Annotated in this window: 56 protein-coding genes, 2 tRNA genes and 1 riboswitch (2 of these 59 running past the window's edge); of the genes, 27 read left to right on the top strand and 31 right to left on the bottom strand. The window is 58.5% G+C overall.

Annotated features, from left to right (window positions below):
- On the top strand, positions 1-272 hold the end of the coding sequence (locus KORM41_RS16345; protein ID WP_068150637.1) for a formate--tetrahydrofolate ligase. It extends 1,438 nt beyond the left edge of the window; 272 of the gene's 1,710 nt are visible here — the last part of the coding sequence; the start codon falls outside the window, past its left edge; its stop codon occupies positions 270-272.
- A 26-nt stretch (positions 273-298) separates the two neighbouring features.
- Positions 299-520, top strand: a complete 222-nt coding sequence (locus tag KORM41_RS16340) for a SlyX family protein (RefSeq protein WP_068150634.1) — start codon at positions 299-301, stop codon at positions 518-520.
- Here KORM41_RS16340 and KORM41_RS16335 read toward each other — a convergent pair.
- Both KORM41_RS16335 and KORM41_RS16330 read right to left on the bottom strand, forming a co-directional pair.
- Complete coding sequence (locus KORM41_RS16335) at positions 517-2,226, bottom strand: monovalent cation:proton antiporter-2 (CPA2) family protein (protein WP_068150631.1); 1,710 nt, start codon at positions 2,224-2,226, stop codon at positions 517-519. The genes KORM41_RS16340 and KORM41_RS16335 overlap by 4 nt on opposite strands.
- A 67-nt stretch (positions 2,227-2,293) precedes the next feature.
- Positions 2,294-3,730 carry an oligosaccharide flippase family protein gene (locus tag KORM41_RS16330; protein WP_068150628.1) on the bottom strand — a complete coding sequence of 479 codons (1,437 nt, stop codon included), beginning with the start codon at positions 3,728-3,730 and terminating at the stop codon, positions 2,294-2,296.
- Positions 3,731-3,817: 87 nt separating this feature from the next.
- Here KORM41_RS16330 and KORM41_RS22070 point away from each other — a divergent pair, with 87 nt between their 5' ends.
- The gene (locus KORM41_RS22070) at positions 3,818-4,213 is read left to right on the top strand and encodes a hypothetical protein (RefSeq protein ID WP_197421219.1); all 396 of its coding nucleotides are present in this window, start codon (positions 3,818-3,820) and stop codon (positions 4,211-4,213) included.
- 4 nt (positions 4,214-4,217) lie between these two features.
- On the opposite strand, the gene KORM41_RS16325 is transcribed toward KORM41_RS22070, so the two are convergent.
- The gene (locus KORM41_RS16325; RefSeq protein WP_156432025.1) at positions 4,218-4,997 is read right to left on the bottom strand and encodes a hypothetical protein; all 780 of its coding nucleotides are present in this window, start codon (positions 4,995-4,997) and stop codon (positions 4,218-4,220) included.
- A gap of 164 nt (positions 4,998-5,161) precedes the next feature.
- On the opposite strand from KORM41_RS16325, the gene KORM41_RS16320 reads away from it, so the two are divergent.
- Genes KORM41_RS16320 through KORM41_RS16305 form a run of 4 tightly spaced genes read left to right on the top strand, consistent with a single transcriptional unit; the run spans position 5,162 to position 8,869 of the window.
- Positions 5,162-6,787 carry a hypothetical protein gene (locus tag KORM41_RS16320; RefSeq protein ID WP_197421217.1) on the top strand — a complete coding sequence of 542 codons (1,626 nt, stop codon included), beginning with the start codon at positions 5,162-5,164 and terminating at the stop codon, positions 6,785-6,787.
- Between the two features lie 24 nt (positions 6,788-6,811).
- Positions 6,812-7,258 carry a hypothetical protein gene (locus tag KORM41_RS16315; RefSeq protein ID WP_068150618.1) on the top strand — a complete coding sequence of 149 codons (447 nt, stop codon included), beginning with the start codon at positions 6,812-6,814 and terminating at the stop codon, positions 7,256-7,258.
- Positions 7,255-7,683 carry a hypothetical protein gene (locus KORM41_RS16310; protein WP_068150615.1) on the top strand — a complete coding sequence of 143 codons (429 nt, stop codon included), beginning with the start codon at positions 7,255-7,257 and terminating at the stop codon, positions 7,681-7,683. The genes KORM41_RS16315 and KORM41_RS16310 overlap by 4 nt, the downstream gene beginning before the upstream one ends.
- Positions 7,684-7,699: 16 nt before the next feature.
- On the top strand, positions 7,700-8,869 hold the full coding sequence (locus KORM41_RS16305; protein WP_068150610.1) for a WG repeat-containing protein: 1,170 nt from the start codon (positions 7,700-7,702) through the stop codon (positions 8,867-8,869).
- A gap of 49 nt (positions 8,870-8,918) precedes the next feature.
- On the opposite strand, the gene KORM41_RS16300 is transcribed toward KORM41_RS16305, so the two are convergent.
- From KORM41_RS16300 to KORM41_RS22065, 13 genes are all read right to left on the bottom strand, one after another.
- Positions 8,919-8,994: transfer RNA gene (locus KORM41_RS16300), tRNA-Phe, on the bottom strand.
- Between the two features lie 100 nt (positions 8,995-9,094).
- Entirely contained in the window at positions 9,095-9,289 is a 195-nt protein-coding gene (locus KORM41_RS16295) for a DNA gyrase inhibitor YacG (protein ID WP_068150607.1), read from the bottom strand.
- 15 nt (positions 9,290-9,304) lie between these two features.
- Positions 9,305-10,693, bottom strand: coding sequence for a ribonuclease E/G (locus KORM41_RS16290; RefSeq protein WP_068150603.1), 1,389 nt, complete (start codon positions 10,691-10,693; stop codon positions 9,305-9,307).
- A 1-nt stretch (position 10,694) separates the two neighbouring features.
- Positions 10,695-11,318 (bottom strand): Maf family protein, encoded by a 624-nt coding sequence (locus tag KORM41_RS16285; RefSeq protein ID WP_068150600.1) that lies wholly within the window; start codon positions 11,316-11,318, stop codon positions 10,695-10,697.
- Positions 11,319-11,334: 16 nt separating this feature from the next.
- Positions 11,335-11,553 (bottom strand): translation initiation factor IF-1, encoded by a 219-nt coding sequence (infA, locus tag KORM41_RS16280; protein ID WP_068150598.1) that lies wholly within the window; start codon positions 11,551-11,553, stop codon positions 11,335-11,337.
- A 168-nt stretch (positions 11,554-11,721) separates the two neighbouring features.
- Entirely contained in the window at positions 11,722-12,156 is a 435-nt protein-coding gene (locus KORM41_RS16275) for an arsenate reductase/protein-tyrosine-phosphatase family protein (RefSeq protein ID WP_068150595.1), read from the bottom strand.
- Positions 12,153-12,650 carry a UPF0262 family protein gene (locus KORM41_RS16270; RefSeq protein WP_068150592.1) on the bottom strand — a complete coding sequence of 166 codons (498 nt, stop codon included), beginning with the start codon at positions 12,648-12,650 and terminating at the stop codon, positions 12,153-12,155. The genes KORM41_RS16275 and KORM41_RS16270 overlap by 4 nt, the downstream gene beginning before the upstream one ends.
- A gap of 4 nt (positions 12,651-12,654) precedes the next feature.
- Positions 12,655-13,956: a histidinol dehydrogenase gene (gene hisD / locus KORM41_RS16265; protein WP_068150589.1), complete on the bottom strand. Its 1,302-nt coding sequence runs from the start codon at positions 13,954-13,956 to the stop codon at positions 12,655-12,657.
- Complete coding sequence (hisG, locus tag KORM41_RS16260; RefSeq protein WP_068150586.1) at positions 13,940-14,608, bottom strand: ATP phosphoribosyltransferase; 669 nt, start codon at positions 14,606-14,608, stop codon at positions 13,940-13,942. Before hisG ends, hisD begins: the two co-directional genes overlap by 17 nt.
- 69 nt (positions 14,609-14,677) lie before the next feature.
- Positions 14,678-15,112 (bottom strand): DUF2948 family protein, encoded by a 435-nt coding sequence (locus KORM41_RS16255; RefSeq protein WP_068150582.1) that lies wholly within the window; start codon positions 15,110-15,112, stop codon positions 14,678-14,680.
- A gap of 116 nt (positions 15,113-15,228) precedes the next feature.
- A complete protein-coding gene (gene murA, locus KORM41_RS16250; RefSeq protein ID WP_068150579.1) occupies positions 15,229-16,509 on the bottom strand; it encodes a UDP-N-acetylglucosamine 1-carboxyvinyltransferase in 1,281 nt (426 codons plus the stop codon).
- 307 nt (positions 16,510-16,816) lie between these two features.
- Complete coding sequence (dcd, locus tag KORM41_RS16245; protein WP_068150576.1) at positions 16,817-17,371, bottom strand: dCTP deaminase; 555 nt, start codon at positions 17,369-17,371, stop codon at positions 16,817-16,819.
- Between the two features lie 175 nt (positions 17,372-17,546).
- On the bottom strand, positions 17,547-17,696 hold the full coding sequence (locus tag KORM41_RS22065; protein ID WP_197421213.1) for a hypothetical protein: 150 nt from the start codon (positions 17,694-17,696) through the stop codon (positions 17,547-17,549).
- A gap of 112 nt (positions 17,697-17,808) precedes the next feature.
- Here KORM41_RS22065 and KORM41_RS16240 point away from each other — a divergent pair.
- Positions 17,809-17,883: transfer RNA gene (locus KORM41_RS16240), tRNA-Thr, on the top strand.
- 21 nt (positions 17,884-17,904) lie between these two features.
- Here the strand turns inward: KORM41_RS16240 and KORM41_RS16235 are convergent.
- Positions 17,905-19,128 (bottom strand): AMP-binding protein, encoded by a 1,224-nt coding sequence (locus KORM41_RS16235; RefSeq protein WP_068150573.1) that lies wholly within the window; start codon positions 19,126-19,128, stop codon positions 17,905-17,907.
- Between the two features lie 3 nt (positions 19,129-19,131).
- Positions 19,132-19,509 carry a photoactive yellow protein gene (gene pyp / locus KORM41_RS16230; protein WP_068150567.1) on the bottom strand — a complete coding sequence of 126 codons (378 nt, stop codon included), beginning with the start codon at positions 19,507-19,509 and terminating at the stop codon, positions 19,132-19,134.
- Between the two features lie 130 nt (positions 19,510-19,639).
- A riboswitch (cobalamin riboswitch) is annotated at positions 19,640-19,842 on the top strand.
- 146 nt (positions 19,843-19,988) lie between these two features.
- Between pyp and KORM41_RS16225 the strand changes: the two genes are divergently transcribed.
- The 3 genes from KORM41_RS16225 to KORM41_RS16215 all read left to right on the top strand — a co-directional run bounded on the left by KORM41_RS16225 (position 19,989) and on the right by KORM41_RS16215 (position 24,821).
- Positions 19,989-21,884, top strand: coding sequence for a TonB-dependent receptor plug domain-containing protein (locus KORM41_RS16225; RefSeq protein ID WP_068150564.1), 1,896 nt, complete (start codon positions 19,989-19,991; stop codon positions 21,882-21,884).
- Positions 21,885-22,080: 196 nt separating this feature from the next.
- Positions 22,081-23,838 (top strand): tetratricopeptide repeat protein, encoded by a 1,758-nt coding sequence (locus KORM41_RS16220; protein WP_068150562.1) that lies wholly within the window; start codon positions 22,081-22,083, stop codon positions 23,836-23,838.
- Positions 23,839-23,867: 29 nt separating this feature from the next.
- Positions 23,868-24,821: a sulfotransferase family 2 domain-containing protein gene (locus KORM41_RS16215; RefSeq protein ID WP_068150559.1), complete on the top strand. Its 954-nt coding sequence runs from the start codon at positions 23,868-23,870 to the stop codon at positions 24,819-24,821.
- Positions 24,822-24,842: 21 nt separating this feature from the next.
- On the opposite strand, the gene KORM41_RS16210 is transcribed toward KORM41_RS16215, so the two are convergent.
- Positions 24,843-25,088 (bottom strand): hypothetical protein, encoded by a 246-nt coding sequence (locus KORM41_RS16210; protein ID WP_068150556.1) that lies wholly within the window; start codon positions 25,086-25,088, stop codon positions 24,843-24,845.
- 313 nt (positions 25,089-25,401) lie between these two features.
- Between KORM41_RS16210 and KORM41_RS16205 the strand changes: the two genes are divergently transcribed.
- The 3 genes from KORM41_RS16205 (at position 25,402) to KORM41_RS16195 (ending at position 27,882) form a co-directional block, all read left to right on the top strand.
- A complete protein-coding gene (locus tag KORM41_RS16205) occupies positions 25,402-25,698 on the top strand; it encodes an ArsR/SmtB family transcription factor (RefSeq protein WP_068150554.1) in 297 nt (98 codons plus the stop codon).
- 125 nt (positions 25,699-25,823) lie between these two features.
- Positions 25,824-26,855 (top strand): permease, encoded by a 1,032-nt coding sequence (locus KORM41_RS16200; RefSeq protein ID WP_068150551.1) that lies wholly within the window; start codon positions 25,824-25,826, stop codon positions 26,853-26,855.
- Between the two features lie 10 nt (positions 26,856-26,865).
- Complete coding sequence (locus tag KORM41_RS16195) at positions 26,866-27,882, top strand: ATP-grasp domain-containing protein (RefSeq protein WP_068150548.1); 1,017 nt, start codon at positions 26,866-26,868, stop codon at positions 27,880-27,882.
- Here KORM41_RS16195 and KORM41_RS16190 read toward each other — a convergent pair.
- Positions 27,868-28,143, bottom strand: a complete 276-nt coding sequence (locus tag KORM41_RS16190) for a hypothetical protein (protein WP_068150546.1) — start codon at positions 28,141-28,143, stop codon at positions 27,868-27,870. The genes KORM41_RS16195 and KORM41_RS16190 overlap by 15 nt on opposite strands.
- Before the next feature lie 166 nt (positions 28,144-28,309).
- Between KORM41_RS16190 and KORM41_RS16185 the strand changes: the two genes are divergently transcribed.
- The gene (locus KORM41_RS16185) at positions 28,310-28,795 is read left to right on the top strand and encodes an Lrp/AsnC family transcriptional regulator (protein WP_068150543.1); all 486 of its coding nucleotides are present in this window, start codon (positions 28,310-28,312) and stop codon (positions 28,793-28,795) included.
- Positions 28,796-28,860: 65 nt separating this feature from the next.
- Here the strand turns inward: KORM41_RS16185 and KORM41_RS16180 are convergent, their stop codons facing one another.
- On the bottom strand, positions 28,861-29,958 hold the full coding sequence (locus KORM41_RS16180; RefSeq protein WP_068150540.1) for a LamG domain-containing protein: 1,098 nt from the start codon (positions 29,956-29,958) through the stop codon (positions 28,861-28,863).
- Positions 29,959-30,137: 179 nt separating this feature from the next.
- Here KORM41_RS16180 and KORM41_RS16175 point away from each other — a divergent pair, with 179 nt between their 5' ends.
- A complete protein-coding gene (locus KORM41_RS16175) occupies positions 30,138-31,493 on the top strand; it encodes a winged helix-turn-helix domain-containing protein (RefSeq protein ID WP_156432023.1) in 1,356 nt (451 codons plus the stop codon).
- On the opposite strand, the gene KORM41_RS16170 is transcribed toward KORM41_RS16175, so the two are convergent.
- The 6 genes from KORM41_RS16170 to KORM41_RS16145 form a co-directional block, all read right to left on the bottom strand.
- On the bottom strand, positions 31,490-32,227 hold the full coding sequence (locus KORM41_RS16170; RefSeq protein ID WP_068150534.1) for a PepSY domain-containing protein: 738 nt from the start codon (positions 32,225-32,227) through the stop codon (positions 31,490-31,492). The genes KORM41_RS16175 and KORM41_RS16170 overlap by 4 nt on opposite strands.
- Positions 32,228-32,272: 45 nt before the next feature.
- Positions 32,273-32,710, bottom strand: coding sequence for a YybH family protein (locus KORM41_RS16165; RefSeq protein ID WP_068150527.1), 438 nt, complete (start codon positions 32,708-32,710; stop codon positions 32,273-32,275).
- A complete protein-coding gene (locus tag KORM41_RS16160) occupies positions 32,707-35,826 on the bottom strand; it encodes an efflux RND transporter permease subunit (protein WP_068150524.1) in 3,120 nt (1,039 codons plus the stop codon). Before KORM41_RS16160 ends, KORM41_RS16165 begins: the two co-directional genes overlap by 4 nt.
- Positions 35,823-37,307, bottom strand: coding sequence for an efflux RND transporter periplasmic adaptor subunit (locus tag KORM41_RS16155; protein ID WP_068150522.1), 1,485 nt, complete (start codon positions 37,305-37,307; stop codon positions 35,823-35,825). The genes KORM41_RS16160 and KORM41_RS16155 overlap by 4 nt, the downstream gene beginning before the upstream one ends.
- The gene (locus KORM41_RS16150; protein WP_068150519.1) at positions 37,304-38,548 is read right to left on the bottom strand and encodes a TolC family protein; all 1,245 of its coding nucleotides are present in this window, start codon (positions 38,546-38,548) and stop codon (positions 37,304-37,306) included. Before KORM41_RS16150 ends, KORM41_RS16155 begins: the two co-directional genes overlap by 4 nt.
- 68 nt (positions 38,549-38,616) lie before the next feature.
- The gene (locus KORM41_RS16145; protein WP_068150516.1) at positions 38,617-38,967 is read right to left on the bottom strand and encodes a hypothetical protein; all 351 of its coding nucleotides are present in this window, start codon (positions 38,965-38,967) and stop codon (positions 38,617-38,619) included.
- A 187-nt stretch (positions 38,968-39,154) separates the two neighbouring features.
- Here KORM41_RS16145 and KORM41_RS16140 point away from each other — a divergent pair, with 187 nt between their 5' ends.
- Positions 39,155-40,063 carry a diacylglycerol/lipid kinase family protein gene (locus KORM41_RS16140; RefSeq protein ID WP_068150514.1) on the top strand — a complete coding sequence of 303 codons (909 nt, stop codon included), beginning with the start codon at positions 39,155-39,157 and terminating at the stop codon, positions 40,061-40,063.
- A gap of 89 nt (positions 40,064-40,152) precedes the next feature.
- On the opposite strand, the gene KORM41_RS16135 is transcribed toward KORM41_RS16140, so the two are convergent.
- Positions 40,153-40,608, bottom strand: a complete 456-nt coding sequence (locus KORM41_RS16135; RefSeq protein ID WP_068150512.1) for a glyoxalase superfamily protein — start codon at positions 40,606-40,608, stop codon at positions 40,153-40,155.
- A gap of 273 nt (positions 40,609-40,881) precedes the next feature.
- Here KORM41_RS16135 and KORM41_RS16130 point away from each other — a divergent pair, with 273 nt between their 5' ends.
- The gene (locus tag KORM41_RS16130; RefSeq protein WP_068150508.1) at positions 40,882-42,126 is read left to right on the top strand and encodes an NRAMP family divalent metal transporter; all 1,245 of its coding nucleotides are present in this window, start codon (positions 40,882-40,884) and stop codon (positions 42,124-42,126) included.
- Here the strand turns inward: KORM41_RS16130 and KORM41_RS16125 are convergent.
- A complete protein-coding gene (locus KORM41_RS16125; protein ID WP_068150504.1) occupies positions 42,106-43,245 on the bottom strand; it encodes an ankyrin repeat domain-containing protein in 1,140 nt (379 codons plus the stop codon). The genes KORM41_RS16130 and KORM41_RS16125 overlap by 21 nt on opposite strands.
- A gap of 299 nt (positions 43,246-43,544) precedes the next feature.
- On the opposite strand from KORM41_RS16125, the gene KORM41_RS16120 reads away from it, so the two are divergent.
- Entirely contained in the window at positions 43,545-44,438 is an 894-nt protein-coding gene (locus KORM41_RS16120) for a TolB-like translocation protein (protein WP_197421212.1), read from the top strand.
- Positions 44,439-44,455: 17 nt separating this feature from the next.
- Here KORM41_RS16120 and KORM41_RS16115 read toward each other — a convergent pair whose 3' ends face one another.
- Complete coding sequence (locus KORM41_RS16115; RefSeq protein WP_068150498.1) at positions 44,456-44,824, bottom strand: DUF2794 domain-containing protein; 369 nt, start codon at positions 44,822-44,824, stop codon at positions 44,456-44,458.
- 170 nt (positions 44,825-44,994) lie between these two features.
- On the opposite strand from KORM41_RS16115, the gene KORM41_RS16110 reads away from it, so the two are divergent.
- From KORM41_RS16110 to htpG, 8 genes are all read left to right on the top strand, one after another.
- Positions 44,995-45,696: a head GIN domain-containing protein gene (locus KORM41_RS16110; RefSeq protein WP_068150495.1), complete on the top strand. Its 702-nt coding sequence runs from the start codon at positions 44,995-44,997 to the stop codon at positions 45,694-45,696.
- 17 nt (positions 45,697-45,713) lie between these two features.
- Positions 45,714-46,412: a head GIN domain-containing protein gene (locus KORM41_RS16105; protein ID WP_068150492.1), complete on the top strand. Its 699-nt coding sequence runs from the start codon at positions 45,714-45,716 to the stop codon at positions 46,410-46,412.
- Between the two features lie 376 nt (positions 46,413-46,788).
- Positions 46,789-47,475: a glutathione S-transferase family protein gene (locus tag KORM41_RS16100; protein ID WP_068150489.1), complete on the top strand. Its 687-nt coding sequence runs from the start codon at positions 46,789-46,791 to the stop codon at positions 47,473-47,475.
- A gap of 103 nt (positions 47,476-47,578) precedes the next feature.
- On the top strand, positions 47,579-48,520 hold the full coding sequence (locus KORM41_RS16095) for an ABC transporter ATP-binding protein (protein WP_068150485.1): 942 nt from the start codon (positions 47,579-47,581) through the stop codon (positions 48,518-48,520).
- Between the two features lies 1 nt (position 48,521).
- Complete coding sequence (locus KORM41_RS16090) at positions 48,522-49,259, top strand: ABC transporter permease subunit (protein ID WP_068150482.1); 738 nt, start codon at positions 48,522-48,524, stop codon at positions 49,257-49,259.
- Positions 49,259-51,154, top strand: coding sequence for a Gldg family protein (locus tag KORM41_RS16085; protein ID WP_197421211.1), 1,896 nt, complete (start codon positions 49,259-49,261; stop codon positions 51,152-51,154). Before KORM41_RS16090 ends, KORM41_RS16085 begins: the two co-directional genes overlap by 1 nt.
- 34 nt (positions 51,155-51,188) lie before the next feature.
- Entirely contained in the window at positions 51,189-52,226 is a 1,038-nt protein-coding gene (locus tag KORM41_RS16080) for a DUF4340 domain-containing protein (protein ID WP_068150478.1), read from the top strand.
- Between the two features lie 99 nt (positions 52,227-52,325).
- Positions 52,326-54,218 carry a molecular chaperone HtpG gene (gene htpG / locus KORM41_RS16075; RefSeq protein ID WP_068150475.1) on the top strand — a complete coding sequence of 631 codons (1,893 nt, stop codon included), beginning with the start codon at positions 52,326-52,328 and terminating at the stop codon, positions 54,216-54,218.
- Positions 54,219-54,355: 137 nt separating this feature from the next.
- Here htpG and KORM41_RS16070 read toward each other — a convergent pair whose 3' ends face one another.
- Positions 54,356-55,155, bottom strand: the 3' portion of a protein-coding gene (locus KORM41_RS16070; RefSeq protein ID WP_068150472.1) for an HlyC/CorC family transporter. 499 nt of this gene lie beyond the right edge of the window; 800 of the gene's 1,299 nt are visible here — the last part of the coding sequence; the start codon falls outside the window, past its right edge; its stop codon occupies positions 54,356-54,358.

The following is a 55,155-nucleotide window of genomic DNA, read 5'->3' as shown; positions in this document are numbered from 1 at the left end:
AAGTTCGAGGCCAGATCAGGGACCTGGAGGCCGATTATGGTCATTTCCCGGTCTGTATTGCGAAAACGCAGTATAGCTTTTCCACCGATCCGGACTATAAAGGCGCTCCCACGGGGCACGTGGTGCCAGTCCGCGAAGTACGCCTGAGCGCGGGGGCAGAGTTCCTAGTGGTGATCTGCGGTGACATCATGACCATGCCGGGCCTGCCGCGAGTGCCATCCGCCAACGCCATCCATGTGGACGACAAGGGCCGTGTTGCGGGGCTTTTCTAGGCCCGCCGATTTAGGAGGACTTAAACATGGCTGATGAAGCCAACCTGGGCACCCGCCTTGATGATCTTGAGGTCAAGTTCGCGTTCCAGCAGGAAACGATCGAGACGCTGAACAGCACAGTGACCGACCAGTGGGCGGAGATCGACCGGCTAAAGCGGATGCTGTCGCAGCTGCAGGGCCAGATCGCGGACCTTGAAGATACCCAGGGGCCGGCAGACCCAGGTAATATCAAGCCGCCGCATTACTAGGCCTTGCTTGGGGTTTCCTCTTCTGGCGCGATGGCGCGGTAATCATCTGACCTGAGGGCAGTAACCACTGTCTGGATATCGGCTTCGTCAGCGTTCATGGCCCGGGCCACTTCAGCCCCCAGGCTGAGGCTGGCTTCAAGTGTTTCCGGCACCGCGTGCATAGCGCCCAGCTTCCGCAGTGCCTTGGCCGCTGTGTTGTTATGGGTGCGGACAAATATAGGCAGGGTGGGGCATTCGCGCTTGGCGCATACGATCATGCGCTCCGATGCCTTCGGGTCATCCACCGTAATTACCAGCATGGCAGCTTTACCTGCACCGACAGCGCGCAGAATTTCAGGCCGGGCAGCGTCGCCATAGATGGCTGTATGGCCTGCCTCTCTCGCGCGTTTTACGTGCTCGGGGTTAAGGTCCACGGCTGTGAACGGCAGTTCCAGGTCAGACAGTATGCGGGCGATTGTGTCGCCCACGCGGCCAAACCCGGCGATGACGATATGTTTCTTGTCGTCTTCCTGAGGTGCCACGGATGGAGGCGTGCCGGTATCGCGGGCTACACGCCGCGCCAGTCGTTCACCAAGCAGGAATAGAAGCGGTGTCGCGGCCATCGAAAGCGCAATCACGGCAGATAGCATTTCAACCAGTGGCCCTTCAAGCAGGCCTTCAAGCTGGGCATAGGTAAAGAGCACGAAGCCAAATTCGCCGGACTGCGCCAGAAGGGCCCCCACCTTGATGGCCTCTCCCAGCGGCTGTTTCATGACGCGCACAAGGCCTGTGATGATTACAGCCTTGATGGACAACAGGACCAGAAGTCCGATAAGGATCAGCCCCGTCTGGTCCACCAGCGTGCTGATGTTGATGCCCATGCCCACAGACATGAAAAACAGTCCCAGAAGCAAACCGCGGAAGGGCTGTATGTCAACTTCCACCTGGTGGCGGAACTCCGATTCGGCCATCAACAGCCCTGCGATAAAGGCCCCCATAGCCATCGAAAGGCCAATGCTTTCCATCAGCCAGCCAAAGCCCAGCACCAGAAGCAGGGCAAAGCCTGTAAAGACTTCAGGTGTGCGCCCTGCAGCCACCAAGCGAAACAGCGGGTTGATCGCCAACCGACCGGCCATGATCACACCCGTGAGGATGGCCATTGTTTCAAGAAGGGCGATCCCGAACGACGCCCCGATGGTGGCATCCCCTTTTACCAAAATTGGTACCAGCGCCAGAAGCGGCACGACAGCCAGATCCTGCAAGAGCAGGATGGAAAACCCGGCGCGGCCCCACTGGCTTGAAAGCTGGTTCTTGGATGCCAGAAGCTGGATGCCGAAGGCGGTGCTGGAAAGCGCCAGGCCAAACCCGACCAGTGCGCTTTGTGCGGTGTCCAGCTGCAGGCCATACTGCACCACGCCCCACAGAACCACACCGGTTATCAGAAGCTGCGCGCTGCCAAGGCCGAAAACCTGTCGCCGCATCACCCAGAGGCGTGCCGGCTTGAGCTCAATCCCAATGAGGAACAACAGGAAAACCACACCAAACTCGCCAATGTGGGCGATCTGGGCCGGGTTCGTGATCAGGCCCAGTCCAGAAGGGCCGATCAGCATGCCGCCGACAAGATAGCCAAGGATGGCCCCAAGGCCCAAGCGACTGAAAATGGTGGCCGCGATCACGGCGACTGCCATCAGGCTGAGGATTTCGATGAGCATGGCGTTTTCGTGCATGGTCAGTTTGTCTTGCTCTTGAAGTCGTTAAACACGTTGTATTGTATCTGGTATGTGGCGTTTGTCATCATGCCGCCGGTTTCTGGCCCCGAAGCGTTTCCATTATCTTGACAACCATCATGGGCTGCCAAAGTTTCAGGCTCAGGACATAAGTTGCAACAGAGACGAGGGCAAGCAGGATCAGTGCCTCAAGAGACAGATAATCCGGCCCCGCATAGAGGCGGAAGCCTATTGCCGGCAGCGCGCAAATGATGCTGATCCCAATCGGTCCTGCCAGCGCCCTCGCAAAAGCGTCCGGGGAAATCAGGTTGAGCTTTTTGAGTTGATATCCAGCCGTCAGGATATAAGCCACCGCCGGAACGGCCATCAGTACAGCCACCGTCTTCAGATCGAGGTAAAAGGCGGACATCAGCACAACAACCTTGGTGACATTGTCGGCCAACTGGTTGCGGATAAGCGCTGCCCCATAGCCGAGCGCCACCATGGCGGAACAAGCCAGTGATACAGGGCTTGCAAGCAGGCTGTAGATCACCAGATAGGGCGCGATGGCCGCAGCCTGTGACCATTGGTAACCAAACAGCGTCAGCACGACCTCGGGTGCGACGATCGCGAGCACAAGCCCCGCAGGCCATAGCATCATGGCATAAACATGTATCACTTCCTTCAGTACCGGCTGGCACGCCTTGCCCGCCTTGTTTTGTCGGGCAACTTCCGGCACCAGCACATTGTGGAAGCTCATCTGTGCCACCTGAGAGATCAGCCGTGGCAGGATGTAGCCTCGGTCGAATTGTGCGGCAGGCGCAAGGCCCAGCAATTTGCCCAGGATGAAATTATTGGCGTGGTTTCCGATCATGCCGATCACCGTCGCGGTGGAGAGTGTCAAACCGTAGCGGATGATGGTTTTTGCTCCGTCAAGACGGGGTAAAATGGGTATGTCCCGCCGGAACAGCGCGACCCCCACCATGATGGAGACGACCTTTTCGGCCACGATCGCCATGGCCAGTGCGAGCGCCCCATAGCCATAAAGAACGGCGACAATGGTGGTGATGGCGGAGATGATCATCAGGCCGCTGTCGATCGCAAGGAACCCCCGGAACCGCATGTCCCGCCGCATCAGGCCGCGCATGATGGGAACATGGGTGTTGAGCGCTGTGGCAAGGGCCGTCATCCGGGTGATGTCTGTAATAACGTCGGCACCGAAAAAGGCGCCAAGTGGCGCCGAAATCAGGAAAAGGATCAGCGCCAGCAGCAAATTCAGCAGCATGTTGACCGTAAAGACAGACCGCATCATGGGCTTGTCGAGCCCCTTATAGCTGGCGACGAAATTTTCCACGCCCGCGCTTTCAAAGGCGCGTACGAAGGCGGCGGCGGCCAGCGCCACGCCGAAGCTGCCAAGCTCTGTGGGCGTCAGCATGCGGGCAACGAAAATCGACAATCCGAACTGGATGCCGAGCTTCAGAACCGATGACAGACCGGAAAAATAAAGGGAACGCCCAAGCCCCATGGTGCCTCATCCCCTGTGAGAGCCAAAAAATTCATGTAATCAACAGGTTATCTGGGTGCAGCTTGAGCGTCCAGCATAATTGCGTCTGTGGCCCTAGAGCTGCCAGAGAAGGCGTGTGGCGAGGAAGTGATACACTGGTTCCACCACCGAGCCGTAACGCCAATGAATGAAGCGCACCTGCCTGTAATGCATGACGAAATTCTGCTTCAGCAGCTTCCTGAACAGCATGAGGCTCCAGAGCACGTCCTTCTGCCGCAACAGAAAGAAGGTCGCGGGCAGGAACGGGAAAATTCGGTAGAGCGCCGACCGGTGATTTTTGCCATATGTGATGCCTGCTTCCGACGGTCAGCCACAACTTTAGGCACCTTCTGGGATACTTCAATCCTTTTTCCGGGCCCAATTCCGGGGTCATTTTCCGGCCCACTTCATGATCGCATGGATGGTGTTGGATGGAAAATGCCCCGGATGATCCGGGGGAACTAGTGGGTCAATTGTCTGCAGGCTGGTGCGGGTTGGTCTGCAGGCTGTTTAGGGCGGCGGCGGGAAACTCTTTGTTCGCCGCCAGATAGGACGTCATGTCCCCCACCTTCATCAGCTTGATCAGGCGGCTGCCGTCTATGCCATTTTGGGTGGTCAGCCTCTCGTAAACAACAGGGTCAAACACGGAATATAAATTGCGTTGCCTGATGATGAGGTTCCGCCGCTCAGGGATCGACGCACCTTCAATCCGCAGAATATTGGCGTCCGGCAGGCCGTTCTTCAGCAGTAGTTCGCACTGGATTGAGTTGCGGGTGCAGCTGACCTTGTCGCCAGCGCGCACGATGTCTTCAAGGCTGGTATCAGGCTTTGCGCGTCCCCGCAGGCCATAGAGATAATAATGGGTGGTTTCAAGCGGCAGTATCCAGTGAAACTTGTCCTCACGGACGGCCGTGCGGTCGAGCGGGAAAATCAGGGCATGGGGGTTGGTTTCCGCGCGGCGGTAGGCGGCCGACCACGGCAGCATCGACGCCCGAAAGCGGATGTCGCGTTCTTCCAGAAACTCATAAACCACAGGCACCAGCGTGCCCTTTATCCGGCCGCCTGGGGCGGGTGCTGTGTAGGGCGGTATGCTGGCCGTATAGAGATCAAAATAGGCCGGTGCCTGGTCAAAGCCCGGGTCGTGGGCATGGGCTTCCTGGCCCATGGCTGAGACAAACAGGCCGATGAGCAGCGCGGCGCAGAAGGGCACCGTAGTGGCTAATATATTACCGGCTTGCCTGAATGTCATCGGTGCCTCGTCCGCCATAACTCGCTTTGATGAAGCTAATACATAGGCGGAAAATATGTAGGTCAAATGAAAAGTCAGGCGAAAGGGGCATATTTGCAATTTTACGGATGCTTGCCTAAAATCCCCAACTGGGGTCGGATGTCGGAGGGTTTATGAGGCAGCGGTTGAGCAAGCTGCGTTCCGAGTTTTGCAAAAAAAGTCAGAAGGCCGTCAGGCTGAAGATCGGGATCGCCGCTGTGGGCATAGCCAGCGGGTTGATCTCCATGCCTGCGGCTGCCCAGGTTGTCTGTGAAAATGCCTACAAGTATTTTGATGATCATAGCCACTGGAAGCGCGGTGTCGATGATGTTGTCGAGCCTGTGGTGATCCGGGAAAAGCGTCGGCAACTGAACGCCTGCGTTGCTGTTACGTCGAATGATGTGAACAAAGGCAAGGCTCTCTCCAGGCTGGGGCACCTCAGCTTGGCCGAAGACAATTTCCAGGAAGCCATCCAGCTTTATCGTCGAGCTGTTTCGGCCGCCAACTGGACAGTCGATAGCGAAATTAAGTTTCGCGATGATCTGGTCGGTGCAATTTGGGAATCGAAAGACCATCGGAGCTACATCCGCGAAGCCTCCTATATGCTGTCTCATTTCGGCAGCAGGTTGGGGTATCTGCAGGAACTGTTGTATGCGCGCCGGGCGATGGCGCATGAAAGGCTGGGCAACAAAAAGGCCGCGCTTGCAGACTTCCAACAAAGCGCGCTTCTGGACGAGAGCTTGCGCAAGGGAACCGCTGCGGAGCAGGCGCTGCGCATCATGCGCGAACAGTCCTGGCGCCCCAGTTGCGCTGTGCTCGATGCCTATGAGTTCAATGCCGGTGACGAGTTGACGAAAATTGACGACTGTCTGTCATCAACCAACCTGCCGTCGATCGACAAGGCGCGAGCCTACCGCTTACAGTCCTTGCTGTATGAGCGCGACAAAGACCCGGACGCATCATACCAAAGCCTGCTGAAGCTGATGCGGCTGCCCGTCGACCTTCCCACCTACACGGATCTGGACCGTGGGGACCTCTGGTTTCAAGGTGTGCAAAACGATAGCAGCATGATGCACCGGTTTCTGTTTCATATTATCCGGCAGGGCGACTTCAGCGACCTGTCTGCGCATATCCAGGATGTTGAAAGCAGCTACCGGTCCTTCCTTGAAAAGGCTCTGGCCAAAGGATCACCGTTGGAGCCCAGTTATTCCTTTTTCCTTAGTGTGGGAAGGAACACGAATGAAGAAATCGCCACGCGCTTCCTGTTGTCCTCTGTTGGATGGCTTGTCCAGAGTGGCGAAGCGGCTATTGATGCGGCCAAAAGTCTGCTGGACAGCCGCGTGTACAGGGTGAAAGGCCCCGGTACAAAGGCGCGCCTTCTCATGGCGCGAGCGGATATCCACCTCAGGAAGCAGAATTTGCGCGAGGCTGATAAGGATTTTGCCGCCGTGCTGCCACTCGCGAAAGAGGAGGGGCGTACTGGAATCAGGCGGTCTTCCCAACGGATGCGGGCATTGATTGCGGCAAATCAGGCCAGATTTTCCGACGCCTACGACTTGATGAACAAATATTTCGAAGGTCTGCCGGATACATGGCCAAGCATGGCGACCCCTGACCTGCTTGAGGCGGAGGTCTTACGCACTGACTTCGCCGCCCGCGCGGGTTTTGTTGATGAGGCGCGCAAGCATATTGAAATCCTGAAGGGCATTTATGAGCAGTATGGCCAACCGTGTGAACCCTGTGCCCAGATCGAGCAGAATATGGCCAACTGACGCGAGCGGAAAAGGGAGGAACAGGTGAAGCCCCTGATGATGACTGTTGCGTGTGTATTGTTGCTGGTGGTGTCAGGTATTTCGGCAATGGCTGCCGACAAGCCGCTGACACGGGATCAGGCGTGGGACTGTATCTCCTTTGGTGATGATATTTTGCGTGCCCAGAAACGCATGGATGACTATGCCCGCATGCAGCGCCATGCAAAGAAGCGCTATAATGAGACCACAAACCGGAACTACCAGCGGGAACTGGCGCGCGAGCATGACCGGTACCAGTCCCGCTATAATTCGAATGTAGAAGATTATAATGAAAACCTGCTACCGCGATATAACAAGCGATGCGTGGGCCAAACGCTGCTGGTGAGTGACTATGAAGCCGTCTGCAACACCCGTGCGCGAATGGACAACCCCTTCTGCAAGAGCTTTGGTGATTTACGGCGTGAGGTGATGCGCAAGAAGGGCTGGAAATGACGGTTCTGAAACTCAGTGCAGAGGATGTCGTGGCAAGGGATATTGTCGGGCGGGCATTCCTGCACGAACAGGGACAGTTCGTCTGCCGGGGCTATGTGGCGGACTTCACGGTTGAGGGCGACTATTGGACGCTCAAGGTCCGGGATGTTGAGTTTCTGGACAAGATGGCCATGGCATGGCGCCATGACACAGACATGGATCAATATGGTGGCAGCCTTTCCACGCACTGTTCCTTCGAGGAAGATACGATAGACGGCATCATCAGCCTCTCGGGCTATGGCATGGTGGTTCATGTGGCGCCGGCGTGTGACAACCCCTGGGGCGAGGTCGATTGGCCCGAACTGGATGGTTACGAGGGCGGCCCGATGGAAGGTGGGCCGCTGAGCAAGCGGGAAAAAAAGAAGCGGCGGAAGCAGCGGCGCTGAAGGTCAGGGTGAGACTATGAAAAATGCATCAACCATAGACTGGTGGAGCTGGAGTGGCTTTTTCTACACGTTTTTTGGCGGGATTTTTTGGTGGCTGCATTGGCAACCGGTTCGTTTTCTGGTGACGCTGGCCTATCCGCTGATATTGGGGTTTCTTGAGTATGCGCTCGCGCCCGATCTTGCTGATGGAGGAGCAGAGCGGGATGCCCCCTCCTGGGCCATTTACGCCATGGCAGCCTGGCCGCTGGTTATGGGGTTTGTGCAAAGTGATGCCGTCTATGGCGTCTATATTGAACGGCGGTCCAAACTTGCCGGAACCGCGTGCCTTCTTTTGTTTGCATTCGCCTTCCTCCTTAGCAAACCGGGGTATGATCTCCGTCACCAGCTGGCTGCAGAAATTTCTTCGCCAGCCATAGCCGCCATGGTGCGGCCGCCCGTTGACTGGCGGGAGCTCAAGAAGGAGTTTGATGAAGAGAAGAAGCGCTTCGGCTTTGTCGACCAGCATGGTGTCTGGGTTATCCCGCCCAAATATATTCACCAGATGGGGCAACTGACAGACAGGCGGTTCAGGGACAACCGCGCCCTTGTGGTGATGAGCAAAAAAGACCTCGGCGGCAGTAAGAATAACCTCACTTACATCGATTCGACCGGCACCGCCATCACACCCTATTTCAATGAGCTGTACGGCCGGTTGCCAGAGGGCGATCTGGCCTGCGTCAGTTTGGCACCGGAAGGGAAGGGGCTGGATCAAGAGGGTGTCATCAATATCGAGACCGGCGAGTGGGTCCATGGTCCTGGCCAGCCTATATTCCTGCATGAAACGAATTTTCGTGGCAGGCTGTGCCGCTATTTTGAAGAAGCGAATGTGATGGCTGTTGAACTGTCTGCTGAAGAGGTCAGTAAAAACATTGCACGCCACCAGGCGGTCTTTTATGGCCGCGGCGACAAGCTATTGTTTGAGAAAAGTATCGAGGTTCTCCTCAGCAGTGGCGACAAGTTCATCGTGGATGACAAGACTTTGCGGACCTTTCCAACATGCGTTGATGGAAGAATAGGTCCATATCGTGTGGAAAATCGTGAATATCTGCTTGGCATATATGATGGAAACGGCCGCAAGGTATCAGAAACCCGTTTCACACGCTTCAAGCCTTCCAAGGTGCCCTTGTCCCGGTGCCCGGCGCGTTGAGGTGCGAGGCCAACAAAAAAGCCGCCCATGACGGAGCGGCTTTTTTAAGTGGTGCCCGGGGGCGGATTCGAACCACCGACACGCGGATTTTCAATCCGCTGCTCTACCAACTGAGCTACCCGGGCATGCCATATCCGCAGCAATGAATACCGCGTCAGCGAAGGCGCTTATAGGCAATAACTTTGGGCCTGTCCAGCGCTGAATCGAATTTTTTTGACGTCTTTGTTACGAAGGCTCTGCCTCGCCAATATCGTCCGGTATTTCCGTGTCGCCGGGCAGAGTATATTCCTCGTTGAACCATTTCCCAAGGTCCACATCCGCGCAGCGCTTGGAGCAGAAGGGGCGGAATTGCTGAACGCCCGGCTTGCCGCATTCGGGGCACTTGCTGCCGGTTTTTGCTTTTGCTTTCTTGTCAGACATGCGTCTCCCTTTCTCTTATGCCCTGAGCCACACTGCTGGTTCGGCTGCCCCTTCGATCACCACGTCGCGCCCGGTCGCTTCACGGAGCGAATCGGTCACATCCGTGCGCGCCTCCAGCCACCGTTTCGTGCCTTCAGGTGCGGCAATGACAAGCGCGCCTGGCTCTGCCCGGTTTGCCGCGCGCACGCCGTCGCGCAGCAGCTGCAGGGCCTGTGCCTGTGCCCGGGCGCTTGGGGCGGCACGCACTATCATGCGGTCGCGAAGGCTCAGGCCCGACCGCTTGCGGTTGATTTCCATCAGGCCGAACTGCGACAGGCCCGTGTGCTGCACCGGCACAGTGTCATTCTTGAAGGCGGCATCCACGGTGTTCATCAGTTCCCTGGCGTGGCCCTTGGATGACATATCGATGAAATCCACCACCACAAGGCCGCCGATATCCTGGAACCTGAGGTGCCATGCCACAGCCATGGCCGCTTCCATATTGGTGATCAGTTTGGCTTCACCGGCATTGCGGCCCTTCAGCGCACCACCCATGTTCACATCCACAGCCGTCAGCGCCGGTGTGGGGGTGATGGAGATCCAGCCGCCAGACGGCAGATCAATCCGGTCCGAGAGCGCTTCTTCAACGGCTTCGTTGACGCCATATTCCTCGAACGCGGCGGTTTTGCCCTTGTATGGCTTCAGCCGGTCGGCCACGTCAGGCCAGTAGCGGGCAGCCATGGCCTTGGCATCTGCAAGCGCACTGCCACCTTCAATCAGGATTTCGCCATCGTCGTGGGGTGCGGCCAGCAGCGCTTGCGCCATGGGGCTGTGGGCGAACAACATGCCCGGCTTGTCTGCCATGCCCCAAAGCGCATTCATCAGCATCCCGGCTTCTGCCGCAACAGCTGCAGGCGGAACGCTGCCGGCGTGGCTGCGCACGATCAGGGCGGCGTTTGACGCCATATCCGTGAGAAGCGGGGCAAGTGCCTTTTGGGCCTTTGGCCCCAGGTCTTTTGAGAAGTTCAGTCGCGCGCCACCGGCTTCCACCACCACATAGCGGCCAAGGAGCCGTGGGCGCGGCGTTACTGGCAGTGCCTTGCCTTCAAGCGCGGAAGGTTCCGCCAGCACCTGCACGGTCAGCATGTCGCCCTCACGCACACAGTCGCTGATGCTGTCTGCGCGGCCTTTCACCAGCAGTTTCGCGCGCCTGAGGTTCATGGCACCCGCGAGCCCGTCGCCCAGGTCAAGGAAGGCCATGTCCAGCGTGCCGTCCACGCGGGTGACCCGGGCGCGGAAAATGGCGTCCAAGGGGCTCAGGTCCGCGTCGGTATGAAACTGGATGGTCTCTGCGAAGCCGTCTTCGTCCACGGTGGCGCTGCGCCACTCCAGTAAGCCGGGCTCGATGATGGTGAAGCCTGTCATGTCAGTTCTGCTTTAGGTGCGCGTTCAGCCAGCCACCCACTTCAAAGAGCGGTAGCCCGACGACGTTTGAGTATGACCCGGAAAGGAAGCGTACATATGTGGCGGCAAGCCCCTGGATGGCGTAGCCACCGGCTTTGCCGTCCCACTCGCCGCTCTCGATATAGTGGTCAATATCCATGTCTGAGAGGCGCTTGAAGGCGACAACCGTGGTGACCGATTTGGTCAAGTGTTTGCCGCTCGGTAGCACGATGGATATGCCGGAAATCACCTTGTGCCTGCGGCCGGAAAGCATCTTCAGGCACATGCGTGCTGTGGCTTCGTCTTCCGCTTTCGGTAGGATGCGTTTGCCCACGGCCACGACTGTGTCGGCCGCCAGAACGAGCGCGCCAACATGGTCAGGCGCGATAGCTGCTGCCTTCTCCCGCGCCAGGCGTTCGGCGTGGGGCTTTGGCAGTTCATCCCTGAAAGGTGTCTCGTCAATATGGGCCGGCGCGATGGCGTCCGGCGTTATGCCGATCTGCGCCAACAGATCCCGTCGCCGCGGGGATGCCGAGGCGAGGACGAGTGTTTGAGCTGTTTGGGTAGCTTGCGCGCCCTTCTGGGCGTCATGTGGGCGCACGGCCATCAGGTCCCGACCGATCTTATTTGAAACGGTAGGTGATGCGGCCTTTGGTCAGGTCGTATGGCGTCAGTTCAACCAGAACTTCGTCGCCCGCCAGCACACGGATGCGGTTCTTGCGCATCTTGCCTGCGGTATGACCCAGAATCTCGTGGCCGTTTTCAAGTTCTACACGGAACATGGCGTTTGGCAGCAGTTCGGTCACTTTGCCGCGCATCTCCAAAACTTCTTCTTTAGCCATTTTATCTCCTTGTTATGGCTTTCAATTCGCGCACATACATGAAGCGTGTGCAGCCGAAATGCAACATTTTTGGCGTTTCGGGGGCTAAAAAGTCAGCGGTTTGTGGTGATTTTGCCATGAATGACCCAAATTTAGTGCCACTTTTACCGCACATAAGCCGATTATGGCCTAATAGGGGAAGCGGTCGGCGATGCGGCACTCCAGATGATCGCGCACAAGCCGGTAGCTGTCCATGATCTGATTCCGGTTGCCTTCTGCGTCGGATGGATCGGGCGTGGGCCAGAACTCAAGCGCAACATTTGCGGCAGAGGCATCCTTTTCAATGCGGTCCTTGGCCTCCTGGGTCAGCGCTACAATCAGGTCGAACGCGTCCAGTTTCACGTCAGCGAGCGTCAGTGCTTTGTGGTTTGAAATGTCGATGCCTTCTTCCTTGAGGGCGGCGACTGAGAAAGGATCAAGCGCGCCCGCGATCAGCCCGGCCGATTCGACAAACAAGCGGCGCTTCGAATGTTTGCTCGCCAGCGCTTCGGCCATCGGGCTCCTGACGGCGTTTTGGTTGCAGACAAACAGAACGCTTTTCACGGGTTTTTGCGCGTCTGTCATCGTGGTCCCCGGTTTTCCTTGAGGTGCAACACGCACACCAGGGTGAAAAGGCGCCGCGCAGTTTGCGTGTCCACCTTGATCTTGCCTTCAAGACGTTCCTGCAGCAGTTCACTGCCCTGGTTATGAAGCCCGCGGCGGCCCATGTCGATCGCTTCGATCTGGCTGGGGCTGGCGGTCTTGATCGCCTCATAATAGCTGTCGCAGATGGCGAAATATTCGCGGATGATGCGCCGGAACGGTGTCATGGCCAGTCGGAAGGTCATCAAGAGGTCATCGTTTGTGGACTTCACGTCGAAGTTCAGCCGTCCTTCAATGGTCGCAAGCGTCAGCTTGTATGGGCCTTCGTATGACTCGTCGGCGGATTTTTCCAGCTGGAAGCTGTTTTCCTCGAGAAGGTCGAAGATGGCAATGCGGCGCTCGTGCTCGACGTCCGCGCTCCAGCGCACGACCGTGCTTTCATCCAGTGTCACATCTACGAGCTTATGAGTAGCCATGGCTCTATTGTTTAGGGTCTTTCAGCCGAATGGCAACCGAAAGTGCATGTGCGCCCAAACCTTCTTCTTCCGCGAGCCTTACAGCTGATGGCCCAATGGCCTGAAGGCTGGCTTTCGTGCAGCCCACAAATGTGGTGCGTTTCATGAAATCATAGACACTGAGGCCGGATGAAAAGCGCGCCGCGCGCGCGGTCGGCAGCACGTGGTTTGGCCCGGCGACATAATCGCCGATAGCTTCGGGCGTGTAGCGGCCAAGAAAGATGGCGCCCGCGTTCCTGACCCGGCCTGCGAAGGCGTCAGCGTCATCCATCGCCAGTTCAAGGTGCTCCGGTGCCAGCCGGTTCACCAGTGGCACAGCCTCCATCAGGCTGTCCACGATGACGACAGCGCCATAGTCGGTCCAGCTTGCGAGCGCGATACTGCGCCGGTCAAGCGACGCCAGATGGTCTTCAACCGCGGCCATAACCTGGCGCGCGTAGGCTTCATCATCGGTGATCAGGATGGATTGTGCCGCCGTGTCATGCTCAGCCTGCGAGAGTAAGTCTGCCGCGATCCAGCGCGGGTCGTTCTTATTGTCAGCGACCACCAGGATTTCCGACGGGCCTGCGATGGTGTCGATGCCCACCTTGCCGAACACCTGCCGCTTGGCTTCGGCCACAAAGGCGTTGCCGGGGCCGACGATTTTATCGACTGGTGCAATTGATTCGGTGCCATAGGCAAGGGCGGCCACAGCCTGCGCGCCGCCGATGCGGTATATTTCGGTCACGCCTGCGAGCTTGGCGGCCGCCAGCACGAGGGGGTTCAGCACATCATCGGGTGTGGGCACAACCATCACCACCCGGTCGACGCCCGCGACAGACGCCGGAATGGCGTTCATCAGAACACTTGATGGGTAGCTTGCGGTACCGCCCGGCACATAAAGGCCAGCGGCCTCCACGGCCTGCCAGGTCTGGCCAAGGCGCACGCCCACCTCGTCTGTATAGTCCAGGTCGTCCGGGATCTGCTTGGCGTGGAAGGCGCGGATGCGGTTTGCGGCTACTTCGAGCGCGGCCATGGTCTCCGCGTCCACTTGTGCGCAGGCAGCCTCAACCTCGGCGTCGGATATGGCGAGGCCGCGACCGCGCGCGTCGAACCGGTCGAACCTGAACGTCAGGTCATAAAGCGCGTCATCGCCCCGGTCCTGAATGTCCCGCAGGATGTCGGTGACCACATCGCGCACATCCGTCGTGGTTTCGCGTTTGGCCGACAGGAGTGCCTTGAAGGCGGCTTCGAAGTCGGGTGCGCGGCTTTTAAGAATTTGCGCCATCTTGCACAGCCTCCCTGAAACGGTCGATCCAGTAGCTGATCTCGCGCGGGCGAGTTTTGAAGGCCGGGCGATGCACCACAAGGCGCGAGGTGATGTGTGTCAGCACCTCCACTTCCTTCAGCTTGTTGGCCTTGAGAGTGCCGCCGGTGGACACAAGGTCAACAATGCGGCGGCTGAGCCCCAGCTGCGGCGCCAGTTCCATGGCGCCATTCAGCTTGATGCATTCGGCCTGAACCCCGCGTTCGGCATAATAGCGCCGCGTCAGGTTCGGGTATTTGGTGGCCACGCGAATGTGCGACCATTCGCGCGGGTCTTCCGTGGCTTCATCTTCCGGCATCGCGAGCGACAGGCGGCAGTGGCCGATGTCCAGATCAAGCGGCGAATAGAGGTCAGAATATCCAAATTCCTGCAGCACATCGTTGCCGACAACCGCCATGTGGGCGGCACCGAAGGCAACGAAGGTTGCGGCATCGAACGCGCGCACACGGATGATGGACAAGTTCGGGATGTTGGTGTCGAACTGCAGGGCGCGGGATTTCGGGTCATCGAACGCGGCTTCCGGATGGATACCGGCAGCTTTCACGAGTGGCATGACTTCCTCGAGAATGCGGCCCTTCGGCAGGGCGAGTACCAGTTTATCTGTGAGTTCCATCGGTCGGTTCCGGTTCGCTTTTATAAAGTACAAAAGAAATGGTGGCGGCATGGTGCTGCCAGGGTGGACTTAGTCCGCATGATGGGGGCGTTCAAGCGCTTCCCATTCATCGCCCATGTCTGAAAGCGTGGCATCAATGCATTCGGCCGTCAGCCGGATGCTGGCCCCGCCGGCGAAATTCAGCATGATGAAATAATCGACACCGTTTTCATGAACCTCGATATCCAGAAGCTCAAGCACAGTATCCTCATCCTTGATGTCAATGCCGTGAAGCTTTGCCGCCAGGATGCCGTTCATGTGAAAACCGGTGCGCACGCGCTCGCCCTTGGGGCGGAAAAACTTGCGCTTCTTTTCCCAGCGGAAGCGGTTGCCGACAAAAGCGAAGCGGTGCTCTTTCGGCAGCCACGCAATGTCGCCCACGCGCACGGTGGTATCCTGCAAAAGGCCTGACATGATGGTCAGGTCCTCTTCGGTGTGGCTGATCAGTTTCAAAGGGTCGCTCATAAAGCACGGTTTCCAATAGTCAGAATCGACTGCAATGTAGGCGGCATGCCCCCATGCTTCAAGTGGTTTCCCATTAAGGAAGAGCGCAGAAAATCTATTGGAAGCGTTTGGTCCGGCTAGTCTGGCATGCGTTCCACATTCGCGCCCACGGCCTTGAGCTTCTCTTCAAGCCGTTCATAGCCGCGGTCCAGGTGATAAAGCCGCCTCAGTTCCGTCTTGCCTTCCGCCACCAGGGCGGCGAGCGCGAGGCCCATGCTTGCGCGCAGGTCTGTGGCCATCACGGGCGCGCCTTTCAGCCTGTCAACAACGCGCACGGTGGCGCTGGAGCCAGTAACCGTGATGTCCGCGCCCAGACGGCACAGTTCCGGCACGTGCATGAAGCGGTTCTCGAAAATGGCCTCGGTGATCACGCTGGCGCCGTTGGCCACGCAGGCGAGCGCCATGAACTGGGCCTGCATGTCGGTGGCGAAACCAGGGAAGGGCTGGGTGACGATATTGAAGCCGTGGATATGGCCGTTGGATTTGACGCGGATGCCGCCGTCCTCAACCGTCACGATACCGCCCGCTTCTTCCAATTTATCAAGCGTGGCCTGCATGTCATGGGCCCGCGCGCCTTCAAGCAGGAGGTTGCCGCGCGTCATCAGCGCCGCGACAGCGTAGGAGCCCGCCTCGATCCGGTCAGGCATCACTTCATGTTCGGCGCCGTGCAGGCGGTCCACGCCCTCAACCGTGATGGTCTCATGCCCCGCGCCTTCAATTCGCGCACCCATGGCGTTCAGGCAGGCTGCCAGATCGGCGATCTCAGGCTCGCGCGCGGCATTCTCGATCACCGTCGTGCCCTTCGCGAGCGTGGCGGCCATCAGCGCATTTTCGGTGGCACCGACTGAGACAAACGGGAAGCGGATGTTGCCGCCCGTGAGGCCCTTTGGTGCGCTTGCCCTCACATAGCCCTCGGCCACGTCGATCTCTGCGCCCAGCGCTTTCAGGGCCTTCAGGTGCAGGTCAATCGGGCGGGTGCCGATGGCGCAGCCGCCGGGTAAACTCACGATCGCTTCGCCCGCGCGGGCCACAAGGGGCCCCAGCACCAGAATGGATGCGCGCATCTTGCGCACGAAATCGTATGGAGCGACCGTGTCGTTGATCTGCCCGGCATCGAACGTGAGGCTGCGGCCCGCAATGCGACCGCCCTGTCCGCCCGCCATGGTGACAGTGACGCCCATGTGATTGAGGAGATCCGCAAGCGTCGTGATGTCCGCAAGGCGCGGCATGTTATGAAGCGTGAGAGGTTCGGCAGAAAGAAGGGACGCACACATGAGCTTGAGCGCGGAGTTTTTCGCGCCCGAAATAGGAACCACGCCTTCAAGCCTGTTCCCGCCCTCAATAACCAGTTTGTCCATCAGTCTTTGTGCCCTTATTCAATTTCGTGTCTGTGAAAGCCTAACTTGGCCCCCAATAAAGGCAGCTTGGCGGCGATGATGTGCGAACAAATTGTCCATCAGTTAGTTGAACAGGCTTGTAAAAAATCCGACGATAAAAAGAAAGCCTGTAGTTTGCAGTGCCGTTTCGGGGTTTCCTGAAAAAAGATACCCACTAATGCCGCCTATTCCTCCTACGAGAGACCCCACAAGAATGTGCGTCCAAATGGTGTCTTTAGTTTCGGGGGTATCTGGCATTTTGAAAACCCTGCACGCTTTGGCAAACGCCTTAAAGCTTCGGCAGGGTAACGCCGGTCTGGCCCTGATATTTGCCGCTGCGGTCGCTGTAGGCGGTCTCGCACGGCTCGTTCCCTTGCAGGAACAGGAACTGGCAGGCACCTTCGTTGGCGTAGATTTTTGCGGGCAGTGGGGTGGTGTTGGAGAACTCCAGCGTCACATGGCCTTCCCAGCCGGGCTCGAGCGGTGTCACATTCACGATGATGCCGCAGCGGGCATAGGTTGATTTGCCAAGGCAGATCACCAGCACGTCTTTTGGAATGCGGAAATACTCGACCGTCCGCGCCAGGGCGAAGCTGTTCGGCGGGATAATGCACACATCTGTGTCGCGGTCGACAAAGCTTTTCGGGGAAAAGTCTTTTGGGTCGACGATGGCGCTGTCCACATTGGTGAAAATCTTGAACTCAGGCGCCACGCGGGCGTCATAACCATAGGATGACAGCCCGTAGGAGATGTTATCCTTCCTGACCTGCCCGTCCACAAACGGTTCGATCATGCCGTGTTGTTGTGACATTTCGCGAATCCATTTATCGGACATGATGGCCATTGGCGTCTCCCCTGAGTGGCTTTTGTTTGGCTTTTGCCCCAACCCACAGGGGCACAGTTATTTCCCGCATTAGTAAGCCAATCGCTTGTGCGCGACAAGCGTTAAACCTACCAGATGTAGCTTTTAAAAGGCGGGGTGAGGTGTGAGCGGAAAAAAGCCGTGAAGGCGCGGCCATTTAGTCTTCGGTCTTGCGCGTCCGCTGCTGTTCCTTGCGGCGGCGCAGGTTGGCGCGCAGGGCTTCTGCCAGCCGGGCCTGTTTTTCGGCATCCTTCAGCTTGCCTGAATCCTGCTTGATTGGCTTGTCGGTTTTTGTCTTTTCGCTCATGCGACCACATTTGCGCCAAAGCGCGGCGATTTTCAAGATTGAATGTGCGCGGAAATTACTTATTGACTCGCGCCGGGGGCGCTTATAGAAGATCGCTCGCAAGACGTGGCCTGCTGCTGTAGCTCAGGGGTAGAGCACTCCCTTGGTAAGGGAGAGGTCGGAAGTTCAAATCTTCTCAGCAGCACCACGCTTTCTCTTTCCCGACAATTTAGTGATCTGAAGCAGGTTGAAACCGGATCTCTGGTTCACAGCAATTTTCCACGTGCGGCGCCAGCGCTTCCTGCACAGATGCGTGGACTGAATGGGGTATGTCCGGGTCTGCTACTTCAATATCAGCGATAAGGCGCTGTCCCGTTTCCCGTTGTTCGACCCTGATTGACGCGCTGCCGACGCCCTCTATCATGCTCACAGCCTGCTCCATCGACGAAATGCACAGGTTTTTGCTGCCAATTTGCACCATTCCATCAAGCCGCCCCGAGATACTGAACTGGGTGTCATCATGCCAGACAAGCTTATCCTGAATGGGGGCAATGAACTTTTCCGCCGCATGACGAATGCCGCTGCCTTCCCTTTTCCATAGTGGAAGCAGGGCAAAACTGGTTGCGGGCAAGTCTCGCCAACCGATCCCCAGCGTTTCGGTTGATCCATACACCTCGATCAGATTTTCCATCCCCTGTTCGACAAGTTGACTGCCGCTTGACGGAGGCATCGGTGCGGTGGATGTCACGCCGGAAAGACCCTGGGGTAGTGCCAGACCCTGCCTGGATACTGTATCGAGCATTCGCTGCCAGAAGTCGGGTTGCCCGATGATCAGGTCACCTTCCCTGAGCGCGGCGATAGTGGCCCCAGGCATGGAATAGCGCACGTCCAGAACTTCTACGTCCAGTTTTCTGGGCAGCAGGCAGGTGAACAGAAAGCCATAGATGTGATGACCGGGCACCGCGCTGACGATGCGCCTGCGGCCCGTGAACATGTCCGCCCAAACATCTACTTCTTCCAGAAGGCGGTTCATGGAATGTTTGACAAGTTTGGGGCTTCCGGTCGTGCCTGACGTCCGGAAGCCGATGCCTTCATCAGGGGTATCCCCTGCCAGCAGAATGCTTTGGGCCTGCAGCGCAATTTCGGCCCAGTCGCCAAGAGTGCGCCTGGCCAGCAGTAAATCATCCAGCCCCGCCTTGCCTATATGGAACATGTCAGACACCGATGTAGCGACATCCATCAGATTAAGGGATTTTAATGCAAGACCCGGATGCCCTTCATGTCCGCTGTCCAGACGTGTGTCCGGGGTCAGGGCTTCCGTGAAGGATTGGCCGCGCAGTTTTCCCACTTCCTGGCGAACAAGGTCTGCTACTGCCCGGAAGAAAGTCATTTGATCGTCTTCAAGGCAGGTGCGCGAGGGCTTTATTGTGGCAGTTGGGGGCTGGATGGTCATCAGCTACATCCGCTTGACGAAGATCCAGATATTATCCCCGACAATCGCCTTTTTCATGTGCACGTTCACTTTGGTAGGCGACATTTGGTAGTCAAAAGTATAGTGGAAGATGACGCTTTCTTCCTTGCCGTCTCGAATGTTCTCAAACCGACCGAAGAACTCCTCTGTTTTTGTGCAAGGTGCTACGCTTTCGAAGAAATTTTCCCCGATAACCGCGTCTTTGTCGCGACCTGTAATGGCGCCTTCTGTAGCGTTGTAGCGCAGGATTTTGCCGGTGGAGTCGAGCTCGATCGCGCCAAAAGCAAGGCTGTCGATCTCTTTGTCGGACATTTTCGCAAGTGTGTTTTCAATATTGTCCTGGTCGAATTGAACTATAGACATTCTGAGTATCCCTTTTAGTTAGACTGCATTGTGAATACGGGCTGGACGGCGTGACAGATCACACCACCTGTCAAAGCCTGGGGCACCTGAATGAGATGATCTTTCTGTTGTATTCAGCCCCATCAGCCTTTAAGCATGGCGCACGCGATGGTTCTGTTGCCCGTATGGGCAAGAGCGAAGAGGGAATGCGGTAAGCCCAGAGGGTAAATCCGCAGCTGTGCCCGCAACTGTATGTGTGGAGTGTCCCCCAGTGGGCCCACTGGCGATAGCCGGGAAGGGCGGGGAACACGGTGAAACACAAGCCAGGAGACCTGCCATCCGGTCGCCCATTTCCTCGGTCGGGTCAACCATGGGAAGCGGATTTCCGTACCGGCGACAAGGTCGTTGCTGTGTACGGAGCTTGTCCCTCTCATTTCCGACAATCTCCTTTTTACAGCTTTTTTTGTATGGGCCCCTGTGGCCGAATATGGAGCTTGTCCATGTCCAGACTGTTTCCCCTGAAGGCGCTCGTGCTCGCCAGTACCGCGCTTTCTTTTGCGCCTGCCGCGTCCGCGCAGGACGAAGATATCGAAGAATTCGTTGTGACCGCCGGGCGGCGCGTCCAACCTGTGAGTGAGGTCGCCAAAAGCATTTCGGTGATGAGCGCGGCAGAGCTTGAGCGCCGCCAGTACCAATATGTGGTCGATGCGCTTCAAAGCTTGCCGGGTGTTGCCATCAACCAGAATGGTACCTTTGGCGGTGTGGCCACTGTAACCATCCGTGGCGGGTCATCGGACCAGACGGTGATCCTGATCGATGGTGTTCAGGTGAACGATCCGTCAGCGCCGGGCGGTGGGTTCGATTTCTCAACCCTTGATCCAAACGGCATCGAGCGGATTGAGGTGCTGCGCGGTCCGCAGGCGGTGCTTTACGGCTCTGACGCCATCGGCGGCGTGATCAACATCATCACCAAATCTGGCGAAGAGGGATTCGCTGGCGAGGTCTTTGGCGAATATGGCGCTTATGACAGCAAGCGCATCGGCGGTTCCGCGCGTGGTGGCTCAGGCCGGGTCAATTTCAACCTCAGCGCATCCTATTTCGATACCGACGGCATCTCTGCTTCTGATGGCGGCAAGGAAGCGGACGGGTATGAAAGCCTGACCGTGCGCGGCAAGGTGCGCACCAAGCTGTCAGACAACGTGCGCTTTAATGTTACCGCCAGCTATACCGACACTGAAAGTGAGTATGACGCTTTCGCCCTGATGGATGACTTCAGTTATGCCCTGACCGACACGGATGACATGAGCAAGTCTGAGGAATTTTCCATCGCTGGGCGTGCCTATATCGATCTGATGGACGGGCGGCTGTCGAACACGCTGTCCGTGGAATATTCGTCCATCACGCGCGACAATTTCAGCAAGGGTGCCTTCGCGTTTGGCGCGGAAGGCGAGCGCCTGAATTTTGACTATCTGGGCATTCTTGAAGTCGCGGATGGCTGGACACTCACGGCCGGCGCGCAGCATGAAGTGACAGAAGCCAAATTGCAGGACCCTGAGCCCATCTCTACAGACAGCCTGTTCGGCATCCTTTCGTATGACGGCATCGACGGGCTGACGATCTCTGGCGGTGTGCGGCTGGATGACCATGAAACCTTCGGCTCTACAACGAATGGCGAGTTGAACGCATCCTATGTGGTTGAAGGTACCGGCACTCAACTGACAGCTGCCTGGAGCGAGGGCTTCAAGGCGCCGAGCATTTTCCACCTGACCTTCTCCTGCTGCGGGTTCGATTCCAACATCGCCCAGGCAGACGCAGTCAAGGAAGCAGCGCTTCGGCCTGAGCGGTCCAATAGCTGGGAGGTCGGTTTCAAACAGCCTTTCCTGGATGGCCGGGCAACTTTCAGCGCAACCTATTTCAACCAGGACACCAAAGACCTGATCACCTTCACCTTCACAGACGGTTACCGCAACATCGAGGAAACCAGCGCCAAGGGCGTGGAGCTGGAGCTGACGGCTGACCTGACGGACAACGTGAACCTCAGCGCCAACTATACCCATAACGCGGCGCGCGACCTGACGGCGGACCAGCAGCTGGCGCGTAAGCCGAAGAATGAGGCCTTCGCCGCGCTCAGCTGGCAGGTGTGTGACCGGCTGACCACCAATGTCAGCATCACGCTGAATGGCAAGGAATATGACACCAGCGTCGATTTTGTGACCGGCGAGCGCGAAGTGGTGGATGTCTGGACCCGCGTGGACCTGAGCGCTGCCTATAAGCTCACCGACACGGTGGAACTGTTTGGCCGGATCGATAACCTGTTCGATGAAGACTATCAGCAGGTGTTGGGTTATGGCACGCCGGGCATTTCCGCCTACGCAGGCGTTCGTGCCCGCTTCTAGGCGGCAGGCAAATAGTCGGGGTGGCCATCGGGCTGCCCCGGTCCATTCGACAGCGGCTGAGGCCAGCACCTAAGGCCCGGCAGGCGGAACTTCACTAAACCTATCGCGTAGGGACCGTGAGTTGACACCCGTTGCCTGCCATGTAATAGCACCCTCAACGCACGAATTCGTGGTGACTTAAACAGGTGGGGGCCTCATGTCACGCAATCAGGAGCAAGACCGGTTTGCACGCGTTTTTCGCGACTACCTCTTGCAGGACATTCCGGATGTCAAAGACGGTGGGCATGTTCCCAAGCGACTAATCCAGTTCTGGGACAAGGAGCCACCCGAGGATGTCGGGCGTATGCTGGCGCTCAGCAAGGCTTGGGCGGACAAGCATCAGATTGACTATATTCTCTATGATGAAGAAGGGGCGCGGCGCTATCTGGCTGACCGCGATATTGATGGAAAACCCCTTCTGGACCTGTTTGATCGCTGCTTCCACCCGGCCATGAAGGCGGATCTTTTTCGCTTGGTCTATCTGCAGGAATTCGGTGGCTACTATCTGGATGCGGACAATGGCGCGACCGATGGTGCTTTGCCTCTTTTTGACCTTGATCGGGATATCTTCTTTCTCGATTACGGGCAGCGACGGGTGCAGAATAATTTCATGGCTGTTGCGCCCGGTTCAAAGCTGATCGGGAATGTGTTGTCGGCTGCAGCCATTAATATCCTTGAGCACGCAAGCGAAGATGTAGGTATCGGCACGCTGACCGGCCCCTATGTCTTCACGACAGAGCTGGCAAAACTGCTGCAGCAGGGCAGCTATAGCTGCTATCTGGTGGATTATCTCAGGAACCTGAAGATTGCACCGGGCCCTGAGGCGGTGTTGGGCCAGAACCTGAGCTATAAAAAGTCGGATCAGAACTGGCAGCGTGCACAGGCCGGGCCCATCGCTGCCCGGCTCAGGAAAAACCTGACCACGGGCGAGCCGACGATCGCCGATTATCGTGAACTGTGCCGGGTTTCGCTCAAGTTCGGGATTGAACTCAATGCGGTTGAAGAAATCGCTGCCATGCATTGGGAGAAGTGGCGTCGGCATTCCGCTTGTATTGAATTGCGCAGCCGGGTGCTGATCAGGCTGGGGCGCCTTGTTGAAGCGAGTGACCTTTTGACAGAGGCTTATGATCGGTATATGCGGTCGCCCTGGCTTTTGAAGGCGCTTTCTGGGCTCAACATGAAGCCGGGACGACTTGAATTCGCAGAGACGCTCGCGCGTCAGGCGGTGGAGAAGGCGCCTGAGGACCCGGACGTGCATGCCCAGCTAGCGGCAGTTCTGAAGGCGCGCCAGCATCTGGCGGAAGCAAAGGCTGTCACAAACCTGGCGCGGCAGCAGTTTCCGGATAGCGCTCGCCTCAAGAAACTTTCAGCTGACCTGGAAACGGCAGGCAGCCTGGAAGCGGAAATCGCCGACATGATGGAACATCTGGCCGCGCCCCAGACAACCGGTAGGGACCGCTTTCTGTCGCTGTCGCAGACCTGCCTGCAGTATGGCTTGCAACTGGAGGCAGTCGAAAGACTGGCCGCAGCCTGGTGGCATGACTGGCAGGCATTGCCCCGGTGTGTCTGGATGCGTGCACGCGTGCTTGAAGCGTTGAGCCGGGAAAGAGAGGCCCGGGATGTTCTGGAGGCTGCGTATAACGACAATTGCCGGGCGCCGAATGTTCTGATCATGCTGGCTCGGCTTATGCTTGAAGCGGGTGAACCGTCGCTGGCCCACGGCGTGGTGTCTCAGGCTGTGGCAAAGGTGCCGGGTCGGGTGGACGCAAAGATATTGGAAATGCAGGTTCTTGATGCCCTTGACGATAACGCTGGGGCCCAGGCCGTCTGGCAGCATCTGCAGTCCCAGCACAGCCAGCATCCACTTGTTGCAGCGCTGGGCAGTCGTGATAATACAGACCTGAGGCAGCCATGACGGCTGGCACGGACATTGGCGGATAGCGCATGATCGACCATATTACACTCAGGGACACCGCGCGGGATTCTGTGCTGTCGAAACAGCTGGGTTACGGCTATGTGCCCATCAGCAAGGCGGCCAACACCAATGTGAAGCGATTCCTGTGGCAGGTAGAGCATGAGCTGGGGCATTGCCGGCCTGTGGGCAAGCAGTATTTTTCCGTCCATAACTATGGCTGGCGGTTTGCGAATCCTGACGCGCGCACGCCGTGGCTTGGCTTCAGGAAGTCGGGCATTGAGGCTTTTTACGAGGCGCTTCGGGGCCGTCGCATGCTTACCATTGTGCGCAACCCCTATATCCGTCTGTTGTCGGGCTATCTGGAAAAGATCGTTGCCAAAGTGGATGTTGAGCCGAATATTCCTGCGAAGTTCCAGCTGCCGCGCAGGCCAGAGAGTTTCGCCGATTTTGTCTATATGGTCTGTGATCGGCCAAATGCGCGCACCGATATCCACTTCAGAAGCCAGACCTACGCCAGTCTTTTCGATTTTATCGCTTATGACTCGGTGGGTCATGTGGAGACGCTGTCATCGGACCTAGCAGGCTTTTCCGCAGATGCCTTCGGGCAGGATTTTAGCCACCTGCTGTCTGAAAAGGCGGATCACGCCATGAAGGCGCGGCAGAAGCTGAAGGATCATTACACGCCGGATATCGAACGGGCGATCTATGCCCGGTTTCGGGATGATTTCCTGAATTTCGGGTATGATTATGACCTGGAGGCGGTCTTGCCGGTACGGCCGGTGGCACGCCCGGGTGCATTGAATGCCTGTCTTGAAGAAGCCGCACACCTGTGTGCGCCCACCCTACGGCAAGAAGAGCCAGCCCCAAGCGATCGTGCGCTTGAGGCGTCAAAGAAGCTTCTGGCCCGCCTTGAAGCCGGCCAGGCGCTCAGCGGGTTCGACAATAGCCTCGCGCCCTATGCGCGCAACCTGTTGCAGAAATAAGCGTCAGAGAAGACTTGATCGTCAGGAGCGGAAAAGCCCTGCTGCCCGGTCTGCCATGTTGGCGACGGCAAGAAGGCCTGCGAGAACGGTGCCGCACGCCAGCAGCATCACAGTTGCGCCTAGCTCACCATTCTGGTGGCAGGACTTGATGCGATTGATGAATGTCCACTTCACCAGCGGGCTTTGTTTCTTCGCGCAAGCGAAAACGTCCGTGTCGGTGGTGTGGTCAAAATCGGTGGGGCTCTGAGCTCTTAAGAAAAGCTCCATTGGAAAAATCTCCTGTATGGATTGCTGAAACACGCGTTCAGGCGTCTCGCTGGCGCGAGAAAGTTTCAAATCTAATTATTTGAAAAGGAAGGTGTGAACGTATACACGCCTTTTTGTTGCCATAAACCACTTTGTTCCGTGCGTTGATGGTTATGATATAGGGGTATTATATTTAGAATTCAAATGATTTGTGCAGAAAGTTTCCGTGACGGTCCGGAAACGCCAGCGGGTTTGTTGCAAGGATATCACAGTCGAGACCTTGACAAATTGCACCAAACCACATAACTAGAAATGTAGTTTTAAGGAGTGCCCCATGAAGGATGAAACCGCCGCCACTGTCTTTGCCTCGCTGGGTAATCCGGCCCGGCTTGCTGTGCTTCGGCTTCTGGTTCGCGCGGGCTGCGACGGCATGAATGTGGGCCAGTTGCAAAAGCATCTGGATATTCCGGCTTCGACGCTTGCGCATCATATCAGCCACCTGGTGCGCGCCGGTACGATCAAGCAGGAACGCCAGGGCCGCGAGGTGATCAATGTGGCCGACTTCAAAACCCTCGGCGAGGTCGCGACTTTCCTGACCGCTGACTGCTGCGCCGGCGTGCCACTCAAGTAGAGCGTGCCGTGCCGCTCAAGTAAAGCGCGGTCCGGATAGAGAGCGGCCCTGGCCGGGTTGTGACAGCGAGAAAAGCTTCGGCTTTTTTTTTGAGACAATATAACTATAAAACTAGGTTTATAATCATGAATGATATCGCCAGAAAAGATCAAACCATCCTGCAATTGCCGAAGCCGGACAAGCTTCTGATATTGTTGTTTGCACTGTTCGTGGGGCTCGCCCTGTGGGATGAGCCGCAGGCCATGGCCTCCCTCTGGTTTGTGTGGGATGCGGTGTTGGGTGTGTTTCCCTTCCTTATGCTGTCGGTCCTGATTGCCGCTCATGCCAGGGCCTCATCACTGGACCGAATGATCGCAAAAGCATTCACCGGCCATCTGGCGGTGATGATCATCAGCGCCGCCGTGGTGGGCGCTTTCTCACCCTTCTGTTCGTGTGGTGTGATCCCGCTGGTAGCCGCGCTTTTGGCCATGGGCGTCCCCTTAAGCGCCGTGATGGCCTTCTGGCTGGCCTCCCCCATCATGGACCCGACGATGTTTGTCATGACTATGGGCACGCTCGGGTTTGAATTTGCCGCCTTTAAGGCTGTGGCTGCTGTAGGCATGGGGCTGGTGGGTGGCTTCAGCGTGGCCGCCCTGCAGCGGTTCGGGGCATTCCGCGACCCGCTCCGCCAGTCCGCCGCCGGGTGTGGCTGCGGCGCGCCCGATGTATCGGGCAAACAGCCGATCATATGGCGCTTCTGGGGTGATGCTGCACGCAGACTGATGTTCCGTGAGGCGACGCTGTCGAACGCATTCTTCCTGGGGAAATGGCTCGTATTCGCCTTCACGCTTGAAAGCCTGATGGTCGCCTACATGCCGGAGGGCCTTGTGATGTCCGCATTGGGCGGGGAGGGCGCAGGCCCTATTTTCCTGGCGACGGTCATCGGCGTGCCAGCCTATCTGAACGGTTATGCGGCATTGCCGCTTGTCAGCGGCTTGATCGGTGAAGGCATGGAGCCGGCGGCGGGTATGGCCTTCCTGCTGGCGGGTGGGGTGACATCCATCCCGGCGTCGATTGCTGTGTTTGCGCTCGCCCGTCTGCCAGTGTTTGTGGCCTATCTTGTGCTCGCGCTTTTAGGCACGCTTATCTTCAGCTTCGGCTTCCAGCTTGTGATGTAAGGAGCGCCCCATGACCGAGACCGAACCATTCCTCTTTATCATGGATCCGGCAGAAACGCTGAACCTAGAAACCGAAACCTCGCTTCTGTTGATGGCTGAGCTGATCACCCGCGGTGTGCCGGTTTACTGGGCCGAAGCGGGTGATTTGATCCTTCGGCAGAACACGCTTCAGGTTCGGGCACGGCGGGTCAGGGGCGCAATGCCGCTTGAGCGGGACGAGGCTTTGGAAATGTGGACGGGCGACTTTGGCGCCGTTCTTTTGCGCACCGATCCGCCGGTGGATGAAGCCTATCTGCAGCTGACGTACCTGCTGGATTTTCTGCCGGGCCATGTGCATCAGTTTAACCGCATCTCTGCGCTCAGGGACCTGAATGAAAAACTGCTGCCGCTGTACTGGCCGGACCTGGTGCCACCCACCCTGACCACCATGAATGCGGCGGCGCTTGAGGCATTTGTTGAAGAGCATGGCACCGCTGTGCTGAAGCCGCTTGGGGATTGTTCCGGTCGCGGGATCACACGTGTCAGTACATCCGATCGAGGTTGGCGTGAAAGCGTGCAGTCTTTCATTGGCGCAGGCGGTGGTAGGCGCATGGTTCAAGTGCAGGCCTTCCTGCCGGAAGTTACGGCAGGCGACAAGCGGGTATTCCTGCTGAACGGTAATCCCATTGGCGCGGTTAACCGTGTGCCGCGTGACGGTGCCTATCTGGCCAATATTCACCAGGGCGCGCGGGTTGAAAACACACGGCTGACGGGCCGCGAGCGGGAGGCGGTGGCGCGCATAGCACCGCTCCTGAAAGCGCGGGGCCTCATGCTGGTGGGCGCTGATTTCATTGGTGGCCAGTTGACGGAACTGAATATCACCAGCCCGTCCGCCGTGCGCCAGATCAACGCGGTGATGGGCGCGCAGCTTGAAGTGCAGATTGTGGAAGCGATGCTGGCTGCCGTGTCTGGCGATAGGTCGGACAACATGCCGGGCACTGGCCCCATGGCCGCGCCCGACACAGGCTCCGCCTTATGCTGCGCGTAAGGCGTCAGACGTGAGGCGCTCGAACCCGAAATGCTGAACGCTCGGGCGTCCTTCGAACTGGGCGGCGATAGCATGGCTGTGCCAGTCCTTGCTGCCGCTGCTGCTAATCACAACGCGTGCCCGTTCGCCGGTTTTCTCGGTCTCGATCACAGACGGTAGAATGCCATGTTCGCGCATATAGGTAAGTACCGCGGTAAGGTCGCTTGCGCATTCCTCGGTAACAAACGTGTAGCGAACGAACTGGTTCTGGCCCTGTGCCATGACATTTTCCTCTGTTTGAATAATCCAAAAAAAAATCGGCCGCAGAAACCCTGCGGCCAGGACAGACTATAGTCCAGAGTGCCAGCGGCATCTTCCCTAATGATTGAAATATGGTGTCTTATATGGGACAAAATCCCATATTTTTAAATTTATAGGGACGTTGAAAATGGAGCTGGATAATATTGATCTCAGGTTGCTGGCTGAGCTGCAGCGCGATTGCACGCCTTCTCTCGCTGAACTCGCTGAAAAGGTCGGCTCGTCAAAATCAGTATGCGGACGGCGTATCCAGCAGTTGGTGGACGCTGGTGTGATCAAAAGCCGGGCGGCGATTATCGACCAGGAAAAGGTGGGGCTTGGCATTACTGTTTTTGCCCATGTGAAAATGAAAAAGCACGATAACCAATCGCTGGAGAACTTCGCCGACTTCATGTTCCGTTACCCGCAGGTACTGGAGTGCCACACCATGATGGGTGACTTTGATTTCCTGCTGAAGATCATCGTGCCGTCGGTTGCGGACTATAAAGATTTCTTCTGGGAGAGCCTGTCGAAAGCGCAGGGCGTTCAGGAAGTGAACTCCAGCATCTGCCTGGTGTCCAGCTGCGTGACAACCGAGCTGCCGCTCTCCTATCTTTCTGGCCTATCTGACGTTTGAGAAGGGCGGGCAGCCCCTAGGGGCCTGAAAACAGGGTAGGGCTGCCCGGCCGGCATGAGGGGAGCTTAACGGACCTCGATGCCGGTTTGGTCTTCTATCGCGGCCATCAGCGCCCAACCGCCAAAAGCTTCGGTAACGGCGAACACCACTTCATTGTTCCCTGCTTCAAGCGGCAGGAACACGCTGTCAAAAAGCCCGATGGTGCCCAGGTAGCGGTAGTCGCGTGTCTGGTAGGTGTCATTGCCGTGCGCGAGTGCGTGGCCGTTCAGGAATACGGTGACCCGGTCGCTGAATCCGTATTTGATCAGGACCGCTTTGGCTTCATCGGCATTGATGGTCATCTTGACCAGCAGCGTGTTGACGTCCCGCGTCCTGGCGCTGATCCGGCCCAGGTTCAGGGCGCCGGTTTCGCCAACGTCAAGCATTTGCCACGTCTGGCCTTCCAGCAAGGCTTTGTCGAGCCAGGCCTTGGCTTCCACCTTGTCGGCCGCCACAGTGGTGGTGCCCACACGGAAGCTCTTGATCAAACCGGCTGCCAGCTCAGGCAACGGGGCGGGGGTGCCGGTCAGGGTGACGCTGTCGTCATTGGTGACGCGCATGTTGCTATAGTAAAAATCGGCCAGAACGCCGTTGAGGTTGATACCGCCGGCCCCTTCGCCCAGCATCAGATTGTCCACATGCAGGACCGGCGTGTCGCTGTCGATAAAGACATCCATCTTGGTGCCCTTGACCACCAGCTTCACTTTGGTCCAGCGGTCAGTGGCATAAGGCGTCGGCGCGCTATAGCGGGGACCGTGGAAAATCTGCCACGCAGAATTGCCGTTGAAAACCGGCTGATACTGGTTGGCGTCCGGCATGCCTGAAAGGTGCCCGCGCATGTAAAAGTTTTCACCCATGCCGCCGTCGCGCGTGCGGAAAGTAACACCGGCGAATCCGCGGATGCCGGGCATGGCAATATCGAATTCGATGGTGCCGTTCTCGAATGTCACGTCGTTCAGTGTCAGGAGGCCGCGGTTCACCTTCACGGCTTGTCGGCCCATGTGGTTGACGATGCTGGCGCCCTGGTCCGAGAGGCTCCAGGTCTGGCCGTTCACGGTATAGTCCTCGGCTGCCGCGGCCCCTGAAAGGAGGCATGCGGCGAACAGTGTTTTCAGGAATTTCATTTATTTGTCCTCATTTGTTTTGTTCCTCGCTGGATGTCTGGGTGAAAGGCTAGGCCTATGCGGTCGCTTAAGGCACTTTAAGAAAACCTTAAATCTGGCCTCTGCGCTGTGTTTTGTGCGCTTTCTGCTGGCCGCAAGGGGGCGCCAGTCGCTAAACTGGCCAAAACACAAGAAACGAGGTGACAGCCCAGATGGACGAACAGCAGTCAAACCCCTTTGCCTTTGGCTCGGTCCGGTTTGAAGTGGACATCAAGACGCTCAAGGGCCCTGCGGGTGAAGTGAAGCTTGAAGACAAGATCGCCGAACTGCTGCAGCTACTGTGCATGCGGGCGGGCGATGTCGTTTCGCGCGAAGACATACTGGCCACCATCTGGGCGGGGCGCAGCCTCAGCGAACAGACAGTGCCTGTGGCCATCAGCAAGCTCCGGAAAGCGCTTCGTGATGCAGGCGCGGAAGACACGCTGTTGCAGACCGTGCCCAAGCGTGGTTACCGCCTGGTGCTAGGGGGTGGGGAAAGCCCGGCTGACGTCGCCCATCCACCAGTCGCGGGGCTCAGGCGTTTCTGGCCGCTGGCCGCTGCCCTGGTTCTGTTTGCCGCCGTTGCCGTCTTTTGGCCGCGCGCGACGCCCTTGGTGCCGTCTGCCGGTGCTGCCAAGCCCGGCATCATTCTGACAGTGCAGGACATCCGCACGGAATCAGAAGCCGAGGAAGACCGTTCGCGGGTGATCGCGCTATCGGAGCTGGCATCCTATTTCCTGTCGCAGACGCCTGAGGTGCTGGTGATCCGTCACTGGTGGAATGTGGACGCCCCCGACCCGACGGGCGGCATCTTTACGCGCTACGGCGCGGACACGCCTGTGTATCTGCTGAAGGGCACGCTGATCAATGATGGCGCAAGCCGTGTGGTGACGCTGTTTCTCTCTGACCCCAAGACCGACGAAGTGCACTGGTCCGGTGTCTATGATGTGGCGAATGGCAGCGGTGCCCTGTTTGCCCGGCTTGGGGAGATGTTTGGCAGCGTTGGCGTATCGGCGATGGCTGAGGCCTCACCCGTGGGGCTGGAGGACGATCGTTACTGGGTCGGCCGCTATCTGGCACACCTCTCAACCCCGGGGGCTGCGAAAGGTGCGGCCAAACAGTGGCGGGAGGTGCTGGAAACTGACCCGGGCAACGCGGATGCACAGCGGGCGCTGGCTGCCCTGGCTGCCCGCTGGACCTCTGTCGAGGCACCGGTTGGGCCTATCCCAGAGGCGGCGGACGCGGGCTCAGACTATCAGGCGCTGGTGGACCGCGCGGTGCTGGCACTTTATCGCGATGGCGATCCGGCGGCGGCATCGGGCTTTCTGGACGATGTTCTTGCCCGCGCGCCGGGGGATCATTATGCACTTTCGCTGAAGGCTGAGGCACTGGTGGCCCAGGGCGACACCGAAGCCGCCCTGGCCCTATACCGCAAGGCCCTTCGTCTGGCGCCGTTCGCCAAGGCCTATGCGGGCCGGATCACAGCCCTTGAAGGTGATGCCGCTGGTGTGGACTAGGCCTTTTTCCGTTTGCCCAGGATGAAATTGAAATCCCGGCGGTAGAAGCGGAAGAATAACAGGCAGATACCCGAGACAGAGAACAACAGCGCCGACAGCGCCGTGATCATCAGAAGCGGGTTGTTGAAATCCTCGCGCTCGTCATAGTCCATGATGTGCAGCATCCAGAAAAAGTCAAAGAGCCGCCAGCGGTCTGTCCGGCGCCCGACCACGCGTGCTTCCGTGGGCGAGACATAGATGTTGGTGTTCTCCGCATCCGCGAAGGTGATCTGCCACACCGGCAGCGGCCCGCGATAATCGATCACATGCTTGTCCAGCAGCGTTACCGATGCCATGTCGGCCTCGGGCGCGAAATCAGCATCGGCGATGCGGCGTGCCCAGTCTTTGGAAAGCGGTGACATCAGCGCACCTGTTGCGGCGTTCCTCAGTTCCAGGCTGCCGTCCAGCAGCGTCATCAGGGCGACCGGCGTTCCCAGCAGGTCGCGGTAGGTCAGCTGCGTGGCTGGCTGGCCCGCCGCATTTGCCAGCGCCTGCGCAGGCATCAGCGCAGCCGCGTCGGCCGGTAACGCCAAGGGCGTTTGCTCCGCCGCATTGTGTCGCCCGCGAATTTCATTCAGCGGAATCCAGGACATTACCACGCCGCCAGCGGTCCAGGCGATCAGCTGCAGCCCAAGGATCAGCGCGACCCACTTGTGGGTCTGCGCGATATATTTATGCCATTTCTGTTTTGTCATTGTCGTTCCCTGAGCCCGGCGGCTTCTTGTTATTTATTGCCCAGTTTATTTGTCGGTCCAGTGCACCAGCGTGATCTGCCAGGTGCCATCGGTCTTTTTCATCACCAGTAGTTCGCGCGAGGAAAAGTCATAATCCTTGCCCTTAAAGCTGCCTTTCATGGTCGAGAAAGTCACCACCCACGCCAGGTCGCCATCTGCGCTTACCTGACGGTCCAGCACCGTTCGGGTCATGTGCGGGATGAAAGCCATGTCGGATTTCATGTGGCCAGCCATATAGTCCGCGCGGCTCTTTTGCGCGTGTCCGCCTTCAAGGATCATCACGTCAGGCGCCAGCAGGCGCTCAACCGCGGCTTCATCCGCTGATTCGATAGCCTTGTTGAAAGCATCGGCTACCTCTTCGGGGCTGGATTGTGCCGCTGCGGGCAGGGCCATCATCAGGACAAGGCCAAGCATGGCAACAAGTGTGTGTTTCATCGATTTCATTTGGTTTCCTCCCCATTTCCCAGCCTATGCCGTTCTAGCAGATAGAAGGCTGCCGGGATAACGATTAGTGTCAGAACAAGCGCGGTGACCATGCCGCCCACCATGGGCGCCGCGATGCGCCGCATCACTTCAGACCCGGTGCCGGTGCCATACATGATGGGCACCAGCCCGATGATCACCGTCAGGGTGGTCATCATGATCGGCCTCAGCCGCCTCAATGCCCCCTCGGTGATCACGCTGGCGAGGTTTGTATCAGGCTTTGGATGGGCCTCGTTTTCCTCAACTGCCTTATGCAGGAACACCAGCATCACGACGGCCGTTTCCACGGCCACACCGGCCAGCGCAATCAGCCCGACGGCAACAGCGATAGACAGGTCATAGCCCAGCATGTGCATGAACCAGAAGCTGCCGGTGAGCGCGAGCGGCAGGCTCACCAGCACCAGCGCCACGTCCGTCAGACGCTTGAACAACAGGAACAGAATGATGACGATCAGCGCCAGCGTCACCGGCACAATCAAGGTCAGGCGTTCCTTCGCGCGTTCCATATATTCGAACTGGCCTGACCAGCCGAGCGTATAGCCCGCGGGCAGCTTGCCAGCGCGTTCAAGGGCGGCCTGCGCGCGCGGCACATAGGTGCCCACGTCCACGCCTTCGATGTCCACGAACACCCAACCACCGGGGCGGGCGTTTTCACTGCGGATCATGCCTGGCCCGTCAGTAACGTGAATGTCAGCCAGAACCTTCAGCGGTACTTGTGCGCCTGTGGGGGTCACGACCGGCAGCGCCCGCAAGGCTTCAGGGCTGTCGCGCACGTCGCGCGGGAAGCGCAGGTTGATGGGGTAGCGCTCCAGCCCCTCGACCGTCTGGCCCACGTTGGCGCCGCCGATGGCTGAGCGCACAACATCCTGCACTGCCGCCACGGTCATGCCGTATCGCGCGGCATCATTGCGGCGCACGTCCACTTCAACATAGCGGCCACCCACCACCCGTTCGGCATAAACGGATGCTGTGCCCGGCACGTCCTTCAGGAGGCGTTCGATATCGGTGCCGATGGTGGCGATGGTCTCAAGGTCAGGCCCCTGGATCTTGATGCCGATGGGCGTCTTGATGCCGGTGGCCAGCATGTCGATCCGGCCCTTGATAGGCATCACCCAGGCGTTTGTCAGCCCCGGAATCTGCACCACCGCGTTCAGTTCCGCCTTGATCTTCTCAATGGTCATGCCCTCGCGCCATTCATTCATTGGCTTAAGCTGCACGGTGGTCTCGATCATCGTGAGAGGCGCGGGATCTGTGGCGGTCAGCGCGCGGCCGGCCTTGCCGTAGGCGGTCTTCACCTCAGGCACCGTCATGATCATCTTGTTGGTCTGCTGAACAAGTTCCCGCGCCTTGCCGACCGACACGCCAGGGAAGGCGGACGGCATATAAAGGAAGTCGCCCTCGTTGAGGTCCGGCATGAATTCGCTGCCGAGTTTCGAGAGCGGCAGAATGCCCGAAAGGGTGATGGCCAGCGCGGCCAGGATCGCAACCTTCGGGAACTTCAGCACGGTCTTCAATAGCGGCCGGTAGGCCGCGGCCAAAGCGCGATTGAGTGGGTTCTTGTGCTCAGGCGTGATTTTGCCGCGGATCAGGTATCCCATTAGCACCGGCACAAGCGTGACCGACAGGATCGCCGCTGCCGCCATCGAATAGGTCTTGGTGAAGGCCAGCGGGCCAAACAGCCGCCCTTCCTGGGCTTCCAGCGCGAACACCGGCACGAAGCTGACGGTGATGATCAGCAGCGAGAAAAAAAGCGCCGGACCCATTTCTACACAGACTTCCGCAACAATCCGCCAGCGGTTTTCATCTGTGAGCTTCTCGTCCTCTAGCCGCCTGTGAAGCCCTTCGATCATCACGATGGCGGCGTCCACCATGGCGCCGATAGCAATGGCGATGCCGCCAAGCGACATGATGTTGGCATTGATGCCCTGCGCCTTCATGACAACGAAAGCCATCAGGATACCAAGCGGCAATGAGAGCAGGATCACGAGCGACGAGCGGAAGTGCAGAAGGAACAGGGCGCAGGTCAGGATGACCACGATCATCTCTTCTGTCAGCTTGCCCTTGAGGTTGTCGACGGCGCGTTCAATCAGGCCAGACCGGTCATAGGTGGTGACGACCTCAACCCCTTCCGGCAGGCCGCTTTTGAGCTCTGCCAGCTTTTCCTTCACCGCCTGAATAGTGTCATAGGCGTTTTCGCCTGAGCGGATGATTACCACGCCGCCCACGGCTTCGCCTTCACCGTTCAGTTCGCCAACTGCGCGGCGCATCTGGGGCCCGATCGATATGGTCGCAACGTCCGCGAGCATCACAGGCGTACCTTCCTCAAGCCGCCCAACGGGGATGGCTTTCAGGTCATCGACGGACGATACATAGCCCTTGGCGCGGATCATATATTCGGCTTCGGCAAGCTCGATCACCGAGCCACCCACTTCGCCGTTCCCCATCTGGATGGCGTTTCTGACTTCCGCGAGCGTGAGGCCGAAGGTCCTGAGCTTCAGCGGGTCCAGCACCACCTGATATTGGCGAACCATGCCGCCGATTGTGGCCACTTCCGCGACACCCGACACGCTCTGAAGCTCAAACTTGAGGAACCAGTTCTGCAGGCTTGTGAGGTCTGCAAGGTCGTGTTTGCCGCTGCGGTCGATCAGCGCATACTGGTAAATCCAGCCTACGCCTGTGGCGTCGGGGCCAAGTTCGGGGCGCACGCCTTCGGGCAGCTGGCCCGCCACCTGGTTGAGATATTCCAGCACGCGGGAGCGCGCCCAATAAAGGTCTGTGCCGTCCTCAAACAGTACATAGACATAGCTGTCCCCGAAGAAGGAGAAGCCGCGTACATTGGTGGCTTTCGGCACCGCCATCAGCGCGGTTGTCAGCGGGTAGGTGATTTGGTCTTCCACCACCTTCGGGGCCTGGCCCGGGAAGCGGGTTTTGACAATCACCTGCACATCGGAAAGGTCAGGGATGGCGTCAAGCGGCGTCTGCCTGAGGGTGACAATACCCCAGGCAAGCGCGATAAGCGCCAGAAGCACCACCAGCACCCTGTGCTGTACGGATGCGCGGATCAGGGCGGCGATCATTCATGGCCTCCCATTACGTGGATGGTTGTCACCAGATAGCGGCCCTCCGGCGTCTTGGTGACTTCGAAATGAATCTCCTGTCCGGCTTCAAGAGTGCTCATGTCCACGTCGTCCGACACCGGGAAGATCATGGTCATGCCCATCATATCGAAAGCATCGATTGGGCCATGGCTGATGTTCAGCGTCCGCTCGTCCAGCATCACTTCGTTGATGGTGCCGGATGTGAAACCAGACTGGGGCTCAGGCTCTTCCATGGCCATATCTTCCATGGCCTGCTCTGGTGCGCTCATGCGCATGCTGGCGCCCTGGAAGCTGCTTTCCGCGTCCAGCATGAACTGCCCGGCGGTAACCACGCGCTCGCCAGCCCTGAGGCCACCAAGGATTTGCACGCGGCTTCCCACGGTTTCACCCACTGTTACCTCAGCAGGGCGGAACTTGCCGTCGCCTTCCGCCAGCATGACATGATTGCTGCTGCCCAGCCGGATCAGGGCGGTGGCGGGCACCACAAGCGTGTCTTCGATCATCGGACGGCTGATGCGGATGCGCATATACATGCCCGGGCGCAAGCGGCCGTCCGGGTTATCCAGCAGGATACGTACCGGGTTGGTGCGGGTCATTTTATTGAGGTCCGGATAGATATGATCTACCGTGCTTTCAAACACCGTCTCGCCTGTGGCGTCGGATGTGGCGGTGGCCTTGGCGCCGATACGCACCTCTGTCATGTCCGCCTCGAACACGTCAGCGATCAGCCACACCTTGTCCAGGTTGGTGATCTGCATGGCTGGCTTGCCTGCGGTGATGCGGGCCGCGTCGCTGACATTCAGCATGGTGACCGTGCCGTCCAGCGGTGCGCGCACAGTGATGGTCTGCCACGGTTTGCTGCGGCCATCGAGCGCGCCGATCTGCGCGTCGGTCAGGCCAAGGCCCACCAGGCGTTCGCGGGCCGATGCCACCAGCGCACTGCGGCCTGCCGTGCGGGCCTGCAGATATTCGCTTTGGGCTGTGACCAGTTCAGGCGAATAAACATCAAACAGCGCGTCGCCCTTCTTGACCCGCTCGCCTTCGGCGCGGACATGCAGTTTTTCCACCCAGCCGTCTGCCCGCACGTGTACGTGTGCAGTGGCCTTTTCGTCATAGGTGATCTTGCCGACCGTATCGATTACCGGCATCAGCATGGCGCGTTCAACAGGCGTGGTCTTGACCCCGATATTGTTGACAATGCGCGGGTCTACGGTTGCGCCGGCATAGCCCTTTGTGCCGCCCGCGCCTTCCTCATAGACCGGTACAAGGTCCATCCCCATGGGGGATTTGCCGGGGCCGTCACGGCGGTAAGATGAGTCCATCGGGGCAACCCAATAAAGCGGTTTCTTCTCCGCGGCTGCGTCGCTGCCGCTGGGGGTCATGGTGCTGCCTGCCAGCATGTATCCGCCGGCGAGGCCAAGGGCTGCGGCGGTGGCCGCAATCAGGATGGTCTTGTTCATTGGTCGTCTCCGGTCAGGAAAGTGAGGCCCGCGTGGGCGATGCCCAAATCGCGATAGAGCATGGCAAGGCGAAGGCGGCTGTCCACCAGCGCAATTTCGGCGCGGATCAGTTCTGAAAAGTCCACGTCGCCTGCGCCATAGGCGTTCCGCGTGGCGGTAACCACGCTGTTGGCCTGTGGCAAAATGGTGCCTTCGAACCGGTCGATGCGGCCCTCAAGATGGCGGATGTCTGCAAGCAGGCTTCGGGCTTCGCGCTCCAGATTGAGCCGCAGGGCTTCTTTTGACAGCGACTGGCTCTGCGCTTCTGCCTTCGCGGCCCTCAGCGCGGGGTCTTGCCTGCTGCCGGTCCAGAAGGGCAGGTCAAAGGTCACCATGGCAGACGCGAAATCGGACCGTCCGCCATAGCGCGCGCCATAGCCAACCTCCAGCCCCCAGGCGGGCTTGTAGGCCTCGCGCGCCAGCGCCACCTTGGAGCCAGCGGCTTTTTCGCGGGCGGCAGCGGCTGCAAGAAGCGGGTGCCGGTCAAGCGCACTATCAAGCCGGGCGGCCGCGGCGTCAGCGCGGGCCAGCAATGGCGTTTCAGCAGGTGCCCGCATGGCCTCTGCCCGGCCGATATAGCGGGCCAGCATTTCAACTGCCTGGTCGCGTGCCTGCGTGGTTGAGGCAACGCGGTCTTCCACAAGCGCGGCTTCAAGTTCAGTGCGGTAGATTTTCTGGATTGCGGCCTTGCCGGCGGCGGCAAAATTGCCTTCCTGAGCGGCGCGAAGTTCTCCAAGAAGGTCGGCAAGTCCCTTGAGTTCCAAATGCGCCACATGGCTATAGCGTGCCTTATGCCAGGCGATGGTGACGTCACGGACGATAGCGCGGGTGCGCTCAAGGGCAAAGGCGCTGTTTTCATCGGCCATGTGCATGCGCTGTTCGCTCTTGAGACTGCGGGTGTCGCCCCGCGGGAACATCTGCCTGACCCCCAGGTGCAACTGGGTCATGGCTTCGCGGTTCAGGTCAAAATCGTCCACCGGCAGGTTGCGCACGCTAAAGCTGGCTGATGGGTCCGGCAAGGCGCCTGCTGCTGTGGCGGCTTCGGTGTTTGCTCTTTCGCGCGCCCTATAGGCCTCGACCGATGGGTCCGTCGCGGCGGTCGCGAGCTTGATGGCTTCCTCAAGGCTGAGGGGGCTTTGGTTTGCGTGGGCCACCGCGCTGAACGCAGTAAGGCCGATGAAAAGGATAAGGATTTTGAACATTTTGGGTCACCTGACATTCGGGCGCATGAGGGCGCACCGCTGCAAAAAGATACACGTGTGGCGTGGTGTCAGGCGATTGGGGGTTCGGCAAACAGCCGGGTAGGGGCGCTTTCCGGTTCATGGAAAGTAGCCACTTCAACACGGATTTGGCCCACAAGCCGACTTGCGCTGGTAAGCGAATGCGGCATCAGCACCGGGGCGCTGTTGACGGCAAGCAGGCAGCAGGCATCGCCGGAAGGGCACTGCGTGTCTGTCTGGCAGTCGCCGCCTTCATGGTCTTGCATCTGTTGCATTTGCTGCATCATTTCGTCATCGCAACAATCCATGGCGGGGCCATCCACCCGGGTTGCCCCAGCGGATTGTCCCAGCATGGTCGCCAACAGGAAGGCGATTGCGATGATATGTGCGAACCGTGTCATGGCGTGGAGTTTAACCCCGGAGCAGGCTCCAAGGTCAAGCAGCTTTCTTTCACCTTTTGGTGACGACGGGTGTGCCAGGCTGTGATATTTGGGCGCAGACGGTTGCAATTTGTGCTTATGTAGCCATTGTTTAACCTGACTCAGCCTAGAGTGGGCTGACTTTAACCAATTGGAACAGCTGGGCAGTATGAGCGAACGTGTCGCCATTATCCGAAACCGGTTCGCCGGACAGGGCAAAAGCAGCCTTGTTGACAGGATCGCCGAAAAACTTCGGCGCGGCGGCCAGCACGTGCGCATGCTGGATACTGAATTTGCCGGCCATGCCACGGAACTTGCCACCAAGATCGCCGCGACGGGCGAGGCGGATGTGATTGTCGCCGCAGGCGGTGACGGCACGATCCGCGAGGTGGCCGAAGGCGCATTTGGGCACAAGGTGCCGGTGGGCATCATTCCGGCTGGGTCTGCCAATGTGCTCGCGCGTGAGCTGGGCTATATGAAGGGCGGACACATCAGTGCGCGGCATGTGGCTAACGCGCTTCTCTCCCGTGATATCGTTGACCTTTACCCTTTTGAGGTGACGCGGGCTGGCCGGGTGCAGCTTGGCTTGTGCTGGATCGGCGCCGGGTTTGACGCGGAGGTGCTCAGGTACGTCTCTCCCAGCCTCAAGGAAAAGATCGGGCGGGCATCCTTTGTGCCCGCGATCCTGCAGGCGCTGATGGGCGACAGCGAACTGCCTGACATTCCGTGGCATATGCATAAGAACAAGGCGGGCACATGCGCCTGGGCGCTTCTGGCCAACATCCGGCGCTATGCCGGGCCTTTTACGGTCACGAAAATGACGGACTATAACATCCACGGTCTCGCCTGCCTGATGAGCCAGGGCCACGGCGCCTGGCCGCGCATTCTGGATCAGCTCAGCATCGGCTTCAGGCGCTTTGACAAGCGGTGTGATGCCTGGATGCTGGAGGGTGCGACCCTTCATCTGGGCGACGACCAGACGCCCATACAGGTGGACGGCGATTTCCTTGGGTTTGGTGCGGTTGAGGTGACGCCGAAGAAACATCCGCTGCCATTCCGCGCGTTTGTGCGCCGGTAAGAGCACCAGTAAGAGCACCAGTAAGAGCACCGGTAAGAACAGCAGATGAGGGAGAGAGGGGCGGCGCACCACCCCTCGGTGCCCATCTTTTAGGGCAGGTCTATCTGCATGAAACCGTCGGGCACGCCCTTCAGGTTCACGGACTTACCTTCCCGGTTGATCATGGCGCGCACGCGCTGGCGCGTATGATTAAGCTGCGTGTTTGTGCCAATAGCAACGGGGGCATCAAAATGGATTTTGATGCGCCATACCGGGCACAGCTGTTTTGAGCTGCCATCGGTGCGCTCAAGCGTCAGTACAGTGCCTTCAAACGCACTGCCCCGGTAGATGCCTGTTGTGCGGTCGCCAACATGGATGGGTGGGCGGTTAGCCTGCGTGCTCTCTTGCTGTCGTAACTGGGCCGAGAGGGTGTTCCAGTCCCGGCACCCTTCTTCTTTTGATATGGCCTCCAGAGATTGCGCATGGCTAAGCGTGTGCCCAAGGTCGGACAAGTAGCTTCGGAGCCGCTTCGCGCGCCCCTTCATTTGGGTAATAAGATCAGTCATCGGTTCGCCTTTCGCGAACGGCAGTTCATTTGGAAACGGGGCCCGCTTTGCCGTCCTGAGCCGTTCGTGATGACGGTTTGGACGAATGATCTTCCAGGAAGATCGGTATTTACCCGGGGATCTTCACCATGCCCCTATGGGGCGCGGGCGGCAGGCGATCCCTCAATGCCTTGGCCGCCTTGTCTCACAAAAGGCTCCCTTGGTCAATCTTGATGGCTTCCATGACGTTCGTACCGGTGATACCGTCAGCCGCGGTAAGGGGAGGAAACACCGATGGCATCACCAAAATATCTGACGGCGCTTGGGCCGGGGCTTCTGTTCGCGGGCGCGGCTGTGGGCACGTCGCACCTTGTGCAGTCAACGCGTGCGGGGGCCGTGTTCGGTCTCGGGCTTCTGGCGGTGGTGGTGCTGGCGAATATCATCAAATATCCGGCCTTCCGTTTCGGTGCCCACTATGCCGCTGCCACGGGTCGCAGCCTGGTGGCCGGATACCGCGACCTGGGCTGGTTCCCGCCGCTCTTTCTGGGCGCGGTCCTGATTACGGCGGACGGTTTCGCTGTGGCGGCGCTCTCGCTGGTGACAGCGGGCATCGTCAAGGTTGTGTTCGGGCTTGCCATGCCCATCCTGTCCACCGTCGCGCTGGTGATGGTGGCGGCAGGGGCCTTCCTGACCATCGGCGGCTATCACTGGCTGGACCGGCTGAACAAGCTGTTCATGGCGGTGCTGACCATCAGCACCCTCATCGCCACGGTGCTGGTGCTGCCCAAGGTGGATTGGTCTTTCTATCCTGCGTCCGCCCCGCCAATTGATATCAAAGCCATGCTGTTCGTGGCCGCTCTTGCGGGCTGGATGCCCACGGCGATGGAAAGCTCCATTTTCGCGTCCCTCTGGACTGTGGCGAAGGCGAAGGACATGGGCCAAAAGCCCAGCCTCGCGGGTGCGATAGCAGACTTCAACATCGGCTATTGGGGCACAGCGATACTGGCGATCTGTTTCCTGCTGTTGGGCGCAGGCATCATGCATTCGGGCGCGGTTGAGCCCGCTGATACGGCGCCTGCCTTCGCTGCCCAGATCATGGGGCTTTACCGCGAAACACTTGGTGCCTGGGCTGTGCCGTTGATCGGCATCGCGGCCCTCAGCGTCATGTTCACCACCTGCCTGACGGCTTTTGACGGGCTTGTGCGGTCTTTCGTGGCGGTCATGGCGTCGCTCGGCGCCCCGATCGTGGAGGATGAGCCAAAGTCACAGAAGAAAGCCTATGCCTTCACGCTTCTGGGCTTTCTGCTGGCGGCTTATCTGCTGCTTACCTTCTTCCTGGGCGGCTTCAAGGGTTTTGTGGATTTCGTGACCTCACTTGCGTTCCTGACAGCGCCTGTTCTGGCCTTCTTCAATCACCGGGTGATAACCAGCGTGCAGGGTGTGGACCGCCCGGCACCGTATCTTTTGAACTGGAGCCGGGTGGGCATTGCCTTGATGGCGCTGTTTGCCGCCGGGTATCTATTCCTGGTTTTCGGCTAGCTTCATCTTTTTGAGCAGCGCTTCGTTCTTCATGTTTCTGGCGATGTCGGCGGGTGTGTAGCCATAGTTGCTTTTGATGGTGGGGTCAGCGCCCAGGTCCAGAAGCGCCATGGCGGCCTCTATCTTGCCTTCGCCCAGCGCCCAGGAAAGCGGTGTGGCATTCTCGCGCCCCAACGGGTCAACCGCCGCGCCCGCTTCCGCCAGCATCTGCACCATCTCAGCCTTGCCGCTCAGCCCCGCCATATGCATGGGCGTAAGGTGAAGCGCTGAGGCTTCTGACCTGTGGTTCGGGTCCGCGCCTGCTTCAAGAAGCAGTTGGGCGGTCTCAAGCTGGCCGTCACGCGCGGCCTCCATCAGTGGTGTGAAGCCGATGGCATCCACTTGATCCACTGGTGCACCCGCGGCCAGAAGCCGCTCTGCAATGGTCACACGGCCAAGCCGGGCGGCCAGCGCGAGCACAGGGCGGTCTGTGAAATCCAGCGTGTCTGCGGGCACACCCAGCATCAGGGCCTCCGCAACACCGGCATCATCGCCAGCCTCAATGGCTTCCACCATGAAGGCAGCATCCGGCGAGGGCATGTCGTGGGATGTGTTCAGCATCTTCACCAGGTCCTGGTGGCCGCGCCGCATGGCTATCTCCAGCGCGTTGCCGTGGCCGGTAAGACTGGTGTCTGCGTCATGCACAAGGAACAGCTCGACAAAGTCGCCGTAGCCATAATAGGCCGCCCAGTTGATGGCGGGGTCACCGTTTGTGTCAGCCACATTCACATCCGCATCATATTCAAGCAGTGTCTGGGCAAGGCCCAGGTCCTTGACCTGCACGGCCATCATCAAGGGCGTGGCGCCGATATAATCGGCCCACTGCACGTTAGGGTTGGCCCCTTTTTCGAGAAGCTCCACGACGACAGGCTCCAGCTTGTTCTGCACCGCGCGGAAAAGCGCGCTTGCGCCTTTGTCATCCAAAGCGTTTGCACCGGCGCCTGCATCGATGGCACTGAGGGCAGTTTCCGCGTCGCCTGCCATGATGGCATCCATCATGGCTTTGTCGGCCGCCGGGTTTGCTGACGCTGTGACACTGAAAAAGGCGATTAGAAGGAAAGACAGGCCCAGGCGTTTCATGATGCTACCCCAAATTGGTTTTAATTGCTTGTTTCCGGCGCGGCCACTGTGCGCCAGCGCGCCCACTTTCAGCAAGTACCTTTTGGTTTAACACGCAGGCGCTTGGCTATGATGTCTTTTGGTAACGCAAGAGGCCCATACATAAACAAAATACGGCTATGCGCTTTGTTATAATATTTCATTTTGGCGCATCAATGAAACGATTCATCGCAGCCGTTTTGTATAGCTTCCGATATATGGCTTAATGCGGCAATACCGCGATCAAGATAATGAAGCGCTGCCGAATTGAAGGGGGAATCATGAGAAGAATTGCCGTTTTGCCTGGCTTGATGGTCCTTGCCGTGACGGCTGTGACCGGTGGTGCCAGCGCGGGTGATGCAACAGCCGTCGCACATGGACCTTACCTCGGGCAAACGCCGCCGGGTATGATCGCCCAACCCTTCGCTCCGGGCATTGTGAATACGGAAGAATGGGGGGACGCGGGCGGTTTTTCCCAGGATATGACAAAATTCTATGTCAGCCGGTGGCGGCATTCGCGCGAGTCCGAGCAGCCAGAATCTGTAATATTCAAGCGAGTGGGGAATGAATGGCATAAGGTGCCAATGCCTGATGAAGAGCGTAAACTGTTCGAGTCACCGGACGGTAAGACCCTGCATTTCAAGGCTCAATATAAGGAGCGCACCCCAGACGGCTGGTCGGAGATGAAAAGCCTGGGCCCCGCGTTTGAACAAATTCAGATCATGACCTTGAAGGCCTCCGCCAAAGGCACGCTTGTGCTGGATGAAAGGGGCACCCGGGAGGGTATCAGTATCCTTCGTTATTCACGGTTCACTGACGGCAAATGGGAAGACCCGAAACCTCTGCCCGACGAGATCAATACCGGCATTTGGAATGCCCACCCGTTTATCGCGCCGGACGAGAGCTACATCATGTGGGACGGCGAGCGCGAGAGCGGCTATGGCGAATCTGATCTTTACATCAGTTTTCGGCAGGAAGACGGTTCCTGGGGCGAAGCGATCAACATGGGCGACAAGGTAAATACCGCAGCTGAGGAAGGTGGGCCAAGGGTCACGCCTGACGGCAACTATCTGTTCTTCAACAGAATGGTGCCGAAAGCCGGTGGCGACGGCAAGCGTCAGTCCGACTTGTTCTGGATTGATGCGCGGATCATCGAGGAGCTCAGGCCAAATTGAACCGGCTGCTTTGGGCCTTAGTCGACAGCCTTGACCAATTGGCGGTCGAAGTACCTGAGGAGCTGATCGAGCTTCTTGCCGCGCTTCAGGACCTGGCCGTCCATGCCCATGATGCGCCAGGCGCCCTGCTGGGTGCTGAGTGCCGGTTCCTTGATGATGCGGTATAGCGGCATCTCTGACGCGCGCCGGAATATGGAGAAGACAGCCTGTTCCTTTAGGTGGTCGATGGCATAATCGCGCCATTCGCCGGCGGCGACCATACGGCCATAGACATTCAGGATCTGGTTAAGCTCGGGGCGCATGAAATAGACGATGGTGTCTCGGCCCGCCTTCGAGGCGTTGCCGGGCAGTTGCCCCAGAGTATGGATGGATGATGCTTCGTTCATGCACTCCTCTTACCTGTCCAGTTTGCGGAAAAATGCGATGAATAGCAAGCGTGGCGCGACAAGCCCCCTTGAATCGGCTTGACCCCTTCCTACATGAATGAGATAACAAAGATGCCGATTTCATAAGAATAATTGGAACGGCACACGACAACAAAGCGAGGAATTATCCCATGAAACACGCGAATACTATTCGCCGGAGTGTGTTCGGACTTGCGCTTGCAGGTCTGGCCGGTGCTACCATTTTGACCCCAGCCGCAACCGCCCTGATGGCCATGCATCCTGAGCATGTCGAAGTCGTAAAGGACCGGGACGTCAAGGACTTCACCAAAATTCGCATCAAGGGTGCGATGGAGCTGAAGCTTGAGGCTGGCGAAAGCTTCTCCCTCAAGGTTGAAGGCGATGATGATGATGTCGCGCGCCTTGAAAGTTATGTCCGGAACGGCACGCTGACCCTTGATAACGCCAATGACGACGATGATGACGGCAACATTCATTTCAATTCCGATGACATCAAGGTGACGATCACCATGCCAACGCTTGAGGAATTCGAAGTGATGGGCGCTGTGGACGCGGAAATAAAAGGCCTGAAAAGCGAAAACCTTTTGATCGACCTCAAGGGCGCAGGCGCGATTGAACTTGAAGGCACGTGCGGTTCGCTCGACCTTGAACTGAAGGGCGCCGGTGAAGTGGATGCCGAGGACCTTGAATGCGCCGATGTGGAAGTGTCCGTTCAGGGCGTGGGCGAAGCCAAGGTGTTTGCAAGCGAAAGCGTTGACGCAGACGTGAGCGGCATTGGCTCTATCACCGTCTATGGTGAGCCCAAGAAAGTGCATCAGAGCGATAGCTTGTTTGGCAAGATCCGCATCAAATAATTCCGGGGGAGAGTAAAATGAAACACATATTGAAAACAACTGCTGCAGTAGCGGCTCTGGCTGTGGGGACTCTTGCAGCCCAAGCGGACGATATTGCCAAAGAAACCCGCGATGTGGGCGCGTTTGATGAGGTATACCTCAAAGGCTCCATGGATGTGGAAATCAAGGTGGGCAGCGAACAGTCGGTCCGCGTTGAGGCCGACGCCAACATCATCGAACATATCGAGACTATCGTGAAAGGCGATGAGCTGCACATCCAGCTGGAACGCGGCAACTATCGCAGCATCAAGCGCATGAAGATTTATATCACTGTGCCTTCGCTTGACGCTGCTGGCGTACACGGCTCTGGTGACATGCTGGTGGAAGGCGCCGAGGCAGAAGATTTTGATCTCCAGGTGCATGGTTCTGGCGATGCCATCGTCAAGAATGGCAAGTTCGGCGATCTGGATATGAGTGTGCATGGCTCCGGCGACATCAAGATCAGCGGCACATGCGATGAAGTTGAAGCCGACCTGCATGGGTCAGGCGACATTGATGCCGACGGCATGATCTGCCAGTCCGCGGAAGTGACGGTGCAGGGCTCCGGTGATGTGTCCGTGCATGCCAACGAGGCTGCCGATATCACGATCCAGGGTTCCGGTGACGTTGTCGTTTATGGCAAGCCGGACAAGCTGCGCACCAGCGTGCATGGCTCTGGCGATGTTGAGATGCGCTGATACATTTTCAGCCCTAAACCGAATTAAGCGAAACCCCGGCTCCGTGCCGGGGTTTTTCTTTGGCGGCTTCAAAGGTCGGCGCGGGAGGCTAAACCAAGGTTCAGGGAGTGCCCCGAAATGGTCACAAATGGGCCGCGCGCCAGCCGTATTGCAGGCCGAGATTTTAGCTGTTGGCCTCGACTGGCCCGACCGGTATGCGGGGCGCTGAACCCCTAGCCCCTTATCTCCGCATTGTCCCACGGTCGGGCCAGCACTATTTTCATACAATCATCAAAGTGTCTTATGATCACATAATGGTTTTCTTGCTCGACAAGTTCCCTTGTGCCGGGCACCCTAGCCACCCTGTCAGGCACCGTGCGATACCAGGGAGAGAGATATGAGACAGCTGTTTGAACTTTGCGGCCGTGATGAAGATGTGCGTTTCAGTCCCTATGTCTGGCGCATCCGTATGGCGCTCATGCACAAGGGCCTTGATTTTGAAGGCGTGCCGATCCGGTTCCTGAACAAGCAGCCGCTTGAAAATGCCCAGTCGAAAACTGTGCCGGTGCTGAACGATGACGGCACCTGGGTGAAAGACAGTTTTGAGATCGCGCTTTACCTGGAGAAAACCTATCCGGATGCGCCGCTTTTCGGCGGGCCGATTGCAGAAGGCCAGGCGCGGCTTCTGAATGCCTTTATCGATAACACGGTTGTGCGTGGCATCTTCCCGATGATTGTGGCGGACATTCATGCCCGGCTGGATGAAAAGAACGGGTCTTATTTCCGTGAAGCCCGCGAAAAATTCCTGGGCTGCAGCCTGGAAGAGGCACAAGCTGGTCGCGATGCAGCGTTGCCGAAGTTTCGCGCGTCGCTCACGCCCATCCGAAACACACTTGGTTTTCAAAAGTTCCTGTCTGGCGATGCGCCGGCCTGGGCAGACTATTGCCTGTTCGGCACCCTGATGTGGGCCCGCATCGCCAGCGACTTCGAGCTTCTTGATGCGGATGACCCGATTCATGCGTGGCGCGAGAGCATGTTGGACCTGTTTGACGGCTATGCCAGATCAGCCAAGCTAGCTTATTAGACTCGCGGGTCTTGCCTTGACCCGCCTGAGACTTTATCTAGCAGACGAAGAATAACGAAAGGCCGCGCCGAAGCGGCCACCGACCGAAGGGGGATATCTGGTCATGGATGTGTTACTTGAAGCACAGGACCTTAGAAAACATTTCGGCACCCTCAAGGCTGTGGACGGCATTTCGCTTTCCTTGAAGAAGGGCGAAGTGCTTGGTTTCCTTGGGCCGAACGGCGCCGGCAAAACCACCACTATGAAGATGCTGACTGGCTTCCTCGCCCCCACCAATGGGCGGGCCATTGTTTGTGGTGAAACCATCTCTACGGGCAATGTGGCTGCCCGGAAGCGTATCGGCTATCTGCCGGAAGGGGCGCCACTATACGGCGACATGACCAGCAAGGATTTCCTGATGTTTGTTGCGGCCGCGCACGGCATCGAAGGCGGCGAAGCGCGGGACGTGGTGGAAAGTGCCGCAGGTGCTGTGCATCTTCACAGTGTGATGGACCAGCGTGTCGAGACGCTCTCGAAAGGTTTCAAGCGCCGGGTAGGCTTGGCTGCTGCTATTTTGCATGCGCCGGATGTTCTGATCCTTGACGAGCCCACTGACGGGCTTGATCCCAACCAGAAACATGAAGTCAGGCGCCTGATCGAAGCCATGTCGGTCGACCGGGCGATCATTATCTCCACCCACATTCTGGAAGAGGTGGACGCGCTCTGTCACCGCGCGGTCATCATCAACAAGGGCAGCATCGTGGCTGACGGCACACCGTCTGAGCTGCGGGCCCGGTCGAAATACAGGAACGCGGTCACCATGCTTGTGCCCCGCTCGGAAGCGGAAAAAGCGGCATCTGCGCTTAAATCGATCCGTATGGTGGCCAAGGTTGAAGCCGCGACGGAAGGCGATGATGTACGCCTGACGGTGCTGGCGCGCGAAGGCGCGGAAATCGCCGACCAGATCGGTGATATCGCCGCAGTCAGCAACTGGAAGGTCAGGCAGTTTTCGGTTGAGGCCGGGCGGCTCGATGATGTGTTCCGCCAGGTTACGGAGGGCCGGTAAGATGAAAGCGATGCTCACCATATTCCGCCGCGAATTCGCCAGCTATTTCGCCACACCCGTCGCCTATGTGTTCCTGGTGATCTTCCTGGTGATGCAGGGGCTGTTCACCTTCTATCTTGGCCAGTTTTATGGCCGCGAACAAGCAGACCTGGTGGCTTTCTTCGCCTACCAGCCGTGGCTTTACCTGTTCCTGATGCCGGCCATTGCCATGCGGCTCTGGGCCGAGGAAAGAAAGAGCGGCACGTTCGAACTCTTGCTGACGTTGCCGATCTCCATGGGCTCTATCGTTGTCGGCAAATATCTGGCGGCCGTCGCCTTCGCGGGCCTTGCGCTTCTTTTCACTGTGCCGATCTGGATCACGGTCAACTGGCTTGGCTCGCCCGACAACGGCGTGATCATCACCGGGTATCTGGGTTCGCTTCTGATGGCCTCGGCCTACCTTGCGATCGGCAGCGCGCTGTCTGCGACAACCAAGAACCAGGTGGTGGCTTTCATTCTGGCGGTCACCGTGTGTTTCCTGTTCCTGGTGTCGGGCCTGCCGATGGTGCTGGACCTTTTCACCGGCTGGGCGCCCGAAGGGCTGACGCTCGCTGTGGCCAACTTCTCTTTCCTCATTCATTTCGACAATCTGCAGAAGGGTGTCGTTTCCTTCGCTGACGTCTTCTATTTCATCGCGGTGATCGCCTTCTGGCTCTGGGTCAACCGGGTTGTGGTGGAAAGCAAGCGGGAGGCAGGATGATGGCTGAGGATAAAAAGCAAGAGCAACAGACTATGGCGACAGCAGGCATCATGAAACGGCCGGGCATCCAGATTCTGATGGCGGCACTTTTGTTCCTGTCTGTCACCGTGATCGCGGACCGCTACATGCGCGGCGTGCGGCTGGACCTGACGGACGAGGGGCTCTATACGCTCTCAAGCGGCACCATCAGCGCGCTTGAGCGCTTCGACGAGCCGGTCACGCTGAATTTCTATTTCTCGAAATCGCTCGCGGCCCCCTATCCACAGCTCCTGAGCTATGGCAAGCGGGTAGAGGATATGCTGCGCGCGCTTGAGGCACAGAACCCGGCGAATATTCATCTGTCTGTCATTGACCCTGAACCCTTTTCGGAAGCCGAAGACGACGCGGTCGCTGCTGGCCTCAAGGGCATCCCGCTTGGGGACGGTTCGACGCTTTATCTGGGGCTTACCGCCAGCAACTCCACCGACGGCAGGGGTGAAATCGCTTTCTTCACTGAAGAGCGGGAAAAATTCCTTGAGTATGACCTAGTTAAAATGCTGGTAGGGCTGGACCGCACTGGCCAGAAAAAACTTGGCCTCCTGACCCAGCTGCCCATGCCCTATGGCCCCGGTGGCCCGCAGGCGATGATGCAGGGGCAGGCACAGCCCTATGTGCTTTATGAACAGCTCGGCGAAGCCTTTGACCTGGTGGATATTGACCCCAGCTTCACTGCACTCCCCGAGGACATGGATGTGCTGATGATCGTGCATCCACCGGAACTGAACGAAGACCAGCTTTTCGCCATTGATCAATATGTGCTGAAGGGTGGCCGCACGCTTGTGTTCCTGGACCCGCATGCTGAGGCCATGAACCCGCGTGCCATGGCGCCCAGCCCGTCCACGCTTGGCCCGCTGCTGCCAGCCTGGGGCGTGACCATGCCGGAAGGCAAGGTGGTGGGCGATGCCTCGCTGGCGCAGCGCGTACAGATGGGCGGCTATGGCCCGGACGCGGTGAAGGATTATGTCTTCTGGCTGGGGGTGACCGATAATTTCCTGGCAAGCGACGACCCGGTCAGCGGCTCGGTGAACAATCTGAATTTCGCCAGCAGCGGCGTGCTGGAGCCACTTGAGGATGCCGGCACAAACGTCCAGCCCCTGGTGACGACAAGTTCCGTCGCCATGCTTTATGACGCCTCGCGCGCCGTCGGCGTGCCTGACCCGGACAGCCTGTTGCAGGACCTGGAGCCCGCGGGCCAATCCTTCATCCTGTCGGCGCGGATCACGGGCCACGCGGCCACGGCCTTCCCGGACCGGGCAGAGGCGGAAGGCGGCCCGGTTGTGAACCCTGCGCTGAAGGAAGGGGATGTCAATCTTGTGGTCACGGCAGACAGTGACCTGTTCGATGACCGCTTCTGGGTGCAGCTGCAGCAGTTCCTTGGCCAGCGGGTGGTCGTCCCGATTGCGGGCAACGGCAGCTATGTGCTGAATATGGCGGACCATATCTCGGGCTCTGACGCGCTTCTGGACCTGCGCGGCCGCGGCATTTCCAAGCGCCCGTTTGAGGTGGTGGACGATATCCGCCGTGAGGCAGAAGCCAAATATCTGGCGGAAGAACAGCGCCTTGAGGCAGACCTGCAGGCAGCCGAAGACCGGATCGCCCAGCTTGAAGCGCAGAAGCCTGAGGGCACGGCTGTGCTGTCCGGCGATCAGGAAGCGGAAATCGAGCGTTTCCGCGACCAGCTTCTGGAGACGCGGAAGGCGCTCCGCGAAGTTCAGCGGAGCCTGCGGACCGAAATTGACAGCCTGGGCAGTTGGCTGGCGGCCATCAATATCGCGCTGATGCCGCTCTTGATCATTGCCTTTGCGCTCATTCGTGTGCTACTGCGCCGCCGACGCCAAGACAACAAGCTTGCCTGAGGCGGGCCAAAAAGACGGAGCTAAAGAGACCGGTATGTCTGAAAGACTGACCAACATTCTCGGCTATCTCACGCTGTTTGCCATCCTTGGCGCCATCTGGGTGCTGTTCGGCGAAGACCCGACGCGCGACCAGGGCGGCAGGGGCGAACCCACGTTTGAAGGCATGAAGGAGCGCATCAATGATGTGGCCGCCCTCAGCCTGAAAAAAGGGCCTGCAACCGTAACCCTGAAAAAGCAGGCTGACGTCTGGGCAGTGGCGGAGCGCGGCGGCTACCCGGCTGACCTTGCCAAGGTGCGCGACTTCCTGCGTGGTGTTGCCTTGTCAGAACGGCGTGAACCAAAGACCTCCAACCCTGAGCGGTTCGACCAGATCGGCCTCGGGGATGCGGCCACCGATGTATCGCTTTTGGATGCAAACGGCACCACAGTGCTTGCCTTTGCCATGGGCAAGCAAAGCACCATCGGCAGCGACCGGTCACTGACCTATATTTTCCAGGAAAGCGACACCCGCGCCTGGCTGGTGACGTCCCTGGCTGAAGGCGCTGATGACCCGGCCTGGTGGCTCAACACCGACCTTCTGGACCTTGCGGACAGCCGCGTCCGCAGCGTCAGCCTGGGTGATACCGTGCTTGCGCGTTCGCTGGGAGAAGGTGAGTACAGCCTTGAAGGCCTGCAGGCTGGCGAAGAAGCAGTACCCACATGGCAGCTTGCGGAACCCGCGCGTGTGCTCACTGGCCTCAGCTTTTCTGACGTGCGCCATCTGGGTAATCCGCTGACAGCGCCCAAGCGCACAGCCACACTCACGACCCACGACGGCCTCCGCCTGACCGTGACGCTCTATGACATGGAAGGTGCCACTTGGGCGCAGGTTTCTGCTCAGCATGACGAAAGCCTGATGAGCGAAGGCGAAGCCGGGCCGCTGCCGGACGCGCCCATGGACGGGGCGGCTGAAGCGGAAGCCATTAATGCCAAAACCCGTGGCTGGTTTTTCAAGCTGGCGGATGGTGACGCAGAGGTGCTGATGCGCGCCCGGGGCGCATTTGTTAAGGCTCAGACGCCTGCTGCCTCTTGATCCTGAAGAATTGTTTCCTAAATCAGGACAAATCATGGTGCGCCCAAAGTGGCGCACCGAGCCTTTCTATTACACCGTAACAGCTAGCTGAGAGAAAACATGTCTGAAGTAAAAACAGAGAAAATGGGGTTCGAAGCCGAAGTTTCCCGCCTGCTGCATATGATGGTGCATTCGGTCTATTCGGACCGCGAAATTTTCCTGCGTGAGCTTATCTCGAACGCATCCGACGCGTGCGACAAGCTACGCTATGAAGCCCTGACGAAGCCAGACCTGGCTTCTGGCGAATTCGGTATCGCCATCACGGCTGACGCAGACGCCAAAACCCTGACGATCGAGGACAACGGCATCGGCATGGACCGCGACGACCTGATCGCCAACCTTGGCACCATCGCGCGTTCGGGCACCGCCAATTTCGTTGACCAGCTCACGGGCGACAGCAAGAAGGACATGCAGCTCATCGGCCAGTTTGGTGTGGGTTTCTACAGCGTCTTCATGGTGGCGGACATGGTGCATGTGACCACCAAAAAGGCGGGTGACGAACACGCCTGGCTGTGGTCAAGCGCCGGTGAAGGCTCTTACGAGATCGCCGAAGCCACCAAGGAAGCTGCCGGCACGAAAATCGTCCTTCACATGAAGGATGACGCCAAGGAATTCCTGGAGCGCTTCCGCCTTCAGAAAATCATCACCACCTATAGCGACCATATCGCCGTGCCGATCACGCTGGCGATCAATGGCGGCGACAAGAAAGATGATGACGCGGACGAGCCGAAGGTGGTGAACGAAGGCTCCGCCATCTGGACGCGCCCCAAGTCAGAGATCACAGACGAACAGTATGCCGAATTTTACCGCCATGTGGGCCACGGCTTCGACGACCCATCGGTGACGCTGCACTATAAGGTCGAAGGCATGCAGGAATATACGGTTCTGCTGTTCGTGCCCACCAAGCAGCCGATGGACCTGTTTGACCCCGCGCGCAAAAACCGGGTGAAGCTTTATGTGAAGCGTGTCTTCATCACCGACGATAGCGACGACCTGCTGCCGGGCTGGCTGCGCTTCATGCGCGGCGTGGTGGACAGCCAGGACCTGCCGCTGAACGTCAGCCGCGAGATGCTGCAGAACAACCCGACGCTTGAGCGCATGTCGAAAGCCATCACCAAGCGTGTGCTTTCGGAATTCGAAAAGCTGGCGGAAAAAGACACGGAAAAATTCGAAGCCATCTGGGGCGAATTTGGCGCGGTGATCAAGGAAGGCATTTATGAGGACTTCGAGCGCCGCGACGCCATCCTCAAGATCGCGCGCTTCAAGTCCACGGGTGTGGACGGCTGGACCTCGCTGGCCGACTATGTCTCCCGCATGAAAGACAAGCAAAGCGCCATCTATTATATCACCGGCACGGACGCCGAGGCAGTGAAGCGTAGCCCGCAGCTTGAAGGCTTCCGCGCCAAGGGCATTGAGGTGCTCTTGCTGTCAGACGCGGTGGATGATTTCTGGCTGCAGATGGCGCCTGATTTCGAAGGTAAGCCGTTCAAATCCATCACGCGCGGCGCGTCGGAACTGAAGGACATCGCTGGCGACGACAAGGAAGACGAGAGCGAGAAAGCACCGGAAGGCGAGCTTGCGAAGCTGACGGCGCTGATGAAGGAAGTGTTTGGTGACAAGATCAAGGACGTGCGCGCGTCTGACCGCCTGACCACCACGGCAGCCTGCCTGGTGGCGGACGACAGCGGCATGGACATGCACATGGAACGCATCCTGAAGGCTCACAACCAGCTTGGCGGTGCCATTTCCGCCAAGATTCTGGAGATCAACCCGGGCCACGCGGTGATCCGCAAGCTGGCTGAACGTGCAGGCGACAAGGGCGCGATCGATACGCTCGCAGACCCTGTGCTCCTTCTGCTGGATCAGGCGAAAATTCTTGAGGGTGACGAGCTGGATGACACCGCCGCCTTCGCCCGCCGCCTGTCTGCCGCGATGGAGAAAGGGCTGGCTTAAAGCCCAAAAAGGGGTCATTCCGGCGAAAGCCGGAATCTTCATCCACTTAGCCTGATGCTGAAAAGATACCGGGGTCATGCCCCGGTATGACACCAAGTGAAAAGCCCCGGATGTGCCGGGGCTTTTTTGTGCTGGTTTTAAGCTGGTAGCTTGCGCATCTTCAGGCCGGTTACCTGATTGCGCTTTCTGGAGGTCACTTCAAACTCAAACCCGTGGAACTGGTATTTCTTGCCAACGATCGGGATGGTCTCGGCCTCGAAAATCACAAGGCCCGCCACCGTGATGGCTTCGTCGTCCGGCAGCTTCCAGTCGAACCTTTTGTTCAGGTCCCGGATCGGCACGGTACCTTCCACGCCCACCCAGCCGTCAGAAAGCTGCTTTACGCCCGGCACTTCGAAGTCATGCTCGTCGGCAATGTCGCCCACGATTTCTTCCAGTATGTCTTCAAGCGTCACCAGCCCCTGGATGGCGCCATATTCGTCCACCACCAGCGCGAAGTGTGCTTTGCGTTCCAGGAAGGCGTTCAGCTGTTCGCGAAGCGTGGTGGTCTCTGGCACAAACCAGGGTTTGACCATGATGCGCTTGATATTCACGCGCTTGGACATCACACCCGCGCGGCGGAGTGACCGTAGTAGGTCCTTGGCGTGCAGCACGCCGATGATGTTTTCCGGGTCGCCCTCATAGACCGGCAGGCGCGTATAGGTGCTGGAGACCACAGCGGTGATGATCTCTTCCGTGCCCATGTTGATATCCAGCGCTTCCATGGAAGACCGGTGCACCATCACGTCTTCAACCGTTACGTCATTCAGGTCCAGGATAGAGCCCAGCATGTGGCTGTCCTCTTTCACCAGCCCACCTTCTTTGTGGTGCAGGTTGATGGTGCCGCGGATCTCGTCGTGGGCTGAAAGCACGCTTTCCATGTTGGAAATGTCGATAC

The organism is Kordiimonas lipolytica (assembly GCF_001550065.1).
This window is presented reverse-complemented; position numbering and strand designations above follow the sequence as displayed.

Excerpts from the sequence above, each read along its gene's own strand:
- hisG (WP_068150586.1), bottom strand. The coding sequence starts at position 14,608 with ATGGAACTCACAGATAAACTGGTACTCGCCCTGCCGAAGGGCCGCATT.
- pyp (WP_068150567.1), bottom strand. The coding sequence starts at position 19,509 with ATGTCTATAGTTCAATTCGACCAGGACAATATTGAAAACACACTTGCG.
- KORM41_RS16295 (WP_068150607.1), bottom strand. The coding sequence starts at position 9,289 with ATGTCTGACAAGAAAGCAAAAGCAAAAACCGGCAGCAAGTGCCCCGAA.
- KORM41_RS16130 (WP_068150508.1), top strand. The coding sequence starts at position 40,882 with ATGGCATCACCAAAATATCTGACGGCGCTTGGGCCGGGGCTTCTGTTC.
- infA (WP_068150598.1), bottom strand. The coding sequence starts at position 11,553 with ATGGCTAAAGAAGAAGTTTTGGAGATGCGCGGCAAAGTGACCGAACTG.
- KORM41_RS16200 (WP_068150551.1), top strand. The coding sequence starts at position 25,824 with ATGAATGATATCGCCAGAAAAGATCAAACCATCCTGCAATTGCCGAAG.
- KORM41_RS16325 (WP_156432025.1), bottom strand. The coding sequence starts at position 4,997 with ATGACATTCAGGCAAGCCGGTAATATATTAGCCACTACGGTGCCCTTC.
- KORM41_RS16095 (WP_068150485.1), top strand. The coding sequence starts at position 47,579 with ATGGATGTGTTACTTGAAGCACAGGACCTTAGAAAACATTTCGGCACC.
- KORM41_RS16135 (WP_068150512.1), bottom strand. The coding sequence starts at position 40,608 with ATGACTGATCTTATTACCCAAATGAAGGGGCGCGCGAAGCGGCTCCGA.
- KORM41_RS16115 (WP_068150498.1), bottom strand. The coding sequence starts at position 44,824 with ATGAACGAAGCATCATCCATCCATACTCTGGGGCAACTGCCCGGCAAC.
- KORM41_RS16225 (WP_068150564.1), top strand. The coding sequence starts at position 19,989 with ATGTCCAGACTGTTTCCCCTGAAGGCGCTCGTGCTCGCCAGTACCGCG.
- KORM41_RS16155 (WP_068150522.1), bottom strand. The coding sequence starts at position 37,307 with ATGAACAAGACCATCCTGATTGCGGCCACCGCCGCAGCCCTTGGCCTC.
- KORM41_RS16195 (WP_068150548.1), top strand. The coding sequence starts at position 26,866 with ATGACCGAGACCGAACCATTCCTCTTTATCATGGATCCGGCAGAAACG.
- KORM41_RS16290 (WP_068150603.1), bottom strand. The coding sequence starts at position 10,693 with ATGACAGGCTTCACCATCATCGAGCCCGGCTTACTGGAGTGGCGCAGC.
- KORM41_RS16285 (WP_068150600.1), bottom strand. The coding sequence starts at position 11,318 with ATGGCCGTGCGCCCACATGACGCCCAGAAGGGCGCGCAAGCTACCCAA.
- KORM41_RS16085 (WP_197421211.1), top strand. The coding sequence starts at position 49,259 with ATGGCTGAGGATAAAAAGCAAGAGCAACAGACTATGGCGACAGCAGGC.
- KORM41_RS16150 (WP_068150519.1), bottom strand. The coding sequence starts at position 38,548 with ATGTTCAAAATCCTTATCCTTTTCATCGGCCTTACTGCGTTCAGCGCG.
- KORM41_RS16340 (WP_068150634.1), top strand. The coding sequence starts at position 299 with ATGGCTGATGAAGCCAACCTGGGCACCCGCCTTGATGATCTTGAGGTC.
- KORM41_RS16235 (WP_068150573.1), bottom strand. The coding sequence starts at position 19,128 with ATGACCATCCAGCCCCCAACTGCCACAATAAAGCCCTCGCGCACCTGC.
- KORM41_RS16185 (WP_068150543.1), top strand. The coding sequence starts at position 28,310 with ATGGAGCTGGATAATATTGATCTCAGGTTGCTGGCTGAGCTGCAGCGC.
- KORM41_RS16335 (WP_068150631.1), bottom strand. The coding sequence starts at position 2,226 with ATGCACGAAAACGCCATGCTCATCGAAATCCTCAGCCTGATGGCAGTC.
- KORM41_RS16120 (WP_197421212.1), top strand. The coding sequence starts at position 43,545 with ATGAGAAGAATTGCCGTTTTGCCTGGCTTGATGGTCCTTGCCGTGACG.
- KORM41_RS16170 (WP_068150534.1), bottom strand. The coding sequence starts at position 32,227 with ATGACAAAACAGAAATGGCATAAATATATCGCGCAGACCCACAAGTGG.
- KORM41_RS16275 (WP_068150595.1), bottom strand. The coding sequence starts at position 12,156 with ATGACAGACGCGCAAAAACCCGTGAAAAGCGTTCTGTTTGTCTGCAAC.
- KORM41_RS22065 (WP_197421213.1), bottom strand. The coding sequence starts at position 17,696 with ATGAGCGAAAAGACAAAAACCGACAAGCCAATCAAGCAGGATTCAGGC.
- KORM41_RS16080 (WP_068150478.1), top strand. The coding sequence starts at position 51,189 with ATGTCTGAAAGACTGACCAACATTCTCGGCTATCTCACGCTGTTTGCC.
- KORM41_RS16270 (WP_068150592.1), bottom strand. The coding sequence starts at position 12,650 with ATGGCTACTCATAAGCTCGTAGATGTGACACTGGATGAAAGCACGGTC.
- KORM41_RS16090 (WP_068150482.1), top strand. The coding sequence starts at position 48,522 with ATGAAAGCGATGCTCACCATATTCCGCCGCGAATTCGCCAGCTATTTC.
- KORM41_RS16165 (WP_068150527.1), bottom strand. The coding sequence starts at position 32,710 with ATGAAATCGATGAAACACACACTTGTTGCCATGCTTGGCCTTGTCCTG.
- KORM41_RS16215 (WP_068150559.1), top strand. The coding sequence starts at position 23,868 with ATGATCGACCATATTACACTCAGGGACACCGCGCGGGATTCTGTGCTG.
- KORM41_RS16125 (WP_068150504.1), bottom strand. The coding sequence starts at position 43,245 with ATGAAACGCCTGGGCCTGTCTTTCCTTCTAATCGCCTTTTTCAGTGTC.
- dcd (WP_068150576.1), bottom strand. The coding sequence starts at position 17,371 with ATGGCCATCATGTCCGATAAATGGATTCGCGAAATGTCACAACAACAC.
- KORM41_RS16140 (WP_068150514.1), top strand. The coding sequence starts at position 39,155 with ATGAGCGAACGTGTCGCCATTATCCGAAACCGGTTCGCCGGACAGGGC.
- hisD (WP_068150589.1), bottom strand. The coding sequence starts at position 13,956 with ATGGCGCAAATTCTTAAAAGCCGCGCACCCGACTTCGAAGCCGCCTTC.
- KORM41_RS16255 (WP_068150582.1), bottom strand. The coding sequence starts at position 15,112 with ATGAGCGACCCTTTGAAACTGATCAGCCACACCGAAGAGGACCTGACC.
- htpG (WP_068150475.1), top strand. The coding sequence starts at position 52,326 with ATGTCTGAAGTAAAAACAGAGAAAATGGGGTTCGAAGCCGAAGTTTCC.
- KORM41_RS16145 (WP_068150516.1), bottom strand. The coding sequence starts at position 38,967 with ATGACACGGTTCGCACATATCATCGCAATCGCCTTCCTGTTGGCGACC.
- KORM41_RS16110 (WP_068150495.1), top strand. The coding sequence starts at position 44,995 with ATGAAACACGCGAATACTATTCGCCGGAGTGTGTTCGGACTTGCGCTT.
- KORM41_RS16105 (WP_068150492.1), top strand. The coding sequence starts at position 45,714 with ATGAAACACATATTGAAAACAACTGCTGCAGTAGCGGCTCTGGCTGTG.
- KORM41_RS16160 (WP_068150524.1), bottom strand. The coding sequence starts at position 35,826 with ATGATCGCCGCCCTGATCCGCGCATCCGTACAGCACAGGGTGCTGGTG.
- KORM41_RS16330 (WP_068150628.1), bottom strand. The coding sequence starts at position 3,730 with ATGGGGCTTGGGCGTTCCCTTTATTTTTCCGGTCTGTCATCGGTTCTG.
- KORM41_RS16180 (WP_068150540.1), bottom strand. The coding sequence starts at position 29,958 with ATGAAATTCCTGAAAACACTGTTCGCCGCATGCCTCCTTTCAGGGGCC.
- KORM41_RS16100 (WP_068150489.1), top strand. The coding sequence starts at position 46,789 with ATGAGACAGCTGTTTGAACTTTGCGGCCGTGATGAAGATGTGCGTTTC.
- KORM41_RS16310 (WP_068150615.1), top strand. The coding sequence starts at position 7,255 with ATGACGGTTCTGAAACTCAGTGCAGAGGATGTCGTGGCAAGGGATATT.
- KORM41_RS16190 (WP_068150546.1), bottom strand. The coding sequence starts at position 28,143 with ATGGCACAGGGCCAGAACCAGTTCGTTCGCTACACGTTTGTTACCGAG.
- KORM41_RS16220 (WP_068150562.1), top strand. The coding sequence starts at position 22,081 with ATGTCACGCAATCAGGAGCAAGACCGGTTTGCACGCGTTTTTCGCGAC.
- KORM41_RS16210 (WP_068150556.1), bottom strand. The coding sequence starts at position 25,088 with ATGGAGCTTTTCTTAAGAGCTCAGAGCCCCACCGATTTTGACCACACC.
- KORM41_RS16205 (WP_068150554.1), top strand. The coding sequence starts at position 25,402 with ATGAAGGATGAAACCGCCGCCACTGTCTTTGCCTCGCTGGGTAATCCG.
- murA (WP_068150579.1), bottom strand. The coding sequence starts at position 16,509 with ATGGACAAACTGGTTATTGAGGGCGGGAACAGGCTTGAAGGCGTGGTT.
- KORM41_RS16305 (WP_068150610.1), top strand. The coding sequence starts at position 7,700 with ATGAAAAATGCATCAACCATAGACTGGTGGAGCTGGAGTGGCTTTTTC.